This is a genomic window from Chryseobacterium pennae, assembly GCF_003385515.1.
GTDB lineage: Bacteria > Bacteroidota > Bacteroidia > Flavobacteriales > Weeksellaceae > Chryseobacterium > Chryseobacterium pennae.
Genome location: NZ_QNVT01000014.1, coordinates 1 through 57671, shown reverse-complemented (window position 1 = coordinate 57671; position 57671 = coordinate 1). Strand labels below are relative to the sequence as shown.

Here is a 57671-nt window from a genome sequence, read left to right as displayed (position 1 = left end):
AAGGAGATGCTTTACCACTGAAAACAGGATCCACCAAAATTTTAATCCCATCTACCTGTAAAAAGAAAGATGAATGCCCAAACCAAACCAATATATTCTCATGAGAGGGAATAGCCTTTAAATTTGTTTTCACGGAGGGTAAAACACCTTCAGGTTCGGTATTCGGATAAGTTTCAACCAGGGATTTCCAAATTTCTTCTATAAAACTGTATCCCGGAGTAATAACAGGCTTTTCTTCAAGATTCCTGAATTTTCCGTTTTTGTAGTGAACTGATTCTTTTATGGATGCCAGTCTTTCACCTTCAGGAAGTGCTCCGAACTGAGGCTGTTTCATATAAAAATAAACGGTAACCGTCACGATTAAAATGAGGCACAGTAAAACAGCGCCTACAGTTTTGATTATTGTTAAAAATTTTTTCATCGGGCAGCTTCTTTTATATCCTTTACTTCCAGTACAGCACTCTTATATCCATTTTCAGCACAATGAATCATTGACAGTCCTACTTCTTCCATTGTACAGATCCAATCAGGAAATAGTAAATACCATACGGGAGACAAGGCCTCAAAAAAACGATAAATAAAACGAACATTTTTCTGTCCTTTTACCGGTTTCATAAATCCGGGGCGAAAGTTATAAACTGCTTTAAAAGGCAGTTTCAGCAGGGCATTTTCTGTCCGTCCTTTTACTCTTGCCCACATTAGTTTTCCTTTCTCTGTACTGTCTGTACGATTTCCGAAGACATAAATAAAAGTCATAGTTTTGTTTATTTGAGATAATATTTCTGCGAAAGGTAACACAAAATCATAAGTCTTCCGGGTAAAACTTTCTTCAGTTTCTCCTACAGAACTTACTCCTGCACAAAAGAAGCAGGCATCATATTCCTTAAGTTCTGTACTGTAATTGTTAATTTCAGAAAAATCTTTTATAATAAGCTCTTTAAGCTTATTATGCTTACGTTCTGAAGATTTTCTGCTGACAGTTAATACTTCCGTGACTTCCGGATTATTAAGACACACCAGTAAAACTCCTTCTCCCACCAATCCTGTTGCTCCTGTGATGATTACTTTCATTTTAAATCTGGTTAAATTTAAATAAACTTTCTGCAGCAGTCACAATGGCTTCTTCGGCACTTCTGGGTTTCCAATGTAACAATGCTTTCGTTTTTTCATTACTTGCTTTTTTTACCAGACCTAAATGTGGAACAATCATTTTAATCTTCGGATTGAAAACTGACAACAATCGTATTACCCAGCTTGGCAACTCCTTTGTTGGAACTTTATGGGCAACATCCCCTAGGTTTCTTCTTAAGATTTTTGCAACATCCAACATCGACAGTGCTTCCCCGGCAACAGCAATGAAACGCTGACCGTTTGCTTCAGGCATTGTTAGGGCTCTAAAATGAAGATTTGCTACATCCCGGACATCCACATATCCTGTAATGAGTTTAGGACAACCTTTCATTTCTCCGTTCATCATTTGTCTTATAATCTGGATAGAATGGGCATAGTCAGTTGATAAAACAGGCCCCATAACAGTTGTTGGATTAACTACAGATAATTCCATGCTCTCCCCTTCACTTTGTATAAATTCCCAGGCTGCTTTCTCAGAAATGGTTTTAGAACGCTGATAAGGAAAGACTGTATCATTAAGAACTGTCCAGTCTTCTTCTGTATAAGGTGTATCTTTCAGAGTTCCGTAGCTTACTGCACCAAAAGCAGATGTCAATACAACTCTTTTCACTCCCGCTTTCTTTGCTGCCCGCAATACAAATAAAACTCCATTCTTAGCAGGAATAACAAAATCATCTTCTGTTTTTGCATCTGTATTGGGAGTAGGTGATGCTGTATGCATAACATACTGACAACCTTCAGCAGCTTTATCCCAACTAGCTTCATTTTGTAAATCAGCTTCGGTAAAAGATATATCTTCAAAAGAAGTGATTCCACCCTCTTTAAGCATTTCCTTTACCAATTCTGCTTTTTTAAGGGAACGGAATGTAGCTTTCACTTTATACCCGTTATTAAGCAAAGTGATTATACAATAACAGGCAATAAATCCTGAACCACCAGTTACCAGAACCGTTTCTTTTTTTTCCATTTTCTCACGTATTTATAAAGCAAATCTCCTGATTAAAACACAGATAGAGTTTGTTGAAAAGTTCTTTTTTATATGTTGAAAGGTTCATCATATTGAAGAAGATCAATTTAGCCTCAATTACTAATTTAAATGCATTTTATTAAAATAATTATCATTTTATCTATAAACAGTGATTTATATTCAATTATTTTCACTACATTCGTCATAACTAACTCACTAAAAATCAAATCAATGAAAAATCAATTTTTACAATTCGGGAAAAAGCTTAATAAAAAAGAACTTACAAAGATTAGAGGAGGATTACTGAACTGTATGGAATCGGTACTTTGCCCCACTCCATATGAACCATGTGAATCTCCATATCCTAATGGCTGTACCATTATTTCACCTGTCTGCGGACAAAAAGAGTGCAGACCAGAACCCATCACTATAGAATAATTCTCAAATCTCTTAAAATTAATACTATGAATAACGGCAAAAAACTGAATAAAAAAGAATTAAAATCCATCAAAGGTGGATTACAGATGTGTCTTGATCCTGAAACAAGACGATGCATAGATACTGGAATACGATGCGCGGAAAGAGAGTGCAGATATGTACCTGAACCTCCATTTCCATTTTAAAAGATAAAATTTTAAACATTTTTAAAACTCAAACCATGAAAAATAAAAACCTGAACAACGGAAATAAATTAAATAAAAAAGAGCTAAGAAGTATTACCGGAGGATTAAGACAGTGTATAGATCCTACGACTGGCAGATGCAGGGTTTTCGGTTGGGGATGTGCTGAGGAACAATGCAGACCCGTATTGGAACCATAGAGAGATATACCCCCAGTTGATTAATACTATAAATCCATTTTTAAAATAGAGAATTATGAAAAATCAAAACCTAAGCAACGGAAAAAAACTGAACAAAAAAAGAACTTAGGACTACTGCGATGCATTGATCCTGCAACAGGTTTCTGTACGACTATTGGCCCAAAATGCTTCGAAAGAAGATGTCAAATCATCATCCACCCACCATTGGATTAAACAGGAACCTCATGTAATTTTTATAATTTGAGCATTTCCATGAATTTGGAAGTGCTTTTGTCTTTTATCAATGAAATCTCAGATTCTTTAAATAACGTATCCACCAACCACTTTAAGCACCCACTTGCCATTTTCATAATCCGCAGAATAATCTTTTTTATAGAAAGTTCCTGCTTTATAAATATAAAAACTGTCCGGATTCTTTTTATTTTTCTGTATCGGGGAAATAATTTCTTCAATAATATCTGAGACTCTGGTATAATAGGTCTGCTTCTTTTTATCTTCAGATACAAATAATACCTTTTGAGAAGGATTAACCTGATGAAAATATTCACAATCGGTTTTATACACCTGAAATTCATAATTCAAATTTTCAGCACCTACAAAAGTATCAGACAACAGTTGATCGTAAAGACGGGTGAATTTGTTGTCTAATGATCTGAACATAGGATTTTTATCCTCAAAATCATTGATTCCATCACCGTCTGTATCTTTCTTATGGGGATTTAGCCCAAAACTATTCTCAAAAATATCATTGTAACCATCGTGATCGGAATCCTGCACCAAGTCTTCCATTTTAACTGTAAATAATTTGCCATCTTCAATTACGGCATAGTTTTTATATCCACCACGATCAATAGGATTCTCCATTTTCACAAGGCTTCCTTCAATATGAATCTTATCTCCCTGAACAATCGGATTCTGCTGAATTTTATTGAAATAATACAGGTTTGAACTAAGCCCTAAAAAATGGGCAGAAGGCCTGTTATTTTCAATTTTCAGCAACCAGTATCCAAGTCTGTTCATCCCGAGTCCATATATGGTATTTCCAGACTTTTGTTTGCCAAAACATACAAACTGATCAGAAAACTTTTCATCGAACACTGAAAAGCTAATTTCTGTTATTCCACCTCTTTTTCGAAGAAGAAACTCCTCTTTATCTGTCTCAAAGTCCCGGTATGCAGTAAGATTGGTAATTTCAAGGTAATTGGGTTTTTCTGCAAGAATTTGGTTCAGTGTATAAGATTGGGGAACATTCTCCCATATTACAACATCTTCAGTATTCATCTTATCTACAAAACATTTATCTTCAACACGTTTTGAACATGAAAAAAGAAAAAGAGAAATCGTTAAATAGAATACTTTCATGGGGACAGTTTTTCTCATCAATGCAAAAAACGCTCCCAAATTATATTATGGAAGCGTTTTTTTATAAACTAACTTTAATATTTTTCTTATACGTTGAATCTAAAATGCATGATGTCACCATCCTGTACAATATATTCTTTACCTTCTACAGAAAGTTTTCCGGCTTCTTTCACCTTTACTTCTGAACCGTACGTCATATAATCGTTATATTTGATTACTTCTGCACGGATGAATCCTTTTTCAAAGTCTGTGTGGATTACTCCAGCTGCCTGAGGAGCCGTCCATCCCTGTCCGATAGTCCATGCTCTTACTTCTTTTACTCCAGCAGTGAAATACGTCTGAAGTTTTAAAAGATCGTAAGCTTTTCTGATCAAACGGTTTACTCCCGGTTCTGTAAGACCTAGCTCGTCAAGGAAAATTTCTCTTTCTTCGAAAGTCTCTAATTCGTTGATGTCAGCTTCAATCTGAGCAGCTAATACAACTACTTCAGCCCCTTCATTTTTAGCCATCTCTTCGATCTTTGCAATCCAATCGTTTCCGTTTTTGATAGAATTCTCATCTACGTTACAAACGTAAAGTACCGGCTTATTTGTTAAAAGCTGAACTTCAGCAATGATTGACTTTGCAAAATCATCCATCGCAAATTCTCTTGCATTTTTCCCATCTTCTAAGAATTTCTGTAAATTCTGAAGGGTTTCGTAAGTAAGAAGATCTTCTTTCTTACCGGATTTGATGAATTTTTTAGCTTTTTCAACTGCTTTCCCTACTGTTTCAAGGTCTTTCAGTTGAAGTTCAATATCAATAATTTCTTTATCTCTTAACGGATCTACTGAACCTTCTACGTGAATGATATTTCCATTATCAAAACATCTTAAAACATGGATAATTGCTTCACACTCACGGATATTTGCCAAGAACTGATTCCCCAACCCTTCTCCTTTGCTGGCACCTTTTACAAGACCTGCAATATCAACGATTTCAACAACAGCCGGTAAAACTCTTTCAGGTTTTACGATTTTCTCCAATTCAAACAATCTCTGATCCGGCACTGAAACTGTTCCCAGGTTCGGTTCAATAGTACAGAAAGGATAGTTTGCTGATTGAGCTTTTGCATTGCTCAGACAGTTAAAAAGTGTTGATTTACCTACATTCGGCAGGCCTACGATTCCACATTTCATATTGTAAAATTCAAAGTTTAAGGTTTAAGGTTGGAAGTTCTAAGTTTTCAGATTCAAAGTTTTCACTCTGATTGTTGATTCCTGAACTTTCAGCGTGCAAAGATAGTGAATTTTAAGAGAGTTTCATAATAAAAAAATCTGCCAGCATTCTGACAGATTTTCAAGCAGTTTTTGCTTCACCGGTGATTTTTAGGGATTATTTCCTGTGGCTTCCTGGGCCAGAGGAACATCATTCGGGGCTTCCTGTAAAGTTTTATCTAAAGTAAATAAAGATTCATCCGTAGCTCTGTCACCGCCTGCAATTTTTAATTTATCAATAAGGTTCTGAGCTAATGTTTCTTCTTCAATCTGTTCCTGTACAAACCACTGCATAAAATTCCAGGTTGCCCAGTCTTTTTCGGCCATAGAAAGATCTACGATTTTGTAGATGGCTGTTGTATTGTCTACCTCATGTTTGAAAACACCTTCAAAACAGGCTGTAAGGCTTTCCGGATCTGCCGGAGGAGCCGGTATGGCATTTACTTTTGGTTTTCCGCCTCTGTTTAAAATATACTCCATAAATTTGATCGAATGGTTTCTTTCTTCCTGAGAATGACGGTAAAGAAAATTGGCAATTCCCTGATAACCTTTATCATCAGCCCAAATGCCATACGACAGAAAAATGTGTGATGCATGAATCTCCTTGTTCATTTGGTCACTAAGTGCTTTTTCCACCTTTGCGGAAAGTCTGTTAGTATTCATAATGTTATATTTTGGTGATTATGTGATTATTCATACAAAAATGATTCCGAGAATGCTTTGACTTTACATTGAAACAGATAAGTTTAATTTATAATATTCTGATTTTCATTATTTTAAATTAATAATTTACAAATATTCACAATACACAATAAAAACACAATACATTAAAAATCAACAAACTATACTACATACGAGTTACAAAAACATCTTCGTAGTGAATTTCTTTTTTAATGAAAGGCTGCCATTTGAAAAAGTCTAAATAATTACAAAGTATATCCACCGGAGTTACCCAAATTTAATGAATAATTAATCATGAAAAATCCCTAAATTTTCACTCAGGGATTTTATATTTCAGAAATATTTACATTATTGGTTAGAAATAAACTTATTTCTAATTTATAATTTTACTGCAGGAGATTCAAGTATTTTAACAGTTGAACTGGCGACAGATTTTACGACTCCTTGCTCATTCATAGGGATAGAACTATCTCTTAGTAAACCTTTAGTTATATCCATATTATTGATTTCGTATCTATAGCCCGGTGTGCATAAAACATAGGTACCATTTATAGTTATTGGAACGGTATAATCCACTTCTGAACCTTGCACTTTTGTAAATACTTTAATGCTTTTTTTACTATTAGCAGGCACCTTAGTTTTATAAGAACTAGTTAAGGTCTTTTCGTTTGTAGTATCTTCTCCCCAAGATTTTTCCCCACCTACCATTATTTCTATAGTCGTTTTCCCTTCCACAGTGAGCGGAATACCGAATGATAAGGTTGAATTAATTTTCACACTCCCTGAAAATTTCGTATTCCAAGTGTATTTATAACCTGTTTTATAAGAATAGGTTACTGTAATTTCACTATCTTCATTACTTGCATTAGTCACCTCTGTTGAGAACACTTCATCAGGTAATTCTAATTGATTGGGTTTAGCTACAAGTTCTGGTTTTCCCAAAAGAACATAAGTATCTGCTTTCCACCAGTTTTTCTCTTCTTTAATATTTTTACGACCTAAAGCAAAATCACGAGTAAAAAGTACTCCATTAGGATCAGGATAACTTCCCCCTGGGGTTAGAGATTTCAGCTGTTTTATAACCTCTTGTTGCTCATTTCTGCCATTGTCAGTATCACTCAGATCCCATCCCATTTGAGATAAATATTTTTCCGTAAAAGGAATTTTGATATCCGATTGCTCCATTGATCTTGCAGATGTTTTAGCTCTATTCTTTAGTTCTGGAATCAAGTTGATTTCTTTTACTATTGTCCAACCTTGTGCTAATAATTCCTTTTCTGTTATACTGTTGTTGGGGGTAGTTGATTTCTCATTTTCTAATATGCTCGTGCTGTCAGCTCGCGAACAAGAAACAATAGATAGTACTGTAATCCCAACATATAGGAATTTTAAATATTTTTTTTTCATTGTATTTTAGCTATAAGGTGGCAACCCTTTTTTAATTAAAAAAAAAGTGTAGAAATATTGATTGTGTTCTAATTAGTGATTTTTAATTTTGCAGTCATCATTTTTACAATGTCAAATATACAATATAATTCACATAATTTTGATTAAATATTAATTTAAACCATTTATTTATAATAGTATTTCATTTTTTTATGATTTTCATTTAAAATATAATTATTTAAACCCATTGTGCATTTTGAAATAAAAATACTCTTCTAGAATATTTTTCATGAAAATAACGTCATTAACGATTATGTAATATAGATTATATTAATAAAAAATATAATATCAATTGATTATTGCAATTAAAATTGGTCGTAAATGATAGATTTTATACTAAAATCGCCAAAATATAAATGGATTATTTAAGTATTATTAATACCTTGCTTATTAGGTTTAAATTTTTAAAACTTTTTTCACAGTTTTTTCTTCAAACCCAGAAATCTAAAGAATTCAACAAAAAAGAGGTTCAACTTAAAGTTAAACCCCTTCTAAATTCTATAAGATCTCTGGCAACGAATTATTTCATTTTCTTTGCCATATAATCACTTTCATTTCCTAGTCTGTTTATCGCTTTAATGGCTAATGCATTAAGCTTTTTCCCATCTTTAAACTTAGGAATATCTTTGGAAAGAGTATCCTGTGTGATAATTTCGGTTTGCCATACTCCGTCATACTGACTGAAAAGCACCCATTGGAAGACTTCTGAAGCATTTTTTGAACTCCATCTTGTCTGTGCAAAGCTGCCATTATCTGTAATAAATAAGGTTGGTGTTTGTAATGGAGCGGTCTTGATCCATGGAGATTTCGGAACTAGTGCTTTTTCACTGTAAGGTCCATTCTTCAAAGTTGGAAGCATTCCCGGGTTTTTAGTAAGACCTGCAATGCTCCAGTGAATTTCACCGGCATCATTCTTCAGGATCTTTCTGGAGATGTCAATCTGGTTTTTGATTTCTGTTGGACGGTCATACGTTTTGATCTCAACCGTATTCAAACCTGGCCATAAGTGACGTTTCATTGTATTTTCTGACTGCCACCAGTTTAGCAACGCTTCAAAGCCCTGCCCTTTTGAATCGATCGGCCAGTATAATTGTGGAGAGAAATAATCTACCCAACCTCTGTTTAACCATAATTTAGCATCCGCATATAACTCGTCAAACTGTGAAGATCCAACAATTCCTGCCGGATATCCCGGTTTCCAGATTCCAAATGGACTGATTCCAAATCTTACGTTATTTTTTTCTGCATGAATTTCCTTATAGATACGTTCTACAAATTTATTCACGTTATCTCTTCTCCAGTCTGCTCTTGATAAGGTTCCGCCACTGCTTTGATAAGCGTTCCATGTAGCATAATCCGGGAAATCGGCTCCTTTGTTATAAGTAGCGTATGGATAGAAATAATCGTCAAAATGAATTGCATCAATGTCGTATCTTTTTACAATATCCTTCACAACATTGGAAACATGGTCCTGCGTTTTTGGGTTAGCCGGATCAAACCAGTACATTCCATTTTTTAATCTCACCACAATATCAGACATTCTGTTGGCCATTGACATCTTATTAACTGTACCGCCATTGGTATGGTGGGCACGGTAAGGATTCAGCCATACGTGTAATTCCAGTCCTCTTTTGTGAGCTTCTTCGATCCAGAATAATAACGGATCATAGTTTGGATAAGGTGCAGCACCGGTTTCTCCAGTCAAGAAGTAAGACCATGGTTCAAGATTGCTTGTATACAAAGCATCTGCGGAAGGTCTGATCTGAAAGATGGCTGCATTGAAGTTATTATCTTTGAGCATATCCAGCATACTGATAGCTTCTGCTTTCTGCTGATCTACAGTAAGATTATTTTTGGAAGGCCAGTTGATATTGGCAACACTGGCAATCCATGCGCCACGGAATTCTCTTTTGATCTCCGGAAGATTGGTTCTGAATGTTTCTTCCGTTGTAGTTCCTGTGGTAGGCTTTACTGCTACAGGAGGTTTTGGCTGGATTGTAGTGTTATTGGTATTAGGTTTTGTTGTATTTTTAACAGGTGGGGTTTTTGTTACATTGTTCTGGACGGAACATGAAGTGCTGTAAGCTGCAACAACGCCCAATAAAACGATAAGTTTTAATTTATTCATTTTCATAGCCGTAAAACTACTTTAAATTATATTTTACTATTTCGGATATTCTTTTGAAAAAATAAACAATTTTTCCGATTATTTAGAAAAAAAGCCTCGAAAAATTCGAGGCTTTTCTATATGATATTGATTATAAATCAGAGCTTATTAAGCTTTCCCTGATCTTTCAACTCTTTTTCTTTCTTCTTCAGAAAGAAGTTTCTTACGCATTCTGATAAAGTTTGGAGTTACCTCGATTGCCTCATCAGCCTGGATATATTCCATACATTCTTCAAGAGAGAATAAGATTTTTGGTGCAACACCTGTATCTTTATCTTTTCCAGAAGCTCTCATGTTATTCAACTGTTTTGCTTCAACGATGTTTACAACTAAGTCACCTGGCTTATTTTGCTCACCGATAACCATTCCTGCATAGATCTCCTCACCCGGATCAACATAGAACTTACCTCTATCCTGTAATTTAGCGATAGAATATTCTGTAGCTGGACCTTGAGTTTTGCTGATCAATACCCCATTACTTCTTCCAGGAATAGCTCCTTTGAAAGGCTTGTATTCTGTGAAACGGTGTGCCATAATAGCTTCACCTGCAGTAGCTGTCAACATTTGAGAACGCAATCCGATCAAACCTCTTGAAGGAATTTCGAATTCCATGTGCTGCATTTCACCTTTAGTTTCCATAATGTGAAGGTCACCTTTTCTCTGAGTCGCTAAGTCGATAACTCTTGAAGCAAATTCTTCAGGAACGTCTACAACTAAAGATTCATAAGGCTCACATTTTTCACCATCAATTTCTCTTAAGATAACCTGTGGCTGACCAATTGTCATTTCATACCCTTCTCTTCTCATTGTTTCGATCAAAACTGACAAGTGAAGAATACCTCTACCGAATACCAAGAAAGTATTGGCATCATCAGTCTGTTGAACTCTTAATGCTAAGTTTTTCTCTAATTCTTTATATAATCTTTCTTTCAGGTGATTAGAGGTAACATATTTACCGTCTTTACCGAAGAAAGGTGAATTGTTAATTGAGAACGTCATGTTCAACGTAGGCTCATCAATTGCAGTTCTTTCCAATGGCTCAGGATTTTCAAGATCTACGAAAGAATCTCCAATCTGGAAAGCATCAAAACCTACTACAGCACAGATATCTCCTGCCTGTACTTCAGTTACTTTTTTCTTCCCTAAACCTTCGAAAACGTATAATTCTTTTACTTTTCCTTTTACCACTTTTCCATCTGCCTGAGCAAGACCGATCCATTGAGATTCTTTAAGCTCTCCTCTTGTTACTTTTCCGATTGCAATTCTTCCTAAGAAAGAAGAGAAATCTAATGAAGTAATCTGCATCTGAAGGTTACCTTCAGTTACTTTAGGCTCAGGAACATACTGTAAGATACCATCTAATAATGGCATAATGTCTTCAGTTTGTTCTAATGAAGTGTTGAACCAACCTTGTTTTGAAGATCCATAGAATGTAGGGAAATCCAACTGCTCTTCTGTAGCTTCAAGGTTGAAGAATAAGTCAAATACTTTATCATGAACTTCATCAGGACGACAGTTTGGCTTATCTACTTTATTGATAACCACTAATGGTCTCAATCCTAATTCTAACGCTTTCTGTAGTACGAATCTTGTCTGTGGCATTGGTCCTTCGAACGCATCCACTAACAAAATAACTCCGTCAGCCATTTTCAATACTCTCTCTACTTCTCCACCGAAATCCGCGTGACCAGGAGTATCAATTACGTTAATTTTAGTGTCTTTATAAGTAACAGAAATATTCTTGGATAAGATGGTGATCCCTCTTTCTCTTTCAAGATCATTGTTATCCATAATTAATTCTCCACTCTCCTGATTTTCTCTGAAAATATTGGTAGCGTGGATGATTTTGTCAACCAAAGTCGTCTTACCGTGGTCAACGTGTGCGATAATCGCAATATTTCTAATGTTTTGCATATAGGATTTTTACGGGTGCAAAAATAGTGATTTTAAATGAATTAATTAAAAAGTTTATGCAATATTTAACAATTTCATAATGAGAAAATTAGATAAAATACTTTTACAGTCTTCTGAAAAACACATAATATTAAGGTTGAGTTATTTCATTGTTTCTCCTTTCTGCTCTTATAATTTTCTATGGCTATATTGATCAATTTATTCAGGAAATCTTATTTTGTATACTGATAATAGCCTCTGAACGTTTTTTATTTGACCTTTGAAAAATTCACTTAGCTTTTTGTCGTTAAATTATTTTTGATTGCTGAATGATCAATATAAGGCGAAAATGGATTCTTTTTTAAATACAACCAATTTACAATCTATATATACTTTTTAATCTAACTCTTTCAACTATTCTATAATAAAATATTACACGTCAAGTTCTGACGCCACCCCTTTTTATCTTTGTCTCAATAAATTATTGCAAGGATATTATTACTAAATACCAAAAACAAAAAAATGACAAACAATTTAAACCTCTTAACCATTGATACTTTTTTTTCATCTTCAGATCCCACTTCGGATCTTAAAATTGTAAGTTTGATTGATCCTTTCAGTAATGAAATTGCCAATTTTAAAAAACAAGATCATCCTGTTCCTGATGGAAAATACCTATACCGTATTAAAAAAAACGGCAATGGTCCAATTTCATACTATAAAAGAATTATTACTGATGATATTTCTATTACAATTGCAGATGTTCATGGAGATGGTATGACTGATGATTCCGTTGAAATCCAAAAGTTGATTGATGAAATGGAAGCCGGACAGGTTCTGAAGCTTGATAACAGGAGATATATGCTTTATCAGCCTTTGCAGATCAATAAAGCTATTAAAATTGCAGGTTCGTCTACTAAAAGCACAGTAGATCTTCCTCCTTTTCTTATAACCAATAATAATCATGGCATTATCATTAACGCATACAAGACTATTATTAATGGGAAAGAGATCACAACCAATGCTTCGGGTACTGTTTTGGAAGGATTTGGAATTTATAATGCGACCCTTTACACAACAGTCCCTAATAATTTCACCGGTATTAAAATAATCGGAACACCAGAGGTTCATGCTTATGATATTATTTTAAAAGATCTTGCCATCAATGGTTATCAAACAGGACTGGAAGTTAATTATCTTTGGTCTTCACAAATTCAGACTGTAAAAATTGGTAATTGCCAAACGGGAATACACATCAAAAACAATTCCGTGAATAATGAAATTTCCAACAATACCAGTATTTCGATAGATGCCAAAGTAATAAACCAGGAAACAGGAAAGGAAGAACTTGTAGACATACTCAGCAGTAAAGGAATCTTATTTGACGGAAAAAGCTCACAAGAAGGCTGGAGAATTATTGATACTTTTATCTTTAATGTTTATCAGGGAATTTACGCTGAAAAAACTTCTCACGTTAATGTACTCAACAGTATGATTGATTTCTGCAGACAAATAGGCATTGTGATTGGAGAGCAGAGCTATAACTGGAATATTAACAGTAATTACATTGCACTATCCCACCCCGGATACGGAATCTATTTATTCAATAACGTCAAGAATTCTTCATTTACAAGAGGAAATAAAATTATTGACAATGATATATTAATTTATGACAATGCAGCACCGGATAACACGTCCATTGGCGTTAATATTGTCGGAGAGGCATCTCTTTATGATGATGTAAGGGGAAATTCCATTAAAAATTTCAAAGTATATGATATTAAGGCAGATTCGGGATTACAAACAACAATCACTCATAATAAGTGTCTATCTGCGATCAGTCCTAATATTGTGGGCAATTTTATTACCAATGACAATCTGGGAACGGTCTATTATCAAAATGCCAATGATGCCCTTCATTTAGGCAAATTAAAAGTTACTTATGCAGATAATTATCCATCAGTTTCTTCTCCTGACTGGAAACGAGGTGATATTATTCTAAATACAGGTCCTTCTGTTAATATGCCAATCGGGTGGGTCAATACAACTGATGGGACCAATACATGGAAACCATTTGGTATTATTAACAATTAATGATCAACAGCCTTAATGGCTGTTTTTTTATTTATCAATGTCTTATCAATCTATACAACAAGACAACATCAATTAAAGCAACTATGAAAAATTTTACCAGAAAAGATTTTTTGGATACTTTATGATTAAAGGTCAACATTCCGGAAGCAGCGCCTATAACACCTATCAATGAAAGACCTAAAAGAATATTCTCAGAAATCCTCCATTGCTGCCTTTTGGCTTGAAGTTTATCAAATCCAAAAACACAAAAGGTAATAAGATTAGCGATTAATAGAAAAGGAATCATTCTACAATTAATTTGCTGCAAAAATAAAGTTTAATTTATATATGAAAAAGCCCTGTCTTACTTCCACAAAATATTTGTCATATTATCAGCATAAGATTTTTTAAATTTGCCACTCATAAAAATGAAGTAATGACAGTACATGATTTGGCAGGAACTTATTCTATTAAAGGAAGCAATCAGGAAGAATCTGATGAATTTTCTTATCAGGGTACCTTAATTTTATCAGTTGATGAAAATGCCCGCATTATTGCCCAATGGATGATTGGCGATCATATCCAGAACGGAACAGGATTTTATAAAGACCATATTTTAGTGCTTAACTTTAATTATGAAGGTGATGATCACAACACTTATAAAGGAGTTGCGGTATACCGTTGTTTAAGAAAAGATGTATTGGATGGTTTTTGGTCTGAGAAGCACGGTAATCCGCTGTATTTGGGGAGTGAGTATTGTGTACGGACTCAAAACTCATGGATTTTTAATTGATTACTTTAATAGAAGCCTGATAAAGTATATTAAAAATATTCATCTAACATACAAAGAGCTGCCTTAATTAAGACAGCTCTTCATTTATAGAAAGTTGACTTATTTTTTAGCTTTTACATCAATTGCGATTTCGATGTCTTTGCTGATCATCCATTCTGCAGGATCAGTTTCAGTAGTTCCGAATTTGATTCCCCAGTCTGTTCTGTTTACTGTAAATTTAGCCTGAATAGCTGCAGTATTATCTACTACATCTACTTTAGCAGGGAAAGTAACATTCATTGTTTTTCCCATTAATGTAAGGTTTCCGCTTACTGTTTTGTTAGCTCCTGCTACAGCATCTTTTGGTGCTTCTTTCAGGTCTGCTACGCTTGTAATTTTAAAATCTGAAGCAGGGTTTTTCGCTACGTCAAAGAAGTCAGGGTTTTTAAGGTGAGCTTCAAGCTCTGCAGGTTTTTTATCTTTTTCAGTTACTGAAGCGGGATCAACTTTAATAGAAGTCATATCAATATTGAAGTTTCCAGCTACTACTTGTCCACCTTCAATGCTTAAGTCTCCTGATTTTACATTAAGAGTTCCCCAACGAGGAGCGAAACCTCCTTTATGGAAAGCTTTCCAATTCACAAGAGAAGTTGCTGCATCTACTGCCAATACTTCACCTTTACTCTCAGCAACCGACTGTTCTGTAGCTACTGATGTATCTGTTTTTTCTTTATTGTTACATGATGTTGCCAGCAATCCTACTGCTACTAATGCAATTACGCTAATTTTTTTCATATTATTGAACTGTTTAAAAAAGTTTATTGTTTTCGGGTACAAAAATAGAAAAACCTTATGGGTCATCTCTTATCATACATCAAGAAATGTAAATTTTGTTACCAATGTTAGGATTTGTAATATAAGAAGAAATAAATGAGGTATGGAAATAATATAGTTTATTATAGACTTCTTTTTGAATTTACACTTCTCATCACGAATTCTCATTTGATTTTCAAGATATTTTCAAAAATATTTTCACATTAAATATTTAATTTGAGAATAATTTACATATTTAATCTTTACCTATAAAAATAATACCATAAAAAAAATCACAAGGGAACATCTAAAATCTATTAAAGGAGGAATTGATTACTGCCCAGCTGGCTTTTGCATACTTGCAGATGCCCATATGTATCATAAATAAAGTCCCTCGGTTAGAGGGATTTTATATATATGGTCTTAAGATTTATTATCTTCATAATTAGTCACAGTTTCTATTTTTTTTCACATATATCATTAAGTTGTGAATTGTTTTTTAAAAATTATTATCTTCGTGATCAGTCACAGCAAGGATCTATAGGTCGGGTTATTTCAGCATGTTGTGAATTGCTTTCAAAAATTATCATCTTCGTGATTAGTCACAGCTAAAGAATCAATGATCTGCATACTGTTGTTGTTGGGAATTGCTTTCAAAAATTATTATCTTCGTGATTAGTCACAGCGCGGCCAAACTTCGCTACATAGCAAATTTAGTTGGGAATTGCTTTCAAAAATTATTATCTTCGTGATTAGTCACAGCTTAATAAGACGTTTGGGATTAAATCGTACGGTTGGGAATTGCTTTCAAAAATTATTATCTTCGTGATTAGTCACAGCCAAAATGTTTTGACGTTAGCGCTAATCGTTGTTGGGAATTGCTTTCAAAAATTATTATCTTCGTGATTAGTCACAGCAAATTGTTGCAAGACAACGACGAAGCTAACGTTGGGAATTGCTTTCAAAAATTATTATCTTCGTGATTAGTCACAGCTATCAAAAACAGATTTACTAAGGCTTAATGGTTGGGAATTGCTTTCAAAAATTATTATCTTCGTGATTAGTCACAGCCTCAAAAAAACAATCTACTGAAAATCAGCAGATTGTTTTTGTTTTTAGGATTTGAAATTTAGAATAATTCAAGCTGTTGAAAGGTTGGAGGAGGTTCTTCTTTATTTCTGGCAAAGAATATTTCAATATCTCCAAACTGTTTGTCAGTAATGCACATAATGGCAACTTTACCTGCTTTTGGAAGCATAAACTTAACTCTTTTAATGTGAACTTCAGCATTTTCACGACTCGGACAATGCCTTACGTACATTGAAAACTGAAATAATGTAAAACCATCATCAAGCAAAGATTTACGAAAGCGATTGGCATCTTTCATATTGGCCTTAGTCTCTGTTGGTAAATCATATAATACTAAAACCCACATAATTCGGTAAGCATTAAACCTTTCGGCATTCATATCAGTTCAGGATAAGAGATCAGACGCTTTTCTCCTGTATAACATTTATACAGTGATGTTGCTGTTGTTTTCACAGCAACCAATAATGGTCTCTTTTTATCATCTATTTTTACATCTTTGGTCGCAATCTGTAAAATAAAAGCTTTAAATTCTTTAGTTAAATCTTCCGTCTCTGAATTGATTGTAAGCCATTGCATTACTAGTAAATCAACGAAAGGACGATAAGGTTCCATCAGATCATCGGCCAGACAGTAAGGATTATATTTATTTTTATGGAAAATTCCAAGAACAGGAAGCAGTCCGGTCTCAACAATTGCTCTTGCCACAATGCTTCTGAGAACCGAATATCCGAAATTGAAAAACTGATTGGGTGAATCTCCAAAACGCTGTCTCAAAAAATCCAAACTAACGAGATACTTCCAGTAATGTTGTGCTGCAATGCCTTCCATATTGGTAATATCACCGCTTTTCACATTATTTTGATAATCAACCATTGGTTCGTAATAATTCCCTAAACGTTTTAAAACTTCTTTTTGATTTTCAATTTTACATTCGACAGTTTGTTTCCAAAGTTGTTTTTTGAGGGGTTCACTAGCTTCTAATTGGTCTTTGATCCGGTCAGAATGTTCAGTGTGTCCATACAATGGAAGCATAATTCCGTGTGGTAAATGATGACCGTCACAGCTCACCACCACCACATTATTTCCCATCATTTTCTGAATCAATTGATGTGAGATTGTAATCTGGAAATGGTCTAACATCAGCAACCCCAAATCTTCCACGGGAACCTTGCCTTTCATTTCTTTAGTGGAAGGGTCCAAAATATACATCTGTTCATCTTTAAGTTTAAGATAAGCAGGATTGCCGATATAAATGGAGCGGGTGATCATAAAAAAGGATTTATGATTTTTAATTTTTTATCGACAATCATTCCGTCACACATATCTTCTGATAGTAAAATAGTACAATCATTAAGTATTTTAATAGTAAGTTGTGTAATTTCTTTCTTATCCTTTTTCCCTTTCCTTTCGAGAATTTTTATAAATTCAAAAAGAACTAATTGAGTAACAAATGGTCTCTTAAGCAATATCTCTACTGCCTTATCTTGCTTTTTAATATCTTTATTATCAAAAGCATATAAAAGAACATTCGTATCAATTGCAATATTACCTATATTCATCAAACATTTTTTTAACTTTTTCTTTTGTAAGAATATTTATATCACCTAGCCTATCACAATCAATTTTAAAGCAAACCTCTGCAATTTTGATTCTATCCTCTGACATTGTGACCTGAAGCTTATTCTGGCTTTCCAATTCTCCGATTTTAGTTTTTGAATCATATTGTTTTATTAGATAAGCAATATCTTGACGGACGAAGTAACATTCAGTACCTGAAGTTTTTTCAACTTTATAGATTCTCTTAATTTGTTCCTTATTTAAATCATTCAAATTTACATCACCATCCACAAACTCATCTTCTTCAGGAACATAAACCAAATCATTGGGAGATAAATGAAATAATAACTTATCTCTTTTTTTATTTTCTAATGGCACTGAATTCAACCTTTGTTTTTGCCTTTCAATAACTTCATTCAAAGGAATTGTTTTATAGCTTCTTTTTCCACTTTTATCTTCATAAATCGCAAAAAATAAGTTAGTTCCTTTAGCAGCTTCTACATATTTATTTTTTTTATTTCCTGATTGTCCAATAGAAAACCTTCCCGTTCCTTTTTCAAATACCCTTACTTTAAAAATTGGCTGGTGAAATACTCCGTTATTTAATTCAATAATGTTTTTATTCATCTCTTCTATAGATTCCGGAGTGAATGCTAAAATTTCAGGAGGAATTTCTTTTCCTTTTTCATCGAAAGCACCTTTATAATTTTCTAAATGTGACAAAAGTATTTTTTGTATGCCTGTATCCGTTATTGAGCTCCTAATTTTTTTCTCATCGAAACTTATATCCAACGGTTTTCTAATTGCAGTCAATATTTCTTTTTCACCAACTCTTACCCAAGGCAAATTCACTTTTGAATAAACAAATTCTTTATGCATTGGCTTTCTTATTGCCCAATTTGTTCCCGTTTGTTCTACTCTTTCTTTTGTCTTCACACCATCTTTTTCTACATATTTTTCATAATAATTAGTAGCCTTATTAATCACACGAAGATTTTGCTTAAAACTTACAATAACGGTTTCCAATTTATTCTTAGCATCCACAGTAAAATTATCCCAAGGCTTCAAAAATTGTTTCGAAGCTTCTCTTTCGACTCTGTTGCCGGTTTGTGGATGTTTGTAAATAATTTTTTCAAACTTCATTAGTTTCTTTTTTAAATCATAACGCTTAGTATCTGATTTTGCAGACTGATTATTAAGCAGATTCACATGATCTTTTGTCGCACAAGCAATTACCAAAGCATCTAAAGCGTGATGTCTATGGTCGATTCTTTTCTTTGAAAATCCTTTTGAAAACTCTACAGGAACGGTTGGTAAAAATTTCTGATGATTTTCATTCCAGGAAGTAAAATCTGTTGAATTGGTCAATTGATTCATCCGTTCAAAACGTGGTAAAATCAATTCATTCCAAACATCATTTAAACCCCAATCTTGTTTGAGCTGTGTCGTAATTTTCCCATTCCCTGGAACAATATTTTTAGAATTCACGCCTTCATCAGTACCGTCTTCCTGTCGAACGATATTGGAAAGAACACCTGAGATATATTTACTGATATGACGAGTATCATTCAACTGACGTTCAATCATTTTTTCAGGAATTTCTTCTAAAAGGAGCTTGTTTCTTTTGCCTCTATTATTGGCATAATGTTTTTTTACAAAATCTTCGTATTCTTCAGCTTCAAAAACTTTTACACTTTTTCCAAAACTACACTCAACAATCGTTCCTCCAAACTGCTTAATAAATCCTAAACCGATGTAATTATCTTTCAATTTATTAACTGCTGACTCACAAATAATTTTATTACTAAAACTGTCATCAAAATATTTGCTTTGCGGAATGATATGTTCAATTTCGTATTCCAATGTAAATAATTTATTTAATGGAATAATCTGTCCTGTATAAGGAGATTTATACTTCTGTTCCAGCCAAAGTTTGTATCTCTTTAAATCTGATGAAGAAGGTTGGGCCGTTTTACTGATTTTCAAAATATCATCGTCAATTTCTATATCAGATTTTAAAATTCCATCTTCATAAATCTTCAAAATCTCCTGTTGCATAGGAGAATAAGGACGAACATTTTCTACAGAATTATCACCCATCATTTCTGCCAGTAAAGCTTTGATACGGAGATTTGTATTTTCATTTTCCGTTATTCTCTTTGTAGCCTCTACCCTTTCATCTTTTGTTTGTTTCATCTCCCTTCCCAGCTCAATATGAATTTCGTTGAAGAAATCTTTAGCTCCATTTCCGTATTTCAACCAGATATCCTTTACCACTCGAAGCGTTTCTGTAATTACCTGTTCTACAATTGGGTTACGAAGCGAATGTTGTTTAAACCCTTTTAAGAATTCTTCCAAATCATCAGCAGAATTCCATTTACCAATCATTGATCCTTCTGAATGTCTTCCATAAACAACGTATTGAGCCAACCATAATTGTAAACCTTGAAAATCATTTTCTACCGTAAGATGAATTGCCTTTTCTCTCACTTTATCTTTGATATTTTCATCAAATTCACCAGTAATAATTTTCTGAATCCTATCTTTTGAATGTTCGTTGATATTTTCGTAATTCCAGTATTTACCTAACCTCATCAAAGGCAGCAATTTCTTAATAGCTTTTTCAGAAAAGGAGCCATATTCACTTTTAAATGGGGAAAATTTTTTGAATGCTTCGAAGAACGAATTTTCATCCAGCTTATATTTCCCAGCAAAAGTTTTCAATGCTTTTTCATATTCAATCTTGTCATTGACAGAATAGATGATGTGCCAAATTTTTTGTTCAATGTCTCTTGTCAGAAAATCATCAGAGATATTTTCAACCTTATCCAATCTCAATGAAATCATTGTTTTGGTTTCGTTACAAGGATATTTTTTGTCTTCAACATAATTCCAGCGAAATTTTTCAGTTTCAGCATTGAGTAATTTTCCTTTAAATTCTTTTTGCTCCAATAGAAATTTAAGTAGTGGCTTCTGTTCAATTTCTTTTCTGTTATTCAAGAATTCAAATAGATTTTCAAAATCTTTGGTGGTGCTTAAAAATTCTTTTGTAACGTTAACATCATCATCTTTTTTATAAATATTCAAATTAAAAATCCATTGCCAGATACGAAATTCCTGATAAAACGGGTTAGACTTTGGGATTACTTTTAAAAACTGCGTATGTTCTACTCCATTTGCATCTTTATACTTTCTGAATTCCAAAGTACAATTGGAAATAGATGATTTCTGACTTCTCAAAGGTCTTTGGTAAAAAATAATATCATTCATAAAAAGGTGTACAAATTCTTTTTTACTTAAAGTCAACTGATGTGCTTCGTTATTTCGATACAATTCCCGCACACAATCGTTGTACAGGTCGTCATTCTTCAACTCCTGATAAAATTCTTTCTGCTTTTCTAAAATCTGTTTAAGTTCTTTCTTGTAAAACTTTCTTTCGATGGTACGAACCAGTTTGCCTTTGATCTTCTGTTTCGGATTTTTAAGAAGAGTTTCATAAATATATGTTCCAACAGTTTTGTGGGATTTATCAATTTCCTGCTCGGTTTTCTTTTTTATAAGCGCCCAATCATTTTCGCTAGGTGCACGGAAACTTCTTTTTTCATTTCCGTCTTTGTCAGTTTTGACACTTCCATCATCATTTAAATCAGTAGAAACAATAAAATCTCTTGTTTTATCTTTCCAATCTAATAAAGACGTTTTGCTTGAACGTCTGTAAATCCAACCATTTTCTAAAATTAAAGAATACCAAATATCAGATTTCCCTTTTTGAGGCTCATCTTCCAAAACATCTATAATTTTTAAGGAATAAAATTCTACAAGTTTATTTGGATTCTCTTCCTCTTCCTCGCCACGTAATTGATAATATCCACGTTTTTGATTAAAATTCAATAGAATCCAGGCCAGCTCTTCTTTTTGTATTTTATGAGCAAGTGCCTTTTTTCGGAGATAATAAATCGTCCAATCGTAGGGAATTTTTTTGTCATTTTCTAAAAGTTGGGGTTGATGATTTTTAAAATCAGTAAGCATTTCATCAAAAGAATTCTTGAAAATAAATCCATCATTATTATAAGCCAATTTCGGTTCAGACTCTTCTTTGAACTTTCCAAATCGTTTTTCAAAATCAATTTGCAAAGCATAATGTTCCGGAAGAAAATTCAAAACGTTCAAAACTCTGTGAAGCCTTTCTCTTCTTAACAAAAATCTTTCACGCAGTCTTCTTACCCCTCTGTAATCAGTTCTTGCCGCGGTTTGTGAAACAGAATTTCCGGCACCAAATTCTCCAAGAACCTTCTGATCCATTGGAATAATTCGGCTTCCCATCCCAAGAATTTCGCCATACTTGTTTTCAAAATTCTGTCTTATCAAAGCCCAGCCAATGGAGTTGGTTCCCAAGTCTAATCCAAGTATATTTTTAATCATCATTTTATTTTTTGGTATTACATAAAAATAGAAATAAAAAAAACATTCAAATTATGGATTCCCATAATTATAGTAAAGATGTTTTCTTCTATATTTGTAGTAATAATTTTGAAAAGCAATTCACAATAAGGATTATTCCGTTGTGAAAACATTCAAGGCGGGGCAACTCGCCTTTTTTCGTTTTAAAACCCTATTTTAGCCTTCCGAAAACAGAACAATGACGACCGTAGAATTTATACAGAAACAGCTCGATATTTCTGAGAAGAGCATCAACAATACTTTACAATTATTAGCAGAAGACTGTACCATTCCTTTTATTTCCCGTTACCGTAAGGATAAAACCGGAAATTTGGATGAAGTACAGATTGAGAAGATCTCAAAGATCAGCAAGCAGTTTGATGAAATTGTAAAGAGAAAGGAATCTATTGTAAAATCTATAGAAGAACAGAATGCACTGACCCCCGAGCTTAGACAAAGAATTGAAGAAAGCTTTGATATTCAGGAGTTGGAAGATCTATATCTGCCTTTTAAAAAGCGTAAAAAAACCAAAGCGGATAATGCTAAGGAAAAAGGATTAGAGCCTTTAGCCAAAATCATTATGAGCCAGAAGAATAATGAAGTGCAGTTTCTGGCATCCAAATATTTGAATAATGAGGTTCCTTCTGAAGAAGATGCCCTTCAGGGAGCGAGAGACATTATGGCAGAATGGATCAATGAAAACATGTATGTCCGTAAGAATCTGCGTCGTTTATTCCAGCGTAAGGCTGTTGTTACGTCTAAAGTCGTGAAGGCTAAAAAGGATGAAGAAGATGCCCAGAAGTTCTCTCAGTATTTCGAGTGGGAAGAAAACCTCAGCAGAATTCCTTCTCACAGGCTTTTGGCTATGTTGAGAGCTGAAGCGGAAGGTTTTGTGAAAACCAACGTGGGAATTGACAAGGAAGAAGCCGTCGATTTTATTGAAAAAGCAATTATCAAATCTGATAATGAAAGTTCTGAACAGATTGCATTAGCGATAAAAGACAGTTATAAAAGGCTTCTGGAGCCTGCTATTTCCAATGAAGCTTTACAGGAAGCTAAAGAAAGAGCTGATAAAAAAGCCATTGAAATCTTCTCTGAAAACCTAAGTCAGTTACTTCTGGCTCCCCCACTGGGAGAGAAAAGGATACTGGCGATTGATCCCGGTTACAGAAGCGGCTGTAAAGTAGTTTGTATAGATGAAAAAGGAGATCTTCTTCATAATGAGACCCTCTACCCTCATGCTCCACAGAATGAATCCGGAATGGCAATGAAAAAGATCCGTTCTATGGTGAATGCTTACAATATTGAAGCAATTTCTATTGGGAATGGAACAGCAAGCCGTGAAACTGAGTTTTTCATTAAGAAAATTGCTTTTGATAAGCCTTTACAGGTTTTTGTGGTTTCGGAAGCGGGTGCCTCTGTGTATTCTGCCAGTAAAATTGCAAGGGATGAATTTCCAAGCTATGATGTAACGGTTCGTGGTGCGGTTTCTATCGGAAGAAGACTTTCAGATCCATTGGCTGAACTGGTTAAAATTGACCCGAAATCGATTGGCGTTGGACAGTATCAGCATGATGTGGATCAGACTCAATTGAAAAATGAACTGGATTCTACTGTGATGAGATGTGTGAACTCCGTAGGAATCAACCTGAATACAGCCAGCAAATCATTATTAAGCTATGTTTCCGGGATTGGAGAGAAAATGGCTGAAAACATTGTGAATTTCAGAGCTGAAAACGGAGCTTTTGAAGACAGAAAACAGCTTAAAAAGGTTCCGAGACTTGGAGAAAAGGCATTCCAGCAGGCCGCTGCATTTGTACGAATCAGTAATTCAAAAAATCCATTGGATAATTCTGCCGTACACCCTGAAGCGTACGGAATTGTTGAAAAAATGGCCAAGGACCTGGGCATTAAAACCAATGAGCTGATTGCCAATAAGGAAAAAATAGCCCTGGTAAACCCTGAACAATATATTACCGGAGACATCGGAATCCTGGGAATCAAGGATATTTTAAAAGAGCTTGAAAAACCTGGTTTGGATCCAAGGAAAGCCGCTAAAGTATTTGAATTTGATCCCAATGTAAAAAGTATCAGAGACTTGAAAGCAGGCATGATCTTACCGGGAATCGTCAATAATATTACCGCATTTGGATGTTTTGTAGATCTTGGGATCAAGGAAAGCGGACTGGTTCATATTTCACAGCTTAAAGATGGATTTGTATCGGATGTGAATGAGGTTGTAAAACTGCATCAACATGTGAGAGTAAAGGTAACTGAGGTGGATGAAGCGAGGAAGAGAGTGCAGTTGAGTATGATTTTGTAAGCATGTGATCTGTATTGTTTTAATTCTTAAAATATTTTAAGGGTTTAGAATATTAAGTTGAACTTCGCTTTAAAGTATTTGTTTATAAAAACCTTTGATTTTTACTTAACTGACCTTAATGGTTAAATAATTGCTTGTTAAAAGTCTTTATTCATCAATTAAACAAGAAACATTTTGAGTTATAAAAATTTAATTTTCGATCTGGACGGAACTTTATGGGATTCCAGAGCAACGATCATCAAAATATGGAATGATGTTTTAGGCAAGCATCAACTTATCCAGCAAGAGCTGAAGCCTGACGATATGAATCAATATATGGGTTTACTCGCCCACGATATTCTGAAGGATATGCTTCCGGGAATTTCGGATCTGCAGATTCAGGAACTTCTTTCTGAAGTGGTAGCTCAGGAAAACAAGGTATTGCGTATTCAAGGCGGTATTCTTTATCCTGGTGTGGAAGATACACTGAAAAGCCTGGCCAATACCCACAATCTTTTTATTGTAAGCAACTGCCAGGACGGATATATTGAGTCTTTTTTAGAATATTACCAGTTCAATAATCTCTTTGTAGACTTTGAATCTCATGGACGCACTCAAAAAACGAAGTCAGAAAACATAAAGCTTCTCATGGAGAGAAACAGTTTATCTGTTGATGATTCTGTATATGTTGGGGATACCCAAACTGATTATGATTCTGCTGCTTCCAACGAGTTGCCTTTTATCTTCTGCGAATATGGATTTGGAAAGCTTTCTAAACAGCATGAAGCCCAGATTTCAGTATTTTCTGATTTAAAAAATTATATTTAAATAAAATCCGTCCCGCAAAACTGTGGGACGGATTTATTTTTTATTTGATCTTTTGTACCGGCATTTCAATAATCCCGTTATGAGGCGGAGAGGTGAGAAAACTTGATATAAAGTATTCATTCTTTCGTTTAATCAATGTTAATAAAGGTGATAGGTTCTCATTCCTCCCTTCTATTATTCTTTTTGTAAAAAAACTCTATAGAATCTTTATTGGCTGTGGCAAAAATTCCTCCAATGTATTCTTGATAGTTATCATCCTTACTATACCTTTTCCTTTTATTATCTGCTAACCAGCTTTTAAATATACAACTATCAGGTTTTATCAAGCCTTTCCATTGTTTAAATAACTCACCAGAAATAAGTTCATCCTCTCCTTCTGACTCATTACCTAATTTTGTGATATCATTATTTTTCTTCTTGATTATCACTTTGATCTGTCAGGAATGTTGAGTTTTTACGTTCTCCATTTACCGGACTATCCGTTTTTGTACATGAAAGCATCTGCACAAGTAATAAAACATACCTCAATCTAATGCTTGATTGAAAGAAACTTTTATTCATTTGTAATATCTATTTATTACTAATTTCACCTGAGTTTAATTGAAGTTTTTCGATCATAGGAAAAACGTGTTGTTTAAAATAATTCATTTCCGGCACATTCATCTTTTGCATCAGCTCTTTTCCAAAAAAAGAATTAATATTTACAAAATCTTTATTGATCGTTTCAAAATTGGTATAAAAAGAGGGTCCAAGCTGCACTTTTACTTTTGGCATCCCATCCATCTTTTTCATCAATGGAAAATATACTATTTCTTTCTGTGCCTCAGATTTTAAAAGCAACAGATCTTTTTCACCAGACTTTATATAACCTAAATTCATATCTAAAAAATCCTCATCAACAAAGTACCCTTGAGACATTTTAAGAATATAATTTAACAATGAAGAATCATTATATTTTACACTTTGCTGAATAAAGAAATAAGAATCATTTAAAAACATTTGGATCAAAAGGTTTTCATAGAGCTCGATTCCATTATAAGAGACTGTTTCATTCTTTGAAATCTCAGATAATATATAAAAAGCATTGCTATCCGATAATTCTGCTATTCTTAGCAATAATAACTGGCAAGTGAAAGAAGATTTCAGCTCGTCTTCTTCTGTTTTAATATCAGACAGATATTCTATGAATGAGCTTCTAAAGTTCTTATCCAAAAGATCTTTTATCTTAATATTTTCGATATAATCTTCTTTATATTTAATCTTTTTAAGCAGAATATTATTTTTATCAAACAGGTAGTTATTTTCTAAATGTATATTATCAATGAGTTTACTTTCCTTCTCCAGTTCTATAGTTTTTTGAGTCATAAGTTCATTATTTTGTTTATTATTCTGGCAACCTGTTATAAGGAGAAGTGTAATCAATAGGAATATTTTCATAATTTATTTTTTAATTATTACTTTTCCAGGTTTTACACCTGGATCTGTTTTTTTAAATTCAATCCACCAATTATAGAAGTCTTTTGCATCCTTATCGTAAATTCTTATACATCCTTCGGTTCTTTTTAATGTTTTAACAGGATAACCTTCCTGTCTGCCTCCATGTATTCTAATAGCAGATCTTCCACTGTTATCAGCCTCATCTTTACGTCCCTTAATAGGTTCAAAAACTAATCTTGGATTTGGACCATATGTAATTTTATTTGCGGCTGTAGAACTATAAAAAGGAGTACTTTCATTTATTTTATAAGCCCCATATGGAACATCTGCTGAAGTTTTACTTCTATCTTCTCCTTTTATTCCTTCCAGTAAACAATCAACTATTGTAAATACCACCTTACTATTATCATCGAAAACTTCTATTTTTCCTCTTCTGCAATTATTTCTAATTGGCGTTCGTTCTAAGTGGGTACATTTATTACCAGTATAATGTTCTGTAATGATCACATTCCAAGTTCCTTTTTCAGGCAATAAAGTTGCAACAGCATTACCTTTTTGACAGTCAAAGACTTTTACTTTATTTAATTTTCCTTTCTCAATATATTTTTGGATTCCTTTTTTTATTTCTGCCTTGGTTACCATTCCATCTCCATTACCATATTTAGGATTAGTATCAAACCCAGAATTTACTCCATAAGCATTTATCCGCTCTTTATAGTTTCTATCATTTTTATTCAAACCTTCTCCATCTCTACTAAATACAACATGTTCATCAGACTTTCCCATTGAAGCTGGAAATAGAATTCTTAAATAAAAATCCACAAATTCATAATCCTTAATTCTTATATTTTCAAAATATTTTTTCACATAATCCAATTGTTTTACTGCCGTCATCTTTGCAAGTGCACTTGTAGTTGTTCCTAAGTCTTTAGCTGTATCAGCCATAAATTGAATTAACCCTGTTGCTGTAGACTTAGGATTTTTAGCAGAAGGGCTAAAACTTTCTCCTGTTTCCCAAGCAATACAGGCCATGAGATTATTAGCCATTACCATATAATTTTTAGGCCATAAATCCTTACATATTTCAACTACTTTTTTTCTAAAATCACAACTTACTTTACCACTCCAGATTAAATCTTTATATTGTTCCTGACATATACAGTTTATCTTTTTCTCTTCTTTCTTCTCGTTAATCACTACAACAGAATCATTAGCCTCCACCTTCATCGGTTCTGCACCAGCACTTACAGGGATCACCTGAGACGTTACAGAGGTATTCAAATGTTCAACTTCTATAAAATATTCCCGTTCATTGCCTTCACCCCATTCATAGCTTTTGGTATACATAGCTTTGGTCAGGATAATACCGTTAATAAAGTTGGTAGTGTCATAGGCCAATGTTACAGATTTTTCATACACAAGATCATTGCTATACCGTGAGAAGTCTTCTTCCCAGATTCTTACCATTACATTTTTACCTTTCATACTTTGAGTAACGATCTTAATCGATACAGCATCACCTGTTTTAGCATTTTTCAAAGGTTTTCCTGCTGCATCTGTAAATGCTGCACTTATGATTTTCCCTTCAGGATCAGCCTGTTTTTTTGCAGCCGGAGTTTGAGGAAATTTAGGTGTATCTTCTTTAGGTTTTGGTTTACCAGGCTTTACCTCTTTCTTTTCAGGAGCAACCGGAGATTTCCTGTGAGGAGGAGAAGTTTCCTTGGATTTTTGCTTTTCAGGAAGCTCAGGAATATGGGTAGGATTGGCAATATTTACATTGGGACTGGCCTTTAGAATATGTTTGGAAATCATTTCTGCCGTCACATAATACTCATGAGCTTTCCCTTCGTTCTTATCTCCTTCCGCTACCTGAGCATTGGCAATCTGCACAGCCATAGTATAGCTGGGTAACCTGAAAATTACTTTAGCAATACCTTCATGATCCACTTCTCCTACAAAAGGTACCGGATTGATTCTGTTCATCATATTTATCACCGGATCATGCCCTTTTCCTATTGCATCATCTTCCCATAAGGTGAAAGATACTTTATGACCGAACATCCCCACACAATAAGCCTTAGCGATTAAAGCATCTGTATAATGAAGCAGTTTTCCTTTTTTTAAACGCTAAGAATTAATGTCCAATAAATTTATACGGAGTATTTTCGGTACCTCAGCCTGCTTTGGTTTTATATACAGTTCACCTTTATCCTTCCCTCTCGTTACTTCAATTTTTAAAGCTTTATATTGTAAACTTTTATGGGTGAATTTATAAGTAATCTGCTCGCCTTCTTTTTTATTTCCATGAGTAATTCGCCATCCTTTCCGGTCCTGTACATGGATATTCCACTGTATTTTAGCAGGTGGAAATGAAAAGGAATTGGAAGATATCAGATTATCAAAAACTGCAAGTGAATAAGCCTCTACGTTTCCAACAACAGGTTTTGTACTTCCGGTAATAGTCAATTTTGCCATATCTGTTAATTTTGAAACATGTTACTCGTAGACCGCATCGGGTTCTTCCAGATCTTCCCTGGATTCTTTTAAATCCATAAACGGATTGATAAAATGATAGCTTTTCGGATCAGCCAACGTTATATTTTGCCGGTTCATGGTTGAGGTTTGCCCATGTTCCTTCACTGTAATGATTCCTCCGGTACTGCACATCAGCTCAGAGATTTCAGAAAGACAGCTTTTCCCCATAATCTTTACTTTTTCATAAGTTTTCTGCCATTTTCCGACTGGAGCATAAGCGCATGGTAAATACCCTCCGGAGGTAGGTTTTAATCTGCATTTGCCGAAGCTTGCCCCGGAAGGGTTGAACTCTACATCTTCTTCCGTAACAGCAAGATTATCTTCTGAAGTTTCATGATGATTCCAGTAATGCTTCTGATGGGACATTACCTTAAACTGAGGGAATAAATCTCCCTGATTACAGCAGGCTCTGCCTTTTTGGATGACAAAGTGTTTACCATCGTGTGCTGATAAATTTTCTGACATAATTTTTGTGTTGAGTTGGTTCAGTCGTGTTTTTTAATTAACCTGCTAATTTTTCCAGTTCAAAAGTCATAGACTTCTCATAACCGGCAATCTGAATATCAAATTCTGCTTTTATCTTCTGAACAGAAAAATCTTCAGCATTCAAAGTATATATTGCTGAATGATTGGCCGTCAATGATTGTAAATGAGGCTTTGTTTCTTCCTCATATTCAAGGTCTGTATTATACAATTCTTCAACGGTACGATAATCTACGGATTTGCCAGTCTGTAAAATTTCTATGAAACGGGAATCTCTTTCCGGTAAAGTATGATTCAGTAATTCCATTTTAACCGGAGAAGCCGGAGCCAGCCATGAGAAATCATCTGTATACGGAACTGCTGTTCCCTTTATGTTATAGTCGGCCTGATAAAAAAGGCTGAACAGAAACTGTATTGGCAGTATCTTTTTCACACTGTTATAAATAATCTGAGGAGTAGCCATTTTAGCTTTCATATGATCAATATGTGAAGATGCATAGAATCCCTGATGATAGTTTTTTAATGATTCAATTTCACTCATCATTTCCAAGATCCCTTTATGGGTTTCTGCTGCTGTCAGTTCTCCGGAGCGGTCTACAATCAATGTTATGGGATAAATAATTTTTACAAATGCGGAAGCCAGGTTACTTATCTTCTCTCCCGGCTCTTCTCCGTCTTTTTCAAAATCACTCATTGAAAAATGAATATAATGTCCTTTTTCTTCTTTTATATGATTAAAATGTAATGAATAGGCATATTCACTTTTCTGAACTCCATCATCACTTTCGGTTTGCTTTACTCTATAATCTCCAAGTACAGATCTTCGGTTAAAAGGAATTTTTCCTTTGGGGAACTGTTTATACCAGCCTTCTCCATGCTCCCTGATCAAAGAATTTATGGTCCGGATCTCTCTTTCATCAGGAATACAGAGCTTATGCAAAAATCTCAACGCTCCGTTTTCAGGAATAATATCAAGAAAACTGCACCGTTTATTGTGATATTCACGGAGGTATTCGTGGTTTTCAAGCATCAGGTCCCTGGCGATACTTTCCAAGGTTTCTCCAGACTTTACAAGATAAAAATTCTGTTTTTCTATAGGTTCAATTCTGTGAGCAGGATTTTTCCCGACCAAAATATTTTTTTTCATAATGTGTGTTTTTTAATTCTAAAAGCTTTTTAAAATTAAAGATCCCCACTTTATCTCTTTTTGTATTTACGTGTGTTTTTATTGCATATTATACTAAAAACATGTACAAAAAAATTAAAATTTATGCAAAATAAAAGCTGTTCCATTTCTGAAACAGCTCCGTTTATTAGGTATTCGTACACCATTGTTTTTCAATCACTTAATATTTAATCTGCATTTTTGCATGCAACAATCATACATGAAGATTATTTATGCTAAAATAGCCATTACTAAAAAGCAAACACAAAGGCATTATTTCAACAATAAGTGAAGTAAAAAAGTAAAAAAAGGGTCGCCTTTTCAGGCAACCTTTTTACTGAAGAGCTATTTTTTAAAAGACCCTTTTATTTATAATCTTTAGAACTTCTTTTAGGCTCTTTTGCTTCCGGCCATTGTACCGTATTTCCTTTCTCGTCTTTAGGCATTACTCTTTTCTCCCTATTGGTAAATTCAGGATCTTCAGAAGCCATATAAGCCAAAGCTGCCGTTAAGATCACGTTATTCTTCACCTCATCAAAAACAATCTTGTCATAAGTATCTTTTGTAGTATGCCAGGTGTATCCGAAATATCCCCAATTCAGAGAACCTAATGAGAATCCAGGTACTCCTGCTGCCACAAATGAAGCATGATCTGATCCGCCACCGCCAGGCATTCCAGGGAAATCTGTCTTTATGTGACTTCTTACCGCTTTTGGAACACCATCAAGCCATTTTCCAATATAATCATAAGCTTTTACGAACCCCTGACCACTGATATTAACAACACGTCCGGTACCGTTATCCTGGTTGAATGCTGCCTGTGTTCCTTTAATAATCTGAGGATTATCTGCCACAAAGCCTCTTGAACCGTTCAATCCCTGTTCTTCACTTCCCCAAAGACCAATCACAATAGTTCTTTTGTTATTAGGATAGTATTTTTTAAGGATTCTCATGGTTTCAAGCATTGTAAGTGTTCCCGTACCATTGTCTGTAGCTCCCTGTGCTCCGTCCCATGAATCAAGGTGAGCAGAAAGGATCACATACTCATCCGGCTTTTCTTTCCCTTTAATCATACCGATCGTATTAAAACTTTTTGCCTCCGGAAGCACCTTGGACTGGGCATCGATTTTAATTTTAGGCTGAGCCCCTTTTTCTGCCATTCTGTAAAGCATTCCGTAATCTTCCACATCAATGTCTACCATAGGAATTTTGGATGTCTTAGCTCCAAAGATTCTGTTTGCCCCCATAATTCCGGTCCAGTTTGAAATAGCAATTCCAGCTGCTCCTGCATTTTCTAAAGCTTCAGGAAGTGTATTATTATCATAGCCGATATTTTTTACATAAGCTGCAAAATCCTTGGTTGCCTGCTCTTTTTCTGCCTTAAGTTTTTCATAAAGTTCCGGAGTAGCAAATTCCTTAATCTGCTCATCAGAACGTCCGATTTTCTGATACTGGGCCATCAGCACAATTTTCCCTTTTACGGAAGGAAGCCATTTATCGAATTCGGCTTTGGTTGATACTTTTGGAAGAGCTACTACTTCTGCTTCCACAGCCTTTTTGGTAGCCGGACTCCATGCCAGCTGAGTGGCAGACAATGATTTTACCCTTGGAAAAACCATATCAACATGAGTGGTTCCTCTCTGCCATCCCTTCCAGGTCCCGAACTGCTGAAGATTGGCCTCAATACCCCATGAACGAAGCTTTTCTGCACTCCATTCATTAGCAGCAAGCATTTCTGGAGTCCCTACAAGACGGGGTCCTATCCCATCCAGAAGCTCATAAGCCATGCCTTCAAGCTGGGAACTGTTGTTTACTTCATCTACAAAACTCTTTACGATTGGATTAAGGCTTTCTTTTGGGTCTACCTTTACCTGGGCCCATGAAAACTGGGCAGCCAACATTACAGCCGGTACTGCAAAAAATCTATTTATCCTCATAATGTATATTGATTGCACTAAAGATAAAAGAAATTGCGGAGATGATGAAGGAATGGGCATAAAAAGTAGGTATAAATACTGTTTGAATAAACCGTAACTCTACAATTTTAAGAATTTCACAGTTGAAAAAGTGACAATATTCTGTATACTCAATTTGGCTTAAAAATTACAGCATGGATTTTTACGAATATAAAATTATTGAGCCTGTAATTATCACAAACAAAACCATATTAATAACTCGTTACCAAACAGATACAAACATTCACCGGTAAACGAAAATATAAAAATTCAAATCTAAAGGATTATTTTCCATTCATAAAAATCTGTTCTTCTTCGGAAAGCAGAATGGTATTGTTCTTATTTTCCTTTACAGGAACGTTATCCCAGATGTTTTTACTGAAGTCTACCTTTGGATCAAGACCTTTGTCATCAGATTTCCTAAAGGTATTATAGATCAGTTCTCTGCTGAAGTTTTTCTCATGTTTTACTCCTTTGTAAACTGCAAAGTATTTGTAGCCTTCAAGTTTAGTCAATGCAGGAACATACCCATCATCATTTTTAGAAAAATCAAATACCAGCATTGCATTTCCAAGTTTATAATCGTATTCTTCTCCTCCGGCTGTTTTTCTTTTGACCATAGGGTAATTTTCCTGTATGTAATGGACTTCAAAATACGTAATTACTTTATCTGCCGTGTTATATTTAAACTCCCCTTTCATTTCAATTCCTTCTCCAGATCTGATCTTAAAGATCACCAATTGTTCGTTACCATCTTCAAATACCATGGTCCCCGAATATTTTGCACCCTTACTTTTTATATGAAATAACACCCGGTTAAGTTCAAAATTGAAAAAATAATTCCCCATATATTCATGAGAAAACTCTCTGTTACCTGTAGTAAAAATACTGTCTGATTTGTTATTTTTCAGATATTTCACATTATTCAGCTGCATTTGAAGAATCTGGTCATAATCCATTTTAACCCCGTCTCTGTAACTATAATAATTGCTTTTACTCCAAAGCTTCGCTTCTGCAATGGCTAGAAAATACAGCTTATCATTATCCGTCTTTTTCTCTTTGTAGACCACATTGTAAACAGATGATTTTCTGTAATATCTCTTTTTATAATTTGTATTGACATCCTCAAAGATCTCCCTAAGATCTACACTGGCCATTTTTACTTCGTCAATATTTTTATATGCTCTTTTAAGCTTTACTGAGGAATTATATGCTGGTATTACTGCGCTTTGAAAACCCGAAGCTGACACTCCGAAGTCAGCTACATCCTGATCTACCGGAGCAAAACCGTCTTCATTGGTATAAACAATCTGGTTATGGAGAATAATTCTTGCATTGGGAACCGGAGCTCCGGTTTCTGAATCTTCTACTCTTAATTTTTGGCCCGAAAAAAGTCCGAAAACCAGAGCAAATAAGACATGATAATGTTTCATGAAAGTGCTTACTGTTAAGACAATTAAAATACAAATTAAATTTACAGTTTTCACGATAGAGTGTAAAAAATTGAAAATCGGAAGAATAAAACTGAAAGTTGTTTTTTTATATAAAAGAATATCACGCTCAGCAAAACTTGAGCTTCAGCGTTATTTCAACATATATACTTATAAAATTATAAAGTGAGATGGTTTCAATGATCGGGAATATTGATAGAATTATTTATCCATCTGTATAATTATTTCCATTCAATAAACAGTAATGCCTTCAAAATTGAAAATCGCAAAATCCGAAGTCTCAAAAATAAAGGCATAAAAAAACCGGCTACAAAAGCCGGCTAAAGGTTGAATTACTTCTTAGATTCTTCTACAGAAACTTTTCTGAAATCTTTGAACAATTTGCTAAGTTCTAAAGCTGATTTACGAGCTCTTGTACCTGCTGCCTTGTTTCCTTTTTCAGCTTGTTGGTTTGCCTCAGTTGTGAACGCTTCAAATTCTGCGTTGATTTTTTCAATTAGTTCTTTCATTATATTTAAAAATTTAGGCTGCAAATATAGGTTTTATGGTGATTCCAGCCTAGTAGCAGAGAAAAAAGTTTGGCCAAAATGAGTGAAATTTTAACATATTTCTACTCTGAAACCGATTTTTATCGATTTTCACCCTCTTATTTTCATAAAAAACCTGCTGCAATCCATAGTAAGCCAATTTTTTTCCAGGATTACCTCATTCATTTTCTTTCTCAATTTTTATTTTAATGGCAACAAATTTTGAAAGGCTTACCTGCCACCTATCTTATTTTTTCAAAACACCTCATGAATTGTCTTGTGTTCTGGATTTTATATTAAATTTGAAAAAAACGACTTAATCCATGTTCAGAAAATTAATTTTCCTGGCGCTTATACTGCCATTATTTTTTTTCACAAAACAAAATCAGTTATAAAATTTATTATGATGAAGATCTTGCAAAGAATGGTTTAAAAGTACAGGTAGATTATAAATTGAAAAAAGCATCTGATACTTTATCCTTTTATTATGCTAATGAAAACTGGGGTGAGAATGATCTTTTTAAAAACCTGACAATAGTAATGAAGAAAATCCTGATATTAACTTTGAAATTAAACCTGAAAGCAATACAATAAAGATCCGGAAGAAAAAAGGAACTGAGTTTTCCCTAATCTATCATATCAAACAAGATTTTATAGACCCCAGTTATAAGATATTCAACCGTCCGAGAATCAATAACACATTCTTTCATGTTTTGGGTAAAAATCTTTTTATGGTTCCATTCTCTTTCACAAAAGCACCAGATGAGCGGGAATTTGAATTTTCTGTTGAGTGGGTGAATTTTCCGGAAAAGTTCAGACTTCATAATAATTTTGCTTCTCAAATTCAGAAACATATCATAAACGGTGAAGATATTGATCTTACAAAGGAAAAATGGATAGATGGTTTTTATTTCAAGATTACTGATGGAGTTCCTCAATTGGAAGTTGACAAACGTAAGAATATCAAGTATCTGATTGAATAAAACAGGGATATAAGCCACCCGTCAAATCTTTGATCTGACACCCTCCAGAGGAAGGGAATTGAAGCCCATCGATTGTAGTATAAGCCTAATAGGCTATTTTGTATTTCTTTATACACTTTCTTTTTCCTTACATGAACTCACAAGCCTTTGTTCCTGTTTTATCCAATACCTGAAGACTTTCAGGAGTTATTCTTTCTGCAAAGACCACTCTAAAGTGATGATCGTATTTATCTGTAAGGGAAAATGTATTTCCGGGAGTAAATAAAATATTATGCTTTTCGCAATACTGATGAAATCTTTTCATATCCATATTTTCCGGCATTTGTGCCCAGATGCTGTATCCTCCTTGAGGTCTATGGAAATAGGATCCTTCCGGAAATGACTTTCTCAGGACTTCAAGCAACTGAATGGCCTGTTGATTGAGTTTCTTCCGGAATGATCGTAAATGCCTTTCATAGCTGTTTTCCTGTAAAAGTTTCAGTATCAATTCCTGATAAAGTGGAGATACTGATCGGCCCAGGGCAAACTTTGCTCTTTCTGCTCTTGCATAAAATTGTCCGGCACATAGCCAACCTAACCTAATCCCAGGTGCCAGGGTCTTGGAGAATGAAGAATACATTATGACCCACCCTTTTTCATCAAAACTTTTAATACTGGAGGGTCTTTTTTCTTCAAAGTAAAGATCGGAATACATATCATTTTCGATAATGCATATCTGATGATCTTCTGCAATTTTCAACAGCTCCTTTTTAGTATCATCACTCATCATAATTCCGGTTGGATTATGGAAATTGGGAGTGACGATAAGTGCGCGGACATTATTTTCGCCACATACTTTTCGGAAATAATCTGTGTCAAAACCACTTCGGTAATGAACAGGAACTTCAATAACCTTCAGTCCAAGATTAGCAATAACTTCCAGAATGGAAAATACACACGGGCTATCCACCGCAACCACATCACCTGCCCTGGTTACAGACGTAAGTGCAATTGTAAGTGCCTGCAAAGCACCATCGGTAATGATAAGCTCATCGGGATTGAATCTGCATCCATATATTCCCATTTGTTTTGCAATCTGTTTTCTCAGTGCTTCAAGTCCGTTGGAAGGATAATACCTCAGCAGAGAAGCTCCTTTTTCCCGGATCACTTCCTGCATAGTTCTTAGAATAAGTTTTTGTGGAATCAGAAGATCACCGGGCACTGCGGTATTGAAAGAACTTGATTCTGAAATCCTTTTGGAAGTCAGCAGCATATTCTTCATAAACACCTCATCCCGAACGACAGGAGGAAGCTTTGTTCTGAATTCAGGAATGTTCTCTTCTCTTTTATCTGCAACAAAATAACCTGAACGCGGACTGCTTTCAACCAACCCTTTGATGATCAGATATTCAAAACCATTTTGCACAGAGCTTGTACTCAGGCTATATTTTGCTTTTATTTCCCGAATAGAGGGTAGTTTATCACCACTCTGTAAAATTCTGTTCCGGATCTGCTCTTCAATTACTGCTGTAAAAGCTTCGTATTTGTATGTTTTCATCGTCTCAGGTCAATCTGTACCGAACAAATTTACAAAATTAGAATCTGTACCGATTGTATTTTAATCATCTGTATCCTTTCTGAATGAATTAATCTCATAATTTTGAAGAAAAAAGAATGGAAATCATTTCAAAATTCACCATAGGTTCAGATGAGGGCGTTAATGATCTTTTTACAGTTGTTAAATCTTATGTAAACACAACTTATAAAGACCTTATTTCAGAGGAAGAGATCAAACACTATATTGAAAACTGGGATCCCAGGAAAATGATCAATGAACTGAACAATCTTTCTAACCAGCTTATTATTACCTATGCCAATCAAAAGCCTGTAGGATATGGTATTTTAAAAAGTGGTTCCCGTTATCCCGGATTTCAGGAAGAGAAAAGGCTTACTGAGCTTCATTTTGTAATTCTTCCTGAATACAGTACTCCTGAGATCCGTGAATCATTATGGAAAAAATGCAGAACTGCGGCCTCCTTTACTGATATTATCTGGACTAATATCCTTATTCAGGATCCTTTACTGGAATTTTTGAAAGAATCTGGTTTTAATATTAAAGAAAGTTCCAGGACAGACCCTTTTCAACTCTCTTCTTATATTGTAGAAATGCAGATCACTAAGAATGGGTAGGTTTTAAATCAATACCAATGATAAAAACTATGGAAGGCAAATCTTAAAAGAAAAGATTTGCCTATCTTTGATTTTTATAATTCTGGAAAAATGAGTGATCAACTAGAAACCATAAAAGATTATTACAACCGCACCCGCAGAAACATTCTTGATGTCCCTGAGGCTGATTTTGAGGGTGGTAAATCTCATATCAACATTATTCCACGGAAATATTGTAGTTTTAAAAGCCCTTACAACCGTCGTGATTATTACAAGATATGCTTTATCATAGGCAAGGGAACGGCTCATTACGCCTCTCATAAACTGTATGTTGACCGCCCTGCCCTATTCTTTCCTTCTCCTAACATTCCTTATACGTGGGAATGTGAAGATGATTTTCAGGAAGGGTTTTCCTGTCTGTTCAATCAGGAATTTTTTAATGTAAATTCAGAATTCAATTTGTTTAAAAAAACTTCACTGTTTAAGGAATGGAGTAAGCCATTTATATTCCTGAATGAGGAACAGATCCAATTGGTCAGTATGTACTTTGAGCAGATGTACAGGCTGAATCATTCTTCTTATCCGTTCCGTTGCAGTGGTATTAAAAGTAATCTGGCTTCTGTTTTACACCTGGCTCTTGAAAACCGGGTTGAAGACGTAAGTCTTAATGAGCTCCCTGCCAATGTGCGTTTATACAGACTATTTGATGAACTTCTTAACAAACAGTTTCCTTTGGACTCTCCGGCCTACCCTTTAGTTTTAAAAACGGCTTCTGATTTTGCAGATCATCTGAATGTGCATGTGAACCATCTGAATTCCTCAGTAAAATCAGTTACGAATCTTACAACCACTCACATCATTAAAGAAAAAATATTTGAGGAATCTAAAAATCTGTTGAAATACACCAATTGGGATATTGCTCAGGTGGGGTATACGCTTGGATTTGAACAGCCTTCCCACTTTAATAATTTCTTTAAAAAGCATGCGCAGACTTCACCGCTGAAATTTAAAAACTTATTTTAAATATTTGAATTTTGTAATTTTTACTTTGTCTTTTAAAACTTAGTTTTCTATTTCTTGAAGTATTTTTGCATGGTAAAAAATGAATGAATATGTTGAGAGAAGCATCTGAGAAACGCATCAGATTAATAACCATTATGGCCTTTGTGTCTATCCCGCTTTCTGGGTTTGTCACGGATATTTACCTGCCATCCTTTCCTTCTATGGCCAAGGAAATGATGGTTTCGGAAAAAGATATACAGATTACTTTAACCTCATACCTTTTAAGCTATGGCGTTTCCCAGTTATTTGTGGGAGGAATATTAGACAGTATTGGACGCTATCGCCCTAAATTACTGGCTTTATTCATCCTTATACTGAGCAGTCTTTTAATTACCATGACTAATAGTATTCTGCTGATATGCCTGCTCCGCATTCTTCAGGGAGCCGCTGTCTCAGTACTTGTGGTGGCTACGCGTGCCATTTTTGTTGACATTTATGATTCGGAACGGGTAAAGCATTACCTGAGTTATTTTACAATTGCATGGTCTTGCGGCCCTATTCTGGCACCTTTTCTGGGAGGGTATTTAGAAAAATTGTTTAACTGGCATGCTAATTTTTATTTCCTAGCCTTTTATGCAGGATTTTTATTCCTGTTTGAGTGGTTCTTCAGTGGAGAAAGTCTTCTACAGAAAAAGAAACTTGATCTTTCAGAAAACATCAGTCTGTATTCTATGATGCTTAAAAATAAGATCTTTATGCTGGGAATCATTATTTTAGGATTAAGTTATTCTATTGTAATGCTTTTCAATATCACGGGACCTTTTATTATTGAAAATACATTCCACTTTACTCCTGTTGTGATTGGATACTGTACTTTGATCTTAGGATTTTCATGGATGATCGGAGGTTTTATCGGGAAACGCAGGCTGACACTGGACTTCAAACCAAGGATTTTACAGCCGATTCTTCTTCAGTTGGTCCTGATTGCAGGATTAATCATTACAAGTTACTTTTTTGAAAGTCTTTATATAATGATTCCCTTTGCCTTTTTTATTCATATCTGTTCCGGGATCTTATTTACATCATTCTTTACTACAAGTATGCTGTACTTTCCTAAAAATGCAGGTACAGCTGGCGGGCTGATGGGCGGACTGGTCTATGTTATCACCTCTGTTACCAGTTTTATTATTTCCGTAAGCGGAACGGTAACGGAGCAGAAAGGGCTTTCCTGGCGTTATCTGATCATTGCAGTTTTGCTCCTTGGAGTAATCCTCATTATGAATCAGGCCGTAAAAAAAGAAAAAGCAGAGAATTGATCTCTGCTTTTTTTATTGTTGTTGACTGCATTATGCTACGGAGAGTTTCACTCAACAGAAGAATGTCAATTTATTTAAGATTTTCCAGATACTTTTTTAAAACAACAGCATGACAGTGTTCTTCATCCTTTGCAGCATAAACCAATGTGATTTTTTCCTGATTTTTAAGGCGTTTCAGAAAATCTTTACCCAGATTACTTTCATAAAGTTCTTTCATATATTTTTCTGAAAATTCTTTCCAGAGTTGAGGATCGTGATGGAACCATTTTCTTAATTCTGAAGACGGCGCAATATTTTTATCCCATTCATTAATATCAGCTTTTGCTTTATTGAGCCCGCGAGGCCATAAACGATCTACCAAAACCCGACAGCCATCTTTTGGGGAAGCTATTTCATAGACTCTTTTTAATGCAATTTCGGACATAATACCAATAGTAAAGATCAATCAAAACATGAATAAATAAATGCAAACCTCATTCCTTCTTCCTTTGAAATTCAGTATTCGGTTTTAATAATATCAAAAATTAATATTTTCTGACCTGCACTGTTGAAACCCCTTCCAATTTCACTTTTTCCACTTTTTTCAGGAGTCCTGTTTCAGCATTTCGTTTGAAAACAACAGCAGTTCCGCTTACCGGATGGGCCACGATCAAGAAATTTCCAGTACTATCGATGGTAAAAACTCTCGGATGTATTCCTTTAGTAGATTGGTAGCCCACAGTTTTTAAAGTTCCATCATTTTGGATTGAAAATATGGCTATATTATTCTCATTTCCCCTGTTTGAAGCATACAGATAGCGTCCGTCAGGAGAGATATGAACATCTGAACTTTCAAAATCATCTTTAAATTTCTCTGAATGGGTATTGATTCTCTGAATGGGTTCCAGTTTTCCGTTCTCATACTGATAAACACTTACCGCGCCCCCCATTTCTTCGATACAATAGGCGAATTTTCCATTTGGATGAAAGGTAAAATGTCTCGGACCACTTCCGGGAGTTGCCTGTGTAAAAGAGGTTTCCGTTTCTGTCAATGGCTCTTTTTTATCGCTTCCAAAGGCATAGGTTCTTATTTTATCTGCTCCCAGGTCAGGCAAAAAGAGGTACTTAAAATCAGGAGAAAAAACCGTTGAATGAATATGGGCACGGTCCTGTCTATCCGGATTTACACTTCCTTCCGAAAACTGAATGTTCTGAACATAAGGCTGTATAAATCCATTTTCTAAAATGGGATACACGGATGTGCTTCCTTCCGTATAATTTCCATTGACCAGCCATTTTCCATTTTGATGCGCTGCCAGATAAACCGGATTTTCGCCACCACTTTTCTGACTGTTGATAAAGGTGAGAGACCTTTTCTCCGGATTGAATTCAAAGCTGCTTACGCTTCCTGCATTTTTTGTCTTACTCTCGGTACAGGAAAAAAGATAATTTCCATCGTGTGATAAGGTTAGAAATGACGGATTTAAAACTCCCTTAACGGATGTTACTTTTGAGAGTTTTCCTTTGAGAGGATCTAATTGATAGACATAGATTCCTTCAGATTCTTTATCATGGTTAAATGAACCAAAAAACACATAGGTATTCTGCGCACATAATGTAAGGCTTGCTAAAATAACAAACATTGTGCTTAACGTTTTTTTCAATTTTTAATTAGTTTTTTTTAAATATTCCGGGAATAAAATAGAGAACTATAAATTTATATATTTTTATTTGAATTAAGATATTTTTCAACCATCAAAAAAAAATTAAATCTCCTTACTGCAATACATTTTATGACTTCATTACCTACCACATTTCACTTACAACGATTATATTTAATTTACTCATACATTTTTATCAATAAAAAACTTTATCTTTACTCATTCATTCTTATAACAGATAATGTACTATCATGATTATGGGAATGATCTATTAACAAGGCGTTATTATGGGTATAATTAAGCCTACCTTTACTAAAATTTAAATTATAATGAATTATAAGCTCGAGCTCAATACTCAAGAGCCTAACTCTAAAATTGTTTTTCACAACATCATATTTGATTCATTCAAAATCAATATTGTTGAAAGATACATCGGGGCAATGAATTTCCGTCCAAAACTATCTAATGTTTTATTTAAAGTAAGAACCTTAGATAATCAACTTATTAACAGGAAAGATGGTAATATAAGGGTGAAAATTAAGGAAGACAATTTTGAGACGTATCAGAAATTATCACAGGCATTAAATTCTTACGAGTATAAAAATAAGCTGATCAACAGACAGGAAACGGATCAGAATTATGTACATTTTATATTGAGCCTAGTGATTGCAAACTATAATCTTAATTAGTATTTTCTGCAATTGATTTTCCATTGACACCAGTATCTTTGGCGTCAATTCTTATTAATTGATCTTCATCACCGGATCGTTTGCAATACGTTCCATGATGTGAAAAATTTTCACAGGAGAATTCACAGAATTTCAACACTGAAATCATTTGAGACAATCATATTATAAGCCTGGAAGTTTTTAAAACTTCCAGGCCAATTTGCTTTTACACCTACTCTCAGGTATTTCGATCAGATCATTTTATACCTCCTGTCTATTTCACACCTTTTGAAATAGATCTATTATTAGCATAAATTTTTACATGAAAATACCTAGAGGAATTTCCGTTGAATATTCTTGTTATATAAAAATCTGCTATACTTTAAAGCAAGAATCATTTTTTTTCTTTTTTGTTAAAAATAAAAAATTTATTATGTTATTCGCTTCAGACAATATTTAATTCAAAAAATAAACAATATTAATATATCATCATTTTCATTTTATCTACATAAGCTTAATAAATTAAAAAGCAAATGAAATTCACAATAAGCCTTATTGATAACTACAATTGCCTGGTAACATAATTTGTCTTAAATTTGCACCCGATTCTCATGTTTAATTGAGTTTTCATGGTTATTAGTTTTTATCCTCGAAGTCATTCGGGGATTTTTTGTTTCTCTACTTATCAAGGACAACCTTAAAGTTTTGATGAATCCAATCCAACAGAAGCTTTCCGCTGTTCTACAAAATATGGTGGAGTGAATCCTTTTTCTTTTTAAAAGTATTGACGATAGGATATGACCGTGATAAATCAAATTTCTTAAAATTATAATTACACTGTGAATAAATATCCTCTATTAGCTAATACAGTGACTAAGTCTTTATAAAATTGGGTCTGTCCAAAGCTGGCACCTTAAATTCCCGGATAATAGCCTCCGAAATTAGAAGTTCCTAATGATCCCTGGATATGATTCATTCCAAAAGGATAGTAATTATTGGTATCGGTAATTTCAGGAGCGCCTTCGCTGTTTTTAGCAAAACTTACCCCTGTTATTTCCAAGGTGGTCTTTATACTGGTAATATATAATTATTTTCTAATCTAACAGAAGAAAACCATTGCATGATCGGCAATGGTTTCTTTATTATTTTACTGTTGAAAGCACAAGCATGATGCTCACGCCATCAAAGGGGCATTGTAGGCATTATAGCTTCCTAAGCTAGATAGAAGATAGAAGATTGTTACTTAAATTAGGTAATACAATACTCTAATTTTACATACTTATAAATATTCATAAATTATTCTCTTCAAACCATTTTACAATATCTCCTATTAATGATTTTCTGTTTCCTGTATTTTCTATGGTAGGATTTTTTCTTCTTTCTTCAAATATTTTTTCACGATTGATATTGGATACAATAATAAGTGAAATACCTAAAAAAAAGATATAAATAATAATATAAATTCCTCCTTTTCTATCCTTTTGAAAACCATAATTCAGGAATTTTTTATCCCTAACAAAAAAATAATAATTAACACAACCAACAATTATCATAAATAAGATCATGTAAACTTTATTAGTAATTACTGACACCAAATCAAAATAATTTGTAATAATATATACTCCAATTAAGTGGAAACTTAAAATTACTGAACTAACAGCAGCAACGCTAAATAGTGCTTCAAACTCACCTTCATTACGCTTATCTTTGTAGTATCTATAAATTCTGAACAAAAAATAATAATATGCTTTCATTTCTAAATTTTAATTTTCTCCCGGCTTGGGGAATAAAGAATTACCTGTTGAGTACTCATATAAAAATTTTCCTCCGAAATAAGCAAGAATAATAGCCCGTTACAGGCTATTTAAATAAAAATCAGAGTATTATATCAATACTCTGATTACGATAATTAAAATATTATTAGAATGTTTCTTCAAACCATTTTCTTATTTTACCCTCTAAAGAAGGTCGTCTTTCGATTTGTTCTATCGACGGGTTTTCTCTTCTCTCTTTGAATATTTTTTCACGATTGACATTGGATAAAATAAGAAGTGAAATTCCTAAAAAAATGAAAATAATGATAATATATATCCCTCCCTTTCTATCCTTTTGAAAGCCATACTTTAAAAATCTTTTATCCTTAACAAAAAAATAATAATTGATAAAACCAATAATAACCATAAATAAAATCATATAAAATTTATTTGGATACATTGGTATTAAATCAAATAATTTAGTAGTCCATGAAAAAAAAATAAGACTAAACTAATAATTAAAGTGCTAATAGCAAAAGCACTAAATATTGCCTGAAAATCGCTTTCATTCTGTTTATCTTTATAATATCTATAAATTCTAAATAATAAATAATAATATGCTTTCATTAATTAATTTTATTTTTTTATGGGTTTATCAAATAATGTATCCCCGGTTGAATATTCATATAAAAATTTTCCACCGAAATAGATAAGGCTTACAGGAGCTCCCCATGGAGTAAAGCCTATGCCTCCCATTACTAAATCAACAGTGGCCTCGGTTCCAGTAATTTGACCATCAAAATATTGATAAACTGTAGCTCCCATTCCGACAACACCTACAACTTTTCCTGCTACAGAATAAACAGAAGTGGCTTTCCCTGCTGCTGCATATCCGTTTCTCAAGCCCTGTACTCCTCTTACGAATTTGCCATTAGCTCCTTTTTCTAAGATTTTGGTAGATTTAATGATTCCTTTTGCATCTACCCAGTGTTGCTTGCTATAAATACTTTTTTCTAAAGCATAATAGCTAATTGCTCCTGCTGTTGCAGCATTTCCTAAGTTCCCCCAGTCAAAAAAGCCATTTTGGCTAGGTATATAAAAAGACGGTTCTCTTATCTCAGGAATACCAGATTTATTAAGATTCAACATATGCGCCACCATCTCCTGTGATGTATTTGCATTTCCTTCTGCTCCTCCTGTCCACCAAGTTATGTATCCACTTTTATAATTATTAAATAAATAATCTATAGAATTGGATGTGGAGCCATTAGAATTAAAATAACTCATCAGATTGTTAACACTTGAAGGTGTGTTTGCTGTAAGACCTCCGAAAGCCCCACTTCCTCCACTACCTAAATTCCCAGGATAATAGCTTGTAGTTAATCTTCCGCCACCGCCCAGCATTTGCCCCATGACTCCATTTCCCTGGCTTTCAATAAAACCTGTATACTCTGCCTGCATTGCCTGATAATCGTTAACCAATGCCTTTCTGCCATCAGGGTCAATGAACATTATCGGATTATTTAATCCATAATTATAGGGAGAAAATCTACGGGAGATCTCTGCCAGAGGATCCACCACTCCCCATCTTCCAATGTCCGACATATAAAATCTTGCCCCATAATCATACATTCCCGTTTCCTGAAGCTCTTTACCATTATATTTATAAGAATAATGGCTTCCAAACTTAGACGTTCCTAATGATCCCTGGATATGATTCATCCCAAAAGGATAATAATTATTGGTATCGATAATTTCAGGAGCTCCTTCGCTGTTTTTAGCAAAACTTACCCTGGTATTTCCAAGGTGGTCATTGTACTGTAAATATAACGCTTAATATAGAAGAAAATCAGAGCAGAAAATTTTTCTACTCTGATTCAGATTTGTAAAGTTATTGAGATCCAACGTTAATAAGAAGCTCAAAGTCCGGAGACTTTGTGCAGCGGGTATTATTATATCTTTGGAATTACTAATCAGTTTGAAATATTATTTCATCATGCTCTAAGTTTAAATTATAGTCAAAAATCCTGTCTTGGTTTATCCATGAATTTTTTCCTATTAAAAGCCCCCCAGCAATAATGTAATATTTCTTACCTGCAGATTCTAGTTTGAAAATTTTCATATTATATTTCAATAATTCTTTATCAATATCTATAGATAGTTCTTTTTCTGTTATTTCATTAATTGTAATTTCATAAAGATAAGCAGGTATATTAATATAACTTATTGCCCAAAATTCTAAATCAATATTGTGAGAAATGTTTTCAGAATAACCATCTTGGTCAGGGTATTTCATTTCACTGCGTAGTAATAATGAAGAGTGGCTTACAGTATAGCCCCACATTTTAAATTTTCTATTTGAATAAAATATCATGAAGTATAATTTTTAATAAAATGGTGAATAACTATGTAAGATCTGATAACTACCATCAGTAGCTTTTTTGTAAAAAATTGTTTTTTGTAATAAAGCAGTATCATTCATAATAGTATGCATTTCCCAGTTTGTATAGTTTCTATACGTAAGTGGAACTTTGGGATCAAATCTAGAAAAATTTATTTTACCAAATCCTGTTGTGTTAAAATGTATTTTATCATAACTATTCATAGCATCTAAGATTTTGCTTTCATTAAACCCTTTAGAAAAATCTCTATAGGTATGAAATGAATTCTTTTTAGCAAAGCTGAGTTGTATCTGCCCTTATTTCCTGGATTGATTGGAACCAGACTTTCTTACAATATCAATTTTAAGCTCTCGTTCTGCAATTTCTATAAACTTCCTGAATACCTTGAGTTCTTCTTCCTTTTTGGCTAAGGCTGCTTCAAACTCCTTAATCTTTTGTTTCTGTGGATCTTTCATTGGTCTGCCCTTACTTAATTGTTTTTCATAAGTAAAGTTACCATATTTTATTAACCACTTGGGAATACAGGAATTACCTCGAATATTATATCGGGTTTGTAATTGGGATTTGGTATATAATCCTCGCTCATATTCAGAAACAACCTGTCTTTTGAATGCCTCACTGTATTCTTGTACGGGGGATGATATTTTTGTTAATTTCATTAGGGTGACTGATTTTATGGTTTTTTAGTCAACCTTTTTCAGGACGAGACAGATATAAAATAAGGCCTCTAAGAAAATTAGAGGTTTTTTTATGCATTTTTTTCATTACTTTTATTTAAGATTATCAAACTCAACCTGAGAACATTATACCTAAACGAAAAACTGAAATTAGATTTATAACAGGCACTTTCCCATAAACTCTTACAAAGTTTGGTACTTATTTTGTCTGTACACGCAAAACACATTCTTCTTTATGATCACAACCAAATACGTCAACTATAAACAGGTTCTCAATCTATCCGGTGTACATCTTCTTTTAATATCAATATGGTGTACTTTGATTGCTGTTCTGTTTTATTTCTTCAACTGGCACTGGATGACCATTCCATGGGTTCCTGTCGCCCTTATTGGTACAGCAGAAGCATTCTTAGTAGGTTTCAAAAACAATCAGGCATATGACAGACTTTGGGAAGCCAGAAAAATATGGGGTGGAATTGTGAACTCAAGCCGTTCATTCGCTTCAATGGTACAGGCTTTTGATACAAAAAATGAAGAAATAGGTATTTTTGATCTTGAAGACAGAAAAAAGAAGATCATCTACCGTCATATTGCATGGTTATATACTTTCCGTGAACAGCTTTTAGTCCCCACAGAATGGGAACATATCAGTTCTGAAAACAATAAATTCGGGAACATTAACCTGAGAAGGAACAGACTGATTAAAGCAGGCTTTCCGGATTACGGAAGAGCTCCTATTTTCTTACACAAATATCTCTCAGAAGAAGAATATGAACTGAAAAGTGATTATAAAAATTTTGCCACTTATTTAGTTTCTCAACAGGCAAAAGATATTAATGAGCTTAAAAACATGAATGCTATCACAGATTTCAATCAAACACAGCTACAGAACTGCCTGAATGAATTCTATAACTTTCAGGGACAAGCGGAAAGAATTAAAAAATTCCCTTCTCCAAGACAGTTTGCCAGCACAGCTTTTGTTTTTAATATTCTTTTTATCACCCTTCTTCCCCTGGGACTGGTGAATGAATTTGCCAAACTGGGAGACTGGGGAATCTGGACTTCTATCCCTTTTTGTATTATCATCGGATGGATCTATATTATCATGGAACTTGTGGGCGACTATTCCGAAAACCCTTTTGCTGGATTAATGTTTGATGTTCCAATGCTTTCCATCTGCCGGACTATTGAAATCGATCTTTTACAAATGACAGGTGAAACAGATCTTCCGGATCCTATTGCTTCTAAAAACGGAGTTCTCGTTTAGCATGAGTAATCACTGACGAGTAATGCAGGAAACGGTAGTCAATTTAACGGTTCTAACACCTAATTATTTCTTTATAAAGCAATTGCCGTTGTATTTTTCACTTCGGAAATCATAAATGAACTGTGTGTGCTTGCGATGTGCTGAAGCGTCGTAAGCTTTGTGAGCATAAAATTCCGATAATCTTCAATATTCCTCACTCCTATTTTAAGAATATAATCATAATCTCCACTTACATGGAAGCATTCTGTAACTTCCTGGAGATTCATCACTTCTCTTTCAAACTGCAGAACAAATTCTTTCTTGTGCTGTGTTAATTTCACATGGCACAAAACGATAAACTCCCGGTTGATCTTTTTCCTGTCCAATAATGCCACATATTTGGAAATAACACCTGCATTTTCAAGCTTTTTTATTCGCTCATAAACAGCAGTAACTGACAATCCCAGCTTACCGGCAAGCTCTTTGGTGGTTTGCTTACAGTCTTCCTGCAAAAACAGAAGCAGTTTTCTATCTGTATCATCAAGTTCCATAGATAATTTTTTGGTGAAAATTTAATATTTCCGAAGATAGCAATTATATTTTCTAAATAAACAGCGTTTTCCAGTTTTATATTCTATAAATTTAAATTTATGTTGTAATAATTAGGAAAATAACGCAAATTAGGCCAGTAAAATAAAAACAATGCTTATGGAAAACTTTAACGCAGCCAACGAGATCCAGGATCTTCAGTATTTTGGCGAATTCGGAGGAGTAAATCCTTCTATTTCTGACAGCTCAACCTATACTTTCCTTTCTGCAAAGACCATGTTTGATACATTTGAAGGGAATGCTGAAGGATGTTACCTGTACTCCAGACATTCATCACCTATGAACCTTTATCTGGCACAGGCTTTAGCAAAAATGGAGAATACGGAATCTGCCAACGTTACAGCATCCGGAATGGGAGCTATTACCTCTGTTTTGATGCAGGTATGCAAAAGTGGAGACCATATCATTTCAAGCAGAACCATTTATGGAGGAACCTACGCTTTCCTTAAAAACTTTTTACCTCAATTCAATGTAGCAACCACTTTTGTAGACATCAACAATTTTGAGTCTATTGAAAATGCAATTACTGCTAACACCAAAGTAATCTACTGCGAAAGTGTAAGCAACCCGTTACTTGAAGTGGCAGATCTCAGAAAACTTTCTGAAATCTGTAAAAAACATAATTTAAAACTGATTGTAGACAATACATTTTCACCGCTTTCCATTTCACCACAGTTATTCGGTGCAGACGTTGTGATCCATAGTTTAACGAAATTCATCAATGGAAGCAGTGATACTGTAGGGGGTGTATATTGCGGAACACAGGCATTTATTGATGATACTAAAAATGTAAACTCCGGGGCATGTATGCTGCTGGGGCCTACAATGGACAGTTTAAGAGCTTCAAGTATTCTTAAAAACCTGAGAACTCTTCATATCAGAATAAAGCAACATAGCCACAACGCCCTGTATCTTGCTGAAAGTTTTGAAAAAGATGGCTTAAAAGTATCTTATCCGGGATTACCATCTCATAAGAATCATGAACTGATGAAAAGCATGATCGATGAAGAATACGGATTCGGAGGATTACTAACCCTGGATGCAGGAACTACAGAAAAAGCGAACGAACTGATGGAAATGATGCAGACCGAAAACCTCGGGTATCTGGCAGTAAGCCTAGGTTTCTACAAGACTCTTTTCTCATGCTCAGGAAAATCAACTTCATCTGAGATTCCGGAAGAGGAACGTGCTTCGATCGGTATTTCTGACGGATTGATCAGATTCTCCATCGGTTTAGACCACGACATCAAAAGAACTTATCATAAAATGAAAGAATGCATGCTGAAAGTAGGTATTCTTAACCATGAAAACATCTTCATATCCTAAATTTTATTGTACAAAAGAAGGCTGTTTCAAATGAAACAGCCTTCTTTATTTTTTGTTGTAACTAATATAGGTTCATAAATACCAAACCTCTATTTCTTATAATAATGATGTGGAAAAGCATCCTCAGGCTTCATCCTGAAGATATTGAGCAGCACCCAGGATTTCAGGAAACCATATCCGTAAGAAAACATCTGAATATAGGTGGAAATCACTGCCATTCCGGCAATGCTGATATTTTTAGTCAGTAATAAAGCATGGAAAAAGACCAGAAATGTATACAGTCCATAGAAAGCGAGAATAATGCCTCTTTCTAATACAAAATACTCCATAAATCCCATAATATATCCCAGCATAAATAAGGTAGGAAACGCGAAAGATATTTTCACATAACTCGGATGCCTCTGATTAAGAATCGGTCTTGCACAGCCAAACTGATAGACCTGCTTGGAGAACTTTCCAAAATCTACCCTCCGCTTATGGTAAACAGCAATATCATCAAAAAATGCTGTTGTAAATCCGTTTTCCCAAAGGGTCATCGATAAATCCGGATCCTCTCCTATTCTCATTTCGGAAAAACCACCTACTTTTTCAAAAACAGCCTTTTTCACTCCCATATTAAAACTTCGGGGCTGGAATTTTGAAACAGCTTTCTTGCTCCCTCTTATTCCGCCCGTTGTAAAAACAGAGGTCATAGAATATGAAATCGCTTTCTGCATTAGATTAAAGCCTTTATGAGCCTTATCTGCTCCTCCGAATGCATCACAGGGAATCGTTTGAATATCTTTTTTAATATGTTCAATATAATCCTTTTCAACAATCACATCACTGTCTACAAATACCAGCCATTCATTTGTTGCTCTTTTTGCCCCGTAATTTCTTGTCAGTCCCGGACCTGAATTATCTTTTCTGAAATATTTAATATCCAGAACCTCTTCAAAATTCTTTATGGTAGGTTTCAGATCGATGATTGAACCATCATCCACGATAATAATTTCAAACACTTTATCAGTCTGTTGGGTCAAAGAAGTCAGCAACTCGAAAAGTTCATCCTTCCGGTTGTAAATGGCAACAATAATAGAAATACTAGGTTTCAAATTGAAAATTTTTCAAAATTACTTATTCGTAAAGGAAACCACAAACAGTTTAACAACTTAGTGGAAGAATTAATTTTAATAATCTTAAATAAATACTCCAGATTTATAGTAAACACACATCACCAAAGCAACGAAAAATGCAATTACAGAACAACTAAAAAAAAGCAGTTTAAAAATGCTCTTGAAATAGTAAATCTCCATAAGATTCAGTAAAAAAAATATTACACCCGAAATCGCTACTCCTATTATTGTAGATACAATCAAAGCCGATGTTTGATCTCCTACAGGCAATGGCTTATGAAAAACAACGAAAAAAAGAATGGCAGCAGCAAGAATAAATCCTGCGCTGGCTTTCTCTTTAAAATATTTATCTTCTTTCTTACTCTTCTTTCGGGCACGAGCTTCAGAATCCTTCACTGGCTCAGTTGCCACAATAGAAGCAGCATCTGCTAATAACCCTAAAATTTCAAGAATATTCCAAGACATAGTTAAAAGTTAGGTTTAGGATTTATCTTCTAATTTATGAACCTTCTTCGTTCCTTCATACATTTCATATTGCAGGAATCTCGTTTCCAACTTTCCGTTGAACAGTTTGATCTTTCTTGAAGGACGTAAACCTACTTTTTTCACTGCTTCCAGATCAGATGAAATTAACCATGCAAGCGTGTTTGGATAACTTGTTTTAAACGTATCTCCTATCTTTTTGTAGAAATCATCGTCATTAATCGAAATTCTCTCATCATAAGGAGGGTTGAATACCATCAATAATGGGAAAAGTTCTTTTTTAGAATCAAAGAAATTCTGCTTCTTGATCTCAATTACATCTTCCATTTCTGCAGCTTCCACATTCATTCTGGCAGCGTTCAGCATTCGTGCATCAATATCATACCCTACAATCTTCCCATCAAACTGTCTCACTCTGTTGACTCTGAATTCTTTAATTTTGGAAAACAGGTCAGCATCATAGTTTTTCCAGTTCTGGAACCCGAATCTTTTTCTGAAAATCTGAGCCGGAAGATCCATGGCAATCATCGCTGCTTCAATCAGCAATGTTCCTGAACCACACATCGGGTCAAGGAAATTTCCTTTTCCGTCCCAACCTGCAAGCTGCAGCATTCCACTAGCCAGAACCTCGTTAATTGGAGCTTCCCCCTGCTCTCTTCTGTATCCTCTCTTAAATAAAGCATCCCCGGAAGAATCCATAGAAATCATGACCAGTTCTCTATCAATATGAAGATGGAATTTAATATCCGGATTTCTGGTTTCTACATTCGGACGTCTTTTAAATTTATCCTGAAAATAATCTACAATCGCGTCCTTCATTTTTAAGGTTACAAACTGAGAATGTTTGAAGGTTTCAGAATTTACCGTTGCATCAATCGAGAAAGACTGATCAACATCCATAAATTCTGCCCAATCAAATTTGAACAGTCTGTCATAAAACTGGTGCTGATTAAAAGCTTTAAACTCATGAATCGGCACTAAAATTTTTAATGCTGTTCTTGCAGAATAATTGATCTTATAAAGAAAACCAAGATCTCCTTCACAATTCACGGCTCTGTTTTTAATTTCAACCTTTCTTCCTCCTAATTTCTTGATCTCTTCAGCAAGAATTGGCTCCAGTCCGAAGAATGTTTTAATCTGTATTGGTAGATTTTCTATGTCCATAATTTTGAATTAAAAGTTCTAAAGCACTCATATTTAAAATATTAACCGTTCAAAATACTAAGTAATTGAATTTCTCAATCTTTCTATGTTATAAAATACTTTGCTTTTAAGACCACAAATTTAGTTATTTTTGCATTATGGAATGGTTTGAATCTTGGTTTGATACCCCTTATTATCATTTATTATATAGCAACAGAGACTATACTGAAGCCGAAAACTTCATCACAAAACTTACTACGGATCTACAGCTTCCGCCTCAATCCAAGATCATTGATCTTGCCTGTGGAAAAGGAAGACACTCAGTTTTCCTCAACAAATTGGGGTATGATGTTTTAGGCCTGGATCTTTCAAGACAAAGTATTGAAGCCGATAAACAGTATGAAAATCAAACCCTGATCTTCCAGGTTCATGATATGCGAAATCCAATTGATGCAGATCCTATGGATGCTGTTTTCAATCTGTTTACAAGTTTTGGTTATTTCGACAATGAGAATGATGATAAAAAAGTTTTCCAGTCGGTATATAATGCATTAAAACCGGAAGGATATTTCGTGTTGGATTATCTGAATGAAGAATATGTAAGAAATACAATGGTGCCTGAAACAATAATTACCCGTGGGGATATTGATTTTAAAATTTTGAAAAACATTGAAGGCCGACACATTATTAAAGACATCCGCTTTGAAACAGAAGGACAATCTTTTCATTTTTTTGAAAAAGTAAAGCTTCATACGTTGGAAGCCATCCATGCTTATGCTTCGGAATGCGGTTTTGAAAGAGTAAAAATCTGGGGAGATTACCAGTTGAATGAATTTGATAAGGAGAATTCCCCGCGTTGTATCAATTTATTTAAGAAAAAATAGATTCAAATAGATTCAAGGATGATTGCTAATATTATATTTTTATTAGGGACCGCGTTTTCAATTTATTTTGGAATTAAATTCGGATATACCCATAGCCATACTCCTCCTCTTCCATTTGTCATTTCCAGCTTGATTATCATTGTTGGAGTCCTTTTATTTTTTTTTAGAAAAATAGTTTTTAAAGAAAAAATTAATGATACGATACATCTCGTGATAATAGGTGTGAATCTAATTATTGTTTTATTTTGTCTCTTACCCACTTCTATGTAATATGACTTTTATTTTACTTATATTAAGCGTCATTACCGGAGTTTTACTTGGTAAATACTTTGGTAAAAAAGAAAAGCTGGCTAAAAACCTGCTGGTATTAAGTGCCGGTTTCCTGATTACCATCTGTCTGAACGAAGTTTTCCCTCAGGTGTATACTTCCTCAGAAGGCAGCAATCTGGGAATATTTGTCATTGCGGGAGTTCTTCTGCAAATGATCCTGGAAGCACTTACCAAGGGCTTTGAGCATGGGCATTTTCATCATCACGGTGAACACAATATTCTTCCAGTAGCATTAATGGTAGGACTATTTATCCATGCCTTTATTGAGGGAATTCCGTTGGCCAATGAAGAGCATCAACTGTCTCCTTATCTCTTAGGAATCGTATTTCATAATCTTCCGATTTCATTTATTCTGGGAGCATTTTTATTTAACAGAAAAGGAGAATCGAAAAGTTCATCCTCTTATCCATCACTGCTGATTGTAGCTCTGTTTGCACTGGCATCACCTATGGGAATGTTATTGGGAAATTATTTTAATCCTAACCTTCAGCCTTATTTCCTTGCTATTGTAGGCGGAATCTTCCTTCACATTTCATCGGTGATTATTTTTGAAAGTAATAAGAACCATAATATTGACTGGGTTAAAATAGGACTTGTCGTATTAGGAGTTTCTCTTGCTTTATTTATGCATCTTTTCCATCATCATTAAAATTTATTTTTTAAGCATAAAAAAAGCTCTGAATTTTACAATTCAGAGCTTTTATTTTTATTTCATTACACGAAACGGAAATTAGAATTTCCAGCCAACGGTAATGAAGAAATTATTTCTGTTATTTTTAACTTCACTTACTGCATAAGCATCATTTTCAAAAACAGTCACTTTGTTGCTATTATCAACAGAATAGTAAGCCGTATCAAAATTATCACTACGGAATCCTCTCATAAACGGATTACTGTACTTAGAACTTATGTTCTGATAAGAAGCGTCAATATAGAATGATTTGAAATCATATCCGATACCGAATGAAACCAAATTTCTATCGCTCAGCATAAGATTACTATAAGATTGATCTCCTACATTACCAGCACTGTCAAATCTTGGAATCGTAAGTGCATCAAGAGGATTGGATAAATAAGAATACCCTCCTCTTAATCTCAACTGCTGTACTCTATATTCTGCCCCTACTCTTACTTCTGACATATTCTTGTAATTCTCTTTAAAGAAAGAATTCAGTTCACTTTCTATCCCAGAATATACTTTATAATCAGGTTTTGTAAGACCTAGGGTATAATCTACATTCAATGAAAAGTTTTTACTGGCTACAAATGCTGCACTCACTGTTGCTTTAAGTGGAGAAGTGAATTTTCTGTTTTCAGTTCCTATACCATTTCCATACGTAGGATTATCATAGAAACTAAATTCACGGTCTATATTCCAAAACGTGGGTGTTTCAAGAGATGCTCCTAATCTGAAATTAGGGCTTAATTTTCCTATTACCCCTACTGAAGCAGAGAAACCGGAAGATCGCTCCCAATAAGGAGAATCCTGCTTATCAAAATACCTTACTGAATTATTGTCAAGTGAATTGAATGCAGCAATATCTCCCTGATCAACTGTTGCATTGAAAAAGTTCAACCCTGCCCCTATGTAGAAACTATGATTATAATTTGCCCCTACACCAAAACTCATTTTTGATAAATTACCAAATCTTGAATATTGATGACCTCCTAATGAATAACTAGATTTGTCAGCAAAATCTGCAATCATATTATTGTTACCCGGAGATTGCACCACATTATCAAGAGATTGGTTTGAAAAATTAACCCCGATATTAATAAACTTCCATTTAGTCTCAGTCATTAAAGGAAAGGCAATAATTCCGCCTACATTTCCTAAATCCCCTCTCGTTTTACTATAATCTATTGTTTGGTTTCCTAAAGTAGCACTGTTTTTATTACCCATAATAGATAAAGTTGCAGAAACCTCTCCTGAAATAGCCACTCCTAAACCGGCAGGGTTGGTAAGCAAAGAATTTGCATCCCCTCCTAGTGCTCCGTTAGCTCCTGCCATAGCATTAAACTTGGCAGATCCCACCATAGGAGAACTTGAATAAACATCTACAGTATTTCTTATTAATGAAACATCCTGAGCCTGCGCAAAAAATGCGGCAGAAATACTCATTAATACTAAAGATTTTTTTAACATTATTTTTTTAATAGTTTTTTATGAAGTTGAATATTATCTGAATCCGCCTGATCGGGTTCCACCACCAGATGAACCGCCTCTAAAGCCGCCACCGCCCGATGACCCTCCGGATCTGAAACCACCACCGGAATTATTAAATCCGCCACTGTTTCTAAAACCTCCCGAATCTCCAGATCTGAAGCCTCCATTGTTGTACCTTGGCTGTTGCTGCGGAGCAGTATTACGGAACCCTCCTGAATCTGAATTTCTGAAACCACCGGAGTTTCTGAACCCTCCATTGGAGTTTCCATTTCTAAATCCGCCAGAGTTTCCGTTTCTAAATCCACCGGAACTTTCATTTCTGAATCCGCCGGAATTAGAATTTCTAAACCCATTGGAGTCTCTGAATCCATTATTGTTTCTGGCAGTATTTGTTCTGTATACGGCATTACTCATTCCTGAGCCGCTGTTACCACTTCTCATATAAATTCTGTTATGTCCGCCCCAGTAGCCACCTCCATAACCCCAATATGGGTTACCATAGTAACCACCCCAGAAAGGATCATAATATCCACCCCAGTAAGGAGAATATCCATAGCCCCAATATGGGCTTCCCCACCCGAAAGAGCCTCCCCAGCCCCAACCGAATGATCCGCCCCAACCCCATGAT

54 protein-coding genes, 2 pseudogenes and 1 CRISPR repeat array (1 of these 57 running past the window's edge) are annotated in these 57671 nt (G+C 34.5%); of the genes and pseudogenes, 17 read left to right on the top strand and 39 right to left on the bottom strand.

The window, feature by feature from the left end; translation table 11 throughout:
• The 3 genes in view from DRF65_RS15145 to DRF65_RS15135 are tightly spaced (at most 1 nt apart) and all read right to left on the bottom strand, a layout consistent with a single transcriptional unit that may run on beyond the window.
• Window positions 1-421, bottom strand: partial view of an MBL fold metallo-hydrolase gene (locus DRF65_RS15145; RefSeq protein WP_115971604.1) — the start only. It extends 710 nt beyond the left edge of the window; only the first 421 of its 1131 coding nucleotides appear in the window; it begins with the start codon at window positions 419-421; its stop codon lies off the left edge, out of view.
• Window positions 418-1071 (bottom strand): NAD-dependent epimerase/dehydratase family protein, encoded by a 654-nt coding sequence (locus DRF65_RS15140; RefSeq protein ID WP_115971603.1) that lies wholly within the window; start codon window positions 1069-1071, stop codon window positions 418-420. The genes DRF65_RS15145 and DRF65_RS15140 overlap by 4 nt, the downstream gene beginning before the upstream one ends.
• Window position 1072: 1 nt before the next feature.
• Window positions 1073-2098, bottom strand: coding sequence for an SDR family oxidoreductase (locus tag DRF65_RS15135; RefSeq protein ID WP_115971602.1), 1026 nt, complete (start codon window positions 2096-2098; stop codon window positions 1073-1075).
• Window positions 2099-2329: 231 nt separating this feature from the next.
• On the opposite strand from DRF65_RS15135, the gene DRF65_RS15130 reads away from it, so the two are divergent.
• The 3 genes from DRF65_RS15130 to DRF65_RS28465 are packed head-to-tail and all read left to right on the top strand — an operon-like array spanning window position 2330 to window position 2918.
• On the top strand, window positions 2330-2536 hold the full coding sequence (locus DRF65_RS15130; RefSeq protein ID WP_115971674.1) for a hypothetical protein: 207 nt from the start codon (window positions 2330-2332) through the stop codon (window positions 2534-2536).
• A gap of 26 nt (window positions 2537-2562) precedes the next feature.
• Window positions 2563-2721 (top strand): bacteriocin, encoded by a 159-nt coding sequence (locus DRF65_RS15125; RefSeq protein ID WP_115971601.1) that lies wholly within the window; start codon window positions 2563-2565, stop codon window positions 2719-2721.
• A gap of 35 nt (window positions 2722-2756) precedes the next feature.
• The gene (locus tag DRF65_RS28465) at window positions 2757-2918 is read left to right on the top strand and encodes a hypothetical protein (protein WP_165852235.1); all 162 of its coding nucleotides are present in this window, start codon (window positions 2757-2759) and stop codon (window positions 2916-2918) included.
• 300 nt (window positions 2919-3218) lie between these two features.
• On the opposite strand, the gene DRF65_RS15120 is transcribed toward DRF65_RS28465, so the two are convergent.
• The 6 genes from DRF65_RS15120 to typA all read right to left on the bottom strand — a co-directional run bounded on the left by DRF65_RS15120 (window position 3219) and on the right by typA (window position 11744).
• Window positions 3219-4280: a hypothetical protein gene (locus DRF65_RS15120; protein WP_115971673.1), complete on the bottom strand. Its 1062-nt coding sequence runs from the start codon at window positions 4278-4280 to the stop codon at window positions 3219-3221.
• Between the two features lie 86 nt (window positions 4281-4366).
• Complete coding sequence (ychF, locus tag DRF65_RS15115; protein WP_115971600.1) at window positions 4367-5458, bottom strand: redox-regulated ATPase YchF; 1092 nt, start codon at window positions 5456-5458, stop codon at window positions 4367-4369.
• A 189-nt stretch (window positions 5459-5647) separates the two neighbouring features.
• The gene (locus DRF65_RS15110) at window positions 5648-6199 is read right to left on the bottom strand and encodes a ferritin (RefSeq protein ID WP_115971599.1); all 552 of its coding nucleotides are present in this window, start codon (window positions 6197-6199) and stop codon (window positions 5648-5650) included.
• A 396-nt stretch (window positions 6200-6595) separates the two neighbouring features.
• Window positions 6596-7624, bottom strand: coding sequence for an aerolysin family beta-barrel pore-forming toxin (locus tag DRF65_RS15105; RefSeq protein WP_115971598.1), 1029 nt, complete (start codon window positions 7622-7624; stop codon window positions 6596-6598).
• A gap of 559 nt (window positions 7625-8183) precedes the next feature.
• Complete coding sequence (locus tag DRF65_RS15095; protein WP_115971596.1) at window positions 8184-9797, bottom strand: glycoside hydrolase family 10 protein; 1614 nt, start codon at window positions 9795-9797, stop codon at window positions 8184-8186.
• A gap of 141 nt (window positions 9798-9938) precedes the next feature.
• On the bottom strand, window positions 9939-11744 hold the full coding sequence (typA, locus tag DRF65_RS15090) for a translational GTPase TypA (protein WP_115971595.1): 1806 nt from the start codon (window positions 11742-11744) through the stop codon (window positions 9939-9941).
• Between the two features lie 501 nt (window positions 11745-12245).
• Between typA and DRF65_RS15085 the strand changes: the two genes are divergently transcribed.
• On the top strand, window positions 12246-13817 hold the full coding sequence (locus DRF65_RS15085) for a hypothetical protein (RefSeq protein WP_115971594.1): 1572 nt from the start codon (window positions 12246-12248) through the stop codon (window positions 13815-13817).
• Window positions 13818-13851: 34 nt separating this feature from the next.
• On the opposite strand, the gene DRF65_RS15080 is transcribed toward DRF65_RS15085, so the two are convergent.
• Window positions 13852-14103 (bottom strand): DUF1294 domain-containing protein, encoded by a 252-nt coding sequence (locus DRF65_RS15080; RefSeq protein ID WP_115971593.1) that lies wholly within the window; start codon window positions 14101-14103, stop codon window positions 13852-13854.
• Window positions 14104-14232: 129 nt separating this feature from the next.
• Between DRF65_RS15080 and DRF65_RS15075 the strand changes: the two genes are divergently transcribed.
• Entirely contained in the window at window positions 14233-14589 is a 357-nt protein-coding gene (locus tag DRF65_RS15075; protein ID WP_115971592.1) for a hypothetical protein, read from the top strand.
• A 99-nt stretch (window positions 14590-14688) separates the two neighbouring features.
• Here the strand turns inward: DRF65_RS15075 and DRF65_RS15070 are convergent, their stop codons facing one another.
• Window positions 14689-15363, bottom strand: coding sequence for a YceI family protein (locus DRF65_RS15070; protein WP_115971591.1), 675 nt, complete (start codon window positions 15361-15363; stop codon window positions 14689-14691).
• A gap of 277 nt (window positions 15364-15640) precedes the next feature.
• Here DRF65_RS15070 and DRF65_RS29345 point away from each other — a divergent pair, with 277 nt between their 5' ends.
• A complete protein-coding gene (locus DRF65_RS29345; RefSeq protein WP_449384888.1) occupies window positions 15641-15769 on the top strand; it encodes a bacteriocin-like protein in 129 nt (42 codons plus the stop codon).
• Window positions 15770-15943: 174 nt separating this feature from the next.
• Window positions 15944-16452: a CRISPR direct-repeat array (repeat unit 47 nt; unit sequence GTTGGGAATTGCTTTCAAAAATTATTATCTTCGTGATTAGTCACAGC).
• 58 nt (window positions 16453-16510) lie between these two features.
• Here DRF65_RS29345 and cas2 read toward each other — a convergent pair.
• Genes cas2 through cas9 form a run of 4 tightly spaced genes read right to left on the bottom strand, consistent with a single transcriptional unit; the run spans window position 16511 to window position 22452 of the window.
• Entirely contained in the window at window positions 16511-16849 is a 339-nt protein-coding gene (cas2, locus tag DRF65_RS15065) for a CRISPR-associated endonuclease Cas2 (RefSeq protein ID WP_034678328.1), read from the bottom strand.
• Complete coding sequence (gene cas1 / locus DRF65_RS15060; RefSeq protein WP_115971590.1) at window positions 16846-17739, bottom strand: type II CRISPR-associated endonuclease Cas1; 894 nt, start codon at window positions 17737-17739, stop codon at window positions 16846-16848. The genes cas2 and cas1 overlap by 4 nt, the downstream gene beginning before the upstream one ends.
• Window positions 17736-18029, bottom strand: a complete 294-nt coding sequence (locus DRF65_RS15055; protein ID WP_115971589.1) for a PIN domain-containing protein — start codon at window positions 18027-18029, stop codon at window positions 17736-17738. Before DRF65_RS15055 ends, cas1 begins: the two co-directional genes overlap by 4 nt.
• Window positions 18016-22452: a type II CRISPR RNA-guided endonuclease Cas9 gene (gene cas9, locus DRF65_RS15050; protein ID WP_228438735.1), complete on the bottom strand. Its 4437-nt coding sequence runs from the start codon at window positions 22450-22452 to the stop codon at window positions 18016-18018. The genes DRF65_RS15055 and cas9 overlap by 14 nt, the downstream gene beginning before the upstream one ends.
• A 214-nt stretch (window positions 22453-22666) precedes the next feature.
• Here cas9 and DRF65_RS15045 point away from each other — a divergent pair, with 214 nt between their 5' ends.
• Both DRF65_RS15045 and DRF65_RS15040 read left to right on the top strand, forming a co-directional pair.
• Window positions 22667-24790: a Tex family protein gene (locus DRF65_RS15045; protein ID WP_115971588.1), complete on the top strand. Its 2124-nt coding sequence runs from the start codon at window positions 22667-22669 to the stop codon at window positions 24788-24790.
• Window positions 24791-24964: 174 nt separating this feature from the next.
• Entirely contained in the window at window positions 24965-25597 is a 633-nt protein-coding gene (locus DRF65_RS15040) for an HAD family hydrolase (protein ID WP_165852234.1), read from the top strand.
• A gap of 158 nt (window positions 25598-25755) precedes the next feature.
• On the opposite strand, the gene DRF65_RS15035 is transcribed toward DRF65_RS15040, so the two are convergent.
• The 9 genes from DRF65_RS15035 to DRF65_RS14995 all read right to left on the bottom strand — a co-directional run bounded on the left by DRF65_RS15035 (window position 25756) and on the right by DRF65_RS14995 (window position 35132).
• On the bottom strand, window positions 25756-26025 hold the full coding sequence (locus DRF65_RS15035) for a hypothetical protein (RefSeq protein WP_115971586.1): 270 nt from the start codon (window positions 26023-26025) through the stop codon (window positions 25756-25758).
• A gap of 142 nt (window positions 26026-26167) precedes the next feature.
• Window positions 26168-27034, bottom strand: coding sequence for a hypothetical protein (locus DRF65_RS15030; RefSeq protein ID WP_123947360.1), 867 nt, complete (start codon window positions 27032-27034; stop codon window positions 26168-26170).
• A gap of 3 nt (window positions 27035-27037) precedes the next feature.
• Window positions 27038-29095 carry a L,D-transpeptidase family protein gene (locus DRF65_RS15025; protein WP_115971584.1) on the bottom strand — a complete coding sequence of 686 codons (2058 nt, stop codon included), beginning with the start codon at window positions 29093-29095 and terminating at the stop codon, window positions 27038-27040.
• A gap of 66 nt (window positions 29096-29161) precedes the next feature.
• Window positions 29162-29509 (bottom strand): hypothetical protein, encoded by a 348-nt coding sequence (locus tag DRF65_RS15020; RefSeq protein ID WP_115971583.1) that lies wholly within the window; start codon window positions 29507-29509, stop codon window positions 29162-29164.
• Between the two features lie 21 nt (window positions 29510-29530).
• On the bottom strand, window positions 29531-30034 hold the full coding sequence (locus tag DRF65_RS15015; protein WP_115971582.1) for a DUF4280 domain-containing protein: 504 nt from the start codon (window positions 30032-30034) through the stop codon (window positions 29531-29533).
• Window positions 30035-30071: 37 nt separating this feature from the next.
• A complete protein-coding gene (locus tag DRF65_RS15010) occupies window positions 30072-31199 on the bottom strand; it encodes a hypothetical protein (RefSeq protein ID WP_115971581.1) in 1128 nt (375 codons plus the stop codon).
• A gap of 383 nt (window positions 31200-31582) precedes the next feature.
• Entirely contained in the window at window positions 31583-33154 is a 1572-nt protein-coding gene (locus DRF65_RS15005; protein ID WP_115971580.1) for a M20/M25/M40 family metallo-hydrolase, read from the bottom strand.
• 302 nt (window positions 33155-33456) lie between these two features.
• Window positions 33457-34605 (bottom strand): carboxypeptidase-like regulatory domain-containing protein, encoded by a 1149-nt coding sequence (locus tag DRF65_RS15000; RefSeq protein ID WP_115971579.1) that lies wholly within the window; start codon window positions 34603-34605, stop codon window positions 33457-33459.
• A gap of 350 nt (window positions 34606-34955) precedes the next feature.
• Window positions 34956-35132 carry a histone H1 gene (locus tag DRF65_RS14995; RefSeq protein ID WP_034684091.1) on the bottom strand — a complete coding sequence of 59 codons (177 nt, stop codon included), beginning with the start codon at window positions 35130-35132 and terminating at the stop codon, window positions 34956-34958.
• Between the two features lie 749 nt (window positions 35133-35881).
• Here DRF65_RS14995 and DRF65_RS14990 point away from each other — a divergent pair.
• Complete coding sequence (locus tag DRF65_RS14990) at window positions 35882-36133, top strand: hypothetical protein (RefSeq protein ID WP_115971578.1); 252 nt, start codon at window positions 35882-35884, stop codon at window positions 36131-36133.
• Window positions 36134-36260: 127 nt separating this feature from the next.
• Here the strand turns inward: DRF65_RS14990 and DRF65_RS14985 are convergent, their stop codons facing one another.
• Entirely contained in the window at window positions 36261-37670 is a 1410-nt protein-coding gene (locus DRF65_RS14985) for an aminotransferase-like domain-containing protein (RefSeq protein WP_115971577.1), read from the bottom strand.
• 116 nt (window positions 37671-37786) lie between these two features.
• Between DRF65_RS14985 and DRF65_RS14980 the strand changes: the two genes are divergently transcribed.
• The 3 genes from DRF65_RS14980 to DRF65_RS14970 all read left to right on the top strand — a co-directional run bounded on the left by DRF65_RS14980 (window position 37787) and on the right by DRF65_RS14970 (window position 40599).
• On the top strand, window positions 37787-38302 hold the full coding sequence (locus tag DRF65_RS14980; protein ID WP_115971576.1) for a hypothetical protein: 516 nt from the start codon (window positions 37787-37789) through the stop codon (window positions 38300-38302).
• 90 nt (window positions 38303-38392) lie between these two features.
• Complete coding sequence (locus tag DRF65_RS14975; RefSeq protein WP_115971575.1) at window positions 38393-39304, top strand: helix-turn-helix domain-containing protein; 912 nt, start codon at window positions 38393-38395, stop codon at window positions 39302-39304.
• An 89-nt stretch (window positions 39305-39393) separates the two neighbouring features.
• Window positions 39394-40599, top strand: a complete 1206-nt coding sequence (locus DRF65_RS14970; RefSeq protein ID WP_115971574.1) for an MFS transporter — start codon at window positions 39394-39396, stop codon at window positions 40597-40599.
• A 70-nt stretch (window positions 40600-40669) separates the two neighbouring features.
• Here the strand turns inward: DRF65_RS14970 and DRF65_RS14965 are convergent, their stop codons facing one another.
• Entirely contained in the window at window positions 40670-41023 is a 354-nt protein-coding gene (locus DRF65_RS14965) for a DUF488 domain-containing protein (protein ID WP_115971573.1), read from the bottom strand.
• Between the two features lie 100 nt (window positions 41024-41123).
• A complete protein-coding gene (locus DRF65_RS14960; protein ID WP_115971572.1) occupies window positions 41124-42221 on the bottom strand; it encodes a lactonase family protein in 1098 nt (365 codons plus the stop codon).
• 347 nt (window positions 42222-42568) lie between these two features.
• Here DRF65_RS14960 and DRF65_RS14955 point away from each other — a divergent pair, with 347 nt between their 5' ends.
• Window positions 42569-42928, top strand: coding sequence for a prevent-host-death protein (locus DRF65_RS14955; RefSeq protein ID WP_115971571.1), 360 nt, complete (start codon window positions 42569-42571; stop codon window positions 42926-42928).
• 892 nt (window positions 42929-43820) lie between these two features.
• On the opposite strand, the gene DRF65_RS28460 is transcribed toward DRF65_RS14955, so the two are convergent.
• From DRF65_RS28460 to DRF65_RS14925, 6 genes and pseudogenes are all read right to left on the bottom strand, one after another.
• Window positions 43821-43967, bottom strand: coding sequence for a hypothetical protein (locus DRF65_RS28460; protein ID WP_165852233.1), 147 nt, complete (start codon window positions 43965-43967; stop codon window positions 43821-43823).
• Window positions 43968-44196: 229 nt separating this feature from the next.
• The gene (locus DRF65_RS14950; protein WP_115971570.1) at window positions 44197-44661 is read right to left on the bottom strand and encodes a hypothetical protein; all 465 of its coding nucleotides are present in this window, start codon (window positions 44659-44661) and stop codon (window positions 44197-44199) included.
• Window positions 44662-44827: 166 nt separating this feature from the next.
• A complete protein-coding gene (locus DRF65_RS14945; protein WP_123947359.1) occupies window positions 44828-45100 on the bottom strand; it encodes a hypothetical protein in 273 nt (90 codons plus the stop codon).
• A gap of 197 nt (window positions 45101-45297) precedes the next feature.
• Window positions 45298-46413, bottom strand: a complete 1116-nt coding sequence (locus tag DRF65_RS29165; protein WP_317126194.1) for an RHS repeat-associated core domain-containing protein — start codon at window positions 46411-46413, stop codon at window positions 45298-45300.
• A gap of 217 nt (window positions 46414-46630) precedes the next feature.
• Window positions 46631-47035: a hypothetical protein gene (locus DRF65_RS14935; protein ID WP_123947358.1), complete on the bottom strand. Its 405-nt coding sequence runs from the start codon at window positions 47033-47035 to the stop codon at window positions 46631-46633.
• A 310-nt stretch (window positions 47036-47345) separates the two neighbouring features.
• Window positions 47346-47722: pseudogene (locus DRF65_RS14925) on the bottom strand (IS3-like element ISElsp1 family transposase); the annotation flags it as partial.
• 253 nt (window positions 47723-47975) lie between these two features.
• Here DRF65_RS14925 and DRF65_RS14920 point away from each other — a divergent pair.
• Window positions 47976-49007 (top strand): bestrophin family protein, encoded by a 1032-nt coding sequence (locus tag DRF65_RS14920; protein WP_115971565.1) that lies wholly within the window; start codon window positions 47976-47978, stop codon window positions 49005-49007.
• Window positions 49008-49078: 71 nt separating this feature from the next.
• Here DRF65_RS14920 and DRF65_RS14915 read toward each other — a convergent pair whose 3' ends face one another.
• Entirely contained in the window at window positions 49079-49537 is a 459-nt protein-coding gene (locus tag DRF65_RS14915; protein WP_115971564.1) for an Lrp/AsnC family transcriptional regulator, read from the bottom strand.
• A 157-nt stretch (window positions 49538-49694) separates the two neighbouring features.
• Here DRF65_RS14915 and DRF65_RS14910 point away from each other — a divergent pair, with 157 nt between their 5' ends.
• Window positions 49695-50921: an aminotransferase class I/II-fold pyridoxal phosphate-dependent enzyme gene (locus DRF65_RS14910; protein WP_115971671.1), complete on the top strand. Its 1227-nt coding sequence runs from the start codon at window positions 49695-49697 to the stop codon at window positions 50919-50921.
• An 89-nt stretch (window positions 50922-51010) separates the two neighbouring features.
• Here DRF65_RS14910 and DRF65_RS14905 read toward each other — a convergent pair whose 3' ends face one another.
• The 3 genes from DRF65_RS14905 to DRF65_RS14895 form a co-directional block, all read right to left on the bottom strand.
• A complete protein-coding gene (locus DRF65_RS14905) occupies window positions 51011-52015 on the bottom strand; it encodes a glycosyltransferase (RefSeq protein ID WP_115971563.1) in 1005 nt (334 codons plus the stop codon).
• 84 nt (window positions 52016-52099) lie between these two features.
• Complete coding sequence (locus DRF65_RS14900; RefSeq protein ID WP_115971562.1) at window positions 52100-52501, bottom strand: branched-chain amino acid ABC transporter substrate-binding protein; 402 nt, start codon at window positions 52499-52501, stop codon at window positions 52100-52102.
• A 15-nt stretch (window positions 52502-52516) separates the two neighbouring features.
• Window positions 52517-53683, bottom strand: a complete 1167-nt coding sequence (locus DRF65_RS14895; protein WP_115971561.1) for a THUMP domain-containing class I SAM-dependent RNA methyltransferase — start codon at window positions 53681-53683, stop codon at window positions 52517-52519.
• Window positions 53684-53820: 137 nt separating this feature from the next.
• On the opposite strand from DRF65_RS14895, the gene DRF65_RS14890 reads away from it, so the two are divergent.
• Window positions 53821-54546 (top strand): class I SAM-dependent methyltransferase, encoded by a 726-nt coding sequence (locus DRF65_RS14890; protein WP_115971560.1) that lies wholly within the window; start codon window positions 53821-53823, stop codon window positions 54544-54546.
• Between the two features lie 271 nt (window positions 54547-54817).
• Complete coding sequence (locus DRF65_RS14880) at window positions 54818-55525, top strand: ZIP family metal transporter (RefSeq protein ID WP_115971558.1); 708 nt, start codon at window positions 54818-54820, stop codon at window positions 55523-55525.
• An 81-nt stretch (window positions 55526-55606) separates the two neighbouring features.
• Here DRF65_RS14880 and DRF65_RS14875 read toward each other — a convergent pair whose 3' ends face one another.
• Both DRF65_RS14875 and DRF65_RS29160 read right to left on the bottom strand, forming a co-directional pair.
• Window positions 55607-56998: an OmpP1/FadL family transporter gene (locus DRF65_RS14875; protein ID WP_228438733.1), complete on the bottom strand. Its 1392-nt coding sequence runs from the start codon at window positions 56996-56998 to the stop codon at window positions 55607-55609.
• A 57-nt stretch (window positions 56999-57055) separates the two neighbouring features.
• A pseudogene (locus DRF65_RS29160) lies at window positions 57056-57671 on the bottom strand (prolyl-tRNA synthetase); the annotation flags it as partial.

Excerpts from the sequence above, each read along its gene's own strand:
- DRF65_RS15140 (WP_115971603.1), bottom strand. The coding sequence starts at position 1,071 with ATGAAAGTAATCATCACAGGAGCAACAGGATTGGTGGGAGAAGGAGTT.
- DRF65_RS15045 (WP_115971588.1), top strand. The coding sequence starts at position 22,667 with ATGACGACCGTAGAATTTATACAGAAACAGCTCGATATTTCTGAGAAG.
- DRF65_RS14880 (WP_115971558.1), top strand. The coding sequence starts at position 54,818 with ATGACTTTTATTTTACTTATATTAAGCGTCATTACCGGAGTTTTACTT.
- DRF65_RS14935 (WP_123947358.1), bottom strand. The coding sequence starts at position 47,035 with ATGATATTTTATTCAAATAGAAAATTTAAAATGTGGGGCTATACTGTA.
- cas1 (WP_115971590.1), bottom strand. The coding sequence starts at position 17,739 with ATGATCACCCGCTCCATTTATATCGGCAATCCTGCTTATCTTAAACTT.
- DRF65_RS14955 (WP_115971571.1), top strand. The coding sequence starts at position 42,569 with ATGAATTATAAGCTCGAGCTCAATACTCAAGAGCCTAACTCTAAAATT.
- DRF65_RS15070 (WP_115971591.1), bottom strand. The coding sequence starts at position 15,363 with ATGAAAAAAATTAGCGTAATTGCATTAGTAGCAGTAGGATTGCTGGCA.
- DRF65_RS14970 (WP_115971574.1), top strand. The coding sequence starts at position 39,394 with ATGTTGAGAGAAGCATCTGAGAAACGCATCAGATTAATAACCATTATG.
- DRF65_RS15000 (WP_115971579.1), bottom strand. The coding sequence starts at position 34,605 with ATGAAACATTATCATGTCTTATTTGCTCTGGTTTTCGGACTTTTTTCG.
- DRF65_RS14945 (WP_123947359.1), bottom strand. The coding sequence starts at position 45,100 with ATGATTTTATTTATGGTTATTATTGGTTTTATCAATTATTATTTTTTT.
- DRF65_RS15005 (WP_115971580.1), bottom strand. The coding sequence starts at position 33,154 with ATGAGGATAAATAGATTTTTTGCAGTACCGGCTGTAATGTTGGCTGCC.
- DRF65_RS14980 (WP_115971576.1), top strand. The coding sequence starts at position 37,787 with ATGGAAATCATTTCAAAATTCACCATAGGTTCAGATGAGGGCGTTAAT.
- DRF65_RS15110 (WP_115971599.1), bottom strand. The coding sequence starts at position 6,199 with ATGAATACTAACAGACTTTCCGCAAAGGTGGAAAAAGCACTTAGTGAC.
- DRF65_RS14920 (WP_115971565.1), top strand. The coding sequence starts at position 47,976 with ATGATCACAACCAAATACGTCAACTATAAACAGGTTCTCAATCTATCC.
- DRF65_RS14960 (WP_115971572.1), bottom strand. The coding sequence starts at position 42,221 with ATGTTTGTTATTTTAGCAAGCCTTACATTATGTGCGCAGAATACCTAT.
- DRF65_RS14995 (WP_034684091.1), bottom strand. The coding sequence starts at position 35,132 with ATGAAAGAACTAATTGAAAAAATCAACGCAGAATTTGAAGCGTTCACA.
- DRF65_RS14900 (WP_115971562.1), bottom strand. The coding sequence starts at position 52,501 with ATGTCTTGGAATATTCTTGAAATTTTAGGGTTATTAGCAGATGCTGCT.
- DRF65_RS15120 (WP_115971673.1), bottom strand. The coding sequence starts at position 4,280 with ATGAAAGTATTCTATTTAACGATTTCTCTTTTTCTTTTTTCATGTTCA.
- DRF65_RS15080 (WP_115971593.1), bottom strand. The coding sequence starts at position 14,103 with ATGATTCCTTTTCTATTAATCGCTAATCTTATTACCTTTTGTGTTTTT.
- cas2 (WP_034678328.1), bottom strand. The coding sequence starts at position 16,849 with ATGAATGCCGAAAGGTTTAATGCTTACCGAATTATGTGGGTTTTAGTA.
- DRF65_RS14875 (WP_228438733.1), bottom strand. The coding sequence starts at position 56,998 with ATGAGTATTTCTGCCGCATTTTTTGCGCAGGCTCAGGATGTTTCATTA.
- DRF65_RS15075 (WP_115971592.1), top strand. The coding sequence starts at position 14,233 with ATGACAGTACATGATTTGGCAGGAACTTATTCTATTAAAGGAAGCAAT.
- DRF65_RS14990 (WP_115971578.1), top strand. The coding sequence starts at position 35,882 with ATGGTTCCATTCTCTTTCACAAAAGCACCAGATGAGCGGGAATTTGAA.
- DRF65_RS14895 (WP_115971561.1), bottom strand. The coding sequence starts at position 53,683 with ATGGACATAGAAAATCTACCAATACAGATTAAAACATTCTTCGGACTG.
- DRF65_RS15135 (WP_115971602.1), bottom strand. The coding sequence starts at position 2,098 with ATGGAAAAAAAAGAAACGGTTCTGGTAACTGGTGGTTCAGGATTTATT.
- DRF65_RS14915 (WP_115971564.1), bottom strand. The coding sequence starts at position 49,537 with ATGGAACTTGATGATACAGATAGAAAACTGCTTCTGTTTTTGCAGGAA.
- DRF65_RS14985 (WP_115971577.1), bottom strand. The coding sequence starts at position 37,670 with ATGAAAACATACAAATACGAAGCTTTTACAGCAGTAATTGAAGAGCAG.
- DRF65_RS15125 (WP_115971601.1), top strand. The coding sequence starts at position 2,563 with ATGAATAACGGCAAAAAACTGAATAAAAAAGAATTAAAATCCATCAAA.
- DRF65_RS15130 (WP_115971674.1), top strand. The coding sequence starts at position 2,330 with ATGAAAAATCAATTTTTACAATTCGGGAAAAAGCTTAATAAAAAAGAA.
- DRF65_RS15025 (WP_115971584.1), bottom strand. The coding sequence starts at position 29,095 with ATGTTCGGTCATAAAGTATCTTTCACCTTATGGGAAGATGATGCAATA.
- DRF65_RS15095 (WP_115971596.1), bottom strand. The coding sequence starts at position 9,797 with ATGAAAATGAATAAATTAAAACTTATCGTTTTATTGGGCGTTGTTGCA.
- DRF65_RS14965 (WP_115971573.1), bottom strand. The coding sequence starts at position 41,023 with ATGTCCGAAATTGCATTAAAAAGAGTCTATGAAATAGCTTCCCCAAAA.
- DRF65_RS15030 (WP_123947360.1), bottom strand. The coding sequence starts at position 27,034 with ATGAAAATATTCCTATTGATTACACTTCTCCTTATAACAGGTTGCCAG.
- typA (WP_115971595.1), bottom strand. The coding sequence starts at position 11,744 with ATGCAAAACATTAGAAATATTGCGATTATCGCACACGTTGACCACGGT.
- DRF65_RS15105 (WP_115971598.1), bottom strand. The coding sequence starts at position 7,624 with ATGAAAAAAAAATATTTAAAATTCCTATATGTTGGGATTACAGTACTA.
- cas9 (WP_228438735.1), bottom strand. The coding sequence starts at position 22,452 with ATGATGATTAAAAATATACTTGGATTAGACTTGGGAACCAACTCCATT.
- DRF65_RS14910 (WP_115971671.1), top strand. The coding sequence starts at position 49,695 with ATGGAAAACTTTAACGCAGCCAACGAGATCCAGGATCTTCAGTATTTT.
- DRF65_RS15085 (WP_115971594.1), top strand. The coding sequence starts at position 12,246 with ATGACAAACAATTTAAACCTCTTAACCATTGATACTTTTTTTTCATCT.
- DRF65_RS14975 (WP_115971575.1), top strand. The coding sequence starts at position 38,393 with ATGAGTGATCAACTAGAAACCATAAAAGATTATTACAACCGCACCCGC.
- DRF65_RS14950 (WP_115971570.1), bottom strand. The coding sequence starts at position 44,661 with ATGAAAGCATATTATTATTTTTTGTTCAGAATTTATAGATACTACAAA.
- DRF65_RS28465 (WP_165852235.1), top strand. The coding sequence starts at position 2,757 with ATGAAAAATAAAAACCTGAACAACGGAAATAAATTAAATAAAAAAGAG.
- DRF65_RS15020 (WP_115971583.1), bottom strand. The coding sequence starts at position 29,509 with ATGGCAAAATTGACTATTACCGGAAGTACAAAACCTGTTGTTGGAAAC.
- DRF65_RS15010 (WP_115971581.1), bottom strand. The coding sequence starts at position 31,199 with ATGAAAAAAAATATTTTGGTCGGGAAAAATCCTGCTCACAGAATTGAA.
- ychF (WP_115971600.1), bottom strand. The coding sequence starts at position 5,458 with ATGAAATGTGGAATCGTAGGCCTGCCGAATGTAGGTAAATCAACACTT.
- DRF65_RS15055 (WP_115971589.1), bottom strand. The coding sequence starts at position 18,029 with ATGAATATAGGTAATATTGCAATTGATACGAATGTTCTTTTATATGCT.
- DRF65_RS14890 (WP_115971560.1), top strand. The coding sequence starts at position 53,821 with ATGGAATGGTTTGAATCTTGGTTTGATACCCCTTATTATCATTTATTA.
- DRF65_RS15015 (WP_115971582.1), bottom strand. The coding sequence starts at position 30,034 with ATGTCAGAAAATTTATCAGCACACGATGGTAAACACTTTGTCATCCAA.